The sequence below is a fragment of the Humidesulfovibrio sp. genome, assembly GCF_031082295.1.
Classification (GTDB): Bacteria; Desulfobacterota; Desulfovibrionia; order Desulfovibrionales; family Desulfovibrionaceae; genus Humidesulfovibrio.
On record NZ_JAVHLD010000020.1, the window covers coordinates 1 to 51,702 of the forward strand.

The 51,702-nt window shown below is 66.6% G+C and carries 44 protein-coding genes; 19 read left to right on the plus strand and 25 right to left on the minus strand.

Going from position 1 to position 51,702, the window contains the following annotated elements; translation table 11 throughout:
- The first annotated feature begins 335 nt into the window (after nucleotides 1–335).
- Together acs and RDU24_RS10830 are read left to right on the plus strand one after the other, a co-directional pair.
- Nucleotides 336–2,324, plus strand: coding sequence for an acetate--CoA ligase (gene acs, locus RDU24_RS10825; protein WP_308735771.1), 1,989 nt, complete (start codon nucleotides 336–338; stop codon nucleotides 2,322–2,324).
- A gap of 182 nt (nucleotides 2,325–2,506) precedes the next feature.
- Nucleotides 2,507–3,502 carry a polysaccharide deacetylase family protein gene (locus tag RDU24_RS10830; RefSeq protein WP_308735772.1) on the plus strand — a complete coding sequence of 332 codons (996 nt, stop codon included), beginning with the start codon at nucleotides 2,507–2,509 and terminating at the stop codon, nucleotides 3,500–3,502.
- 156 nt (nucleotides 3,503–3,658) lie between these two features.
- Here the strand turns inward: RDU24_RS10830 and greA are convergent, their stop codons facing one another.
- From greA to RDU24_RS10885, 11 genes are all read right to left on the minus strand, one after another.
- Nucleotides 3,659–4,156 (minus strand): transcription elongation factor GreA, encoded by a 498-nt coding sequence (greA, locus tag RDU24_RS10835; RefSeq protein ID WP_308735773.1) that lies wholly within the window; start codon nucleotides 4,154–4,156, stop codon nucleotides 3,659–3,661.
- Nucleotides 4,157–4,320: 164 nt separating this feature from the next.
- Nucleotides 4,321–6,672, minus strand: coding sequence for a trehalose-phosphatase (gene otsB, locus RDU24_RS10840; protein WP_308735774.1), 2,352 nt, complete (start codon nucleotides 6,670–6,672; stop codon nucleotides 4,321–4,323).
- Nucleotides 6,669–10,169, minus strand: coding sequence for a maltose alpha-D-glucosyltransferase (treS, locus tag RDU24_RS10845; protein WP_308735775.1), 3,501 nt, complete (start codon nucleotides 10,167–10,169; stop codon nucleotides 6,669–6,671). The genes otsB and treS overlap by 4 nt, the downstream gene beginning before the upstream one ends.
- Nucleotides 10,162–11,262, minus strand: a complete 1,101-nt coding sequence (locus RDU24_RS10850) for a mechanosensitive ion channel family protein (RefSeq protein WP_308735776.1) — start codon at nucleotides 11,260–11,262, stop codon at nucleotides 10,162–10,164. The genes treS and RDU24_RS10850 overlap by 8 nt, the downstream gene beginning before the upstream one ends.
- A gap of 227 nt (nucleotides 11,263–11,489) precedes the next feature.
- Complete coding sequence (locus RDU24_RS10855; protein ID WP_308735777.1) at nucleotides 11,490–12,611, minus strand: GGDEF domain-containing protein; 1,122 nt, start codon at nucleotides 12,609–12,611, stop codon at nucleotides 11,490–11,492.
- Complete coding sequence (locus RDU24_RS10860) at nucleotides 12,608–12,874, minus strand: DUF4911 domain-containing protein (RefSeq protein ID WP_308735778.1); 267 nt, start codon at nucleotides 12,872–12,874, stop codon at nucleotides 12,608–12,610. Before RDU24_RS10860 ends, RDU24_RS10855 begins: the two co-directional genes overlap by 4 nt.
- Nucleotides 12,871–15,117, minus strand: a complete 2,247-nt coding sequence (locus RDU24_RS10865; protein ID WP_308735779.1) for a PEP/pyruvate-binding domain-containing protein — start codon at nucleotides 15,115–15,117, stop codon at nucleotides 12,871–12,873. Before RDU24_RS10865 ends, RDU24_RS10860 begins: the two co-directional genes overlap by 4 nt.
- Before the next feature lie 171 nt (nucleotides 15,118–15,288).
- Nucleotides 15,289–16,014 carry a hypothetical protein gene (locus RDU24_RS10870; RefSeq protein WP_308735780.1) on the minus strand — a complete coding sequence of 242 codons (726 nt, stop codon included), beginning with the start codon at nucleotides 16,012–16,014 and terminating at the stop codon, nucleotides 15,289–15,291.
- Between the two features lie 3 nt (nucleotides 16,015–16,017).
- A complete protein-coding gene (locus tag RDU24_RS10875; protein WP_308735781.1) occupies nucleotides 16,018–17,274 on the minus strand; it encodes a sulfite exporter TauE/SafE family protein in 1,257 nt (418 codons plus the stop codon).
- Between the two features lie 109 nt (nucleotides 17,275–17,383).
- Nucleotides 17,384–17,770 (minus strand): response regulator, encoded by a 387-nt coding sequence (locus RDU24_RS10880; RefSeq protein WP_308735782.1) that lies wholly within the window; start codon nucleotides 17,768–17,770, stop codon nucleotides 17,384–17,386.
- Nucleotides 17,767–18,177: a hypothetical protein gene (locus RDU24_RS10885; RefSeq protein WP_308735783.1), complete on the minus strand. Its 411-nt coding sequence runs from the start codon at nucleotides 18,175–18,177 to the stop codon at nucleotides 17,767–17,769. Before RDU24_RS10885 ends, RDU24_RS10880 begins: the two co-directional genes overlap by 4 nt.
- Before the next feature lie 218 nt (nucleotides 18,178–18,395).
- Between RDU24_RS10885 and RDU24_RS10890 the strand changes: the two genes are divergently transcribed.
- Together RDU24_RS10890 and RDU24_RS10895 are read left to right on the plus strand one after the other, a co-directional pair.
- Nucleotides 18,396–18,998, plus strand: a complete 603-nt coding sequence (locus RDU24_RS10890; RefSeq protein WP_308735784.1) for a TetR family transcriptional regulator C-terminal domain-containing protein — start codon at nucleotides 18,396–18,398, stop codon at nucleotides 18,996–18,998.
- A gap of 101 nt (nucleotides 18,999–19,099) precedes the next feature.
- A complete protein-coding gene (locus RDU24_RS10895) occupies nucleotides 19,100–19,624 on the plus strand; it encodes a carboxymuconolactone decarboxylase family protein (protein ID WP_308735785.1) in 525 nt (174 codons plus the stop codon).
- On the opposite strand, the gene RDU24_RS10900 is transcribed toward RDU24_RS10895, so the two are convergent.
- The 3 genes from RDU24_RS10900 to RDU24_RS10910 are packed head-to-tail and all read right to left on the minus strand — an operon-like array spanning nucleotide 19,614 to nucleotide 21,171.
- Nucleotides 19,614–19,835: a DNA-binding protein gene (locus tag RDU24_RS10900; RefSeq protein WP_308735786.1), complete on the minus strand. Its 222-nt coding sequence runs from the start codon at nucleotides 19,833–19,835 to the stop codon at nucleotides 19,614–19,616. The two genes, RDU24_RS10895 and RDU24_RS10900, sit on opposite strands and share 11 nt — an antisense overlap.
- 35 nt (nucleotides 19,836–19,870) lie before the next feature.
- Entirely contained in the window at nucleotides 19,871–20,293 is a 423-nt protein-coding gene (locus RDU24_RS10905; RefSeq protein ID WP_308735787.1) for a hypothetical protein, read from the minus strand.
- Entirely contained in the window at nucleotides 20,290–21,171 is an 882-nt protein-coding gene (locus RDU24_RS10910) for a hypothetical protein (protein WP_308735788.1), read from the minus strand. Before RDU24_RS10910 ends, RDU24_RS10905 begins: the two co-directional genes overlap by 4 nt.
- A 135-nt stretch (nucleotides 21,172–21,306) precedes the next feature.
- Here RDU24_RS10910 and RDU24_RS10915 point away from each other — a divergent pair, with 135 nt between their 5' ends.
- The 4 genes from RDU24_RS10915 (at nucleotide 21,307) to RDU24_RS10930 (ending at nucleotide 24,701) form a co-directional block, all read left to right on the plus strand.
- The gene (locus tag RDU24_RS10915; RefSeq protein ID WP_308735789.1) at nucleotides 21,307–22,062 is read left to right on the plus strand and encodes a S24 family peptidase; all 756 of its coding nucleotides are present in this window, start codon (nucleotides 21,307–21,309) and stop codon (nucleotides 22,060–22,062) included.
- Between the two features lie 97 nt (nucleotides 22,063–22,159).
- A complete protein-coding gene (locus RDU24_RS10920; RefSeq protein WP_308735790.1) occupies nucleotides 22,160–22,666 on the plus strand; it encodes a bactofilin family protein in 507 nt (168 codons plus the stop codon).
- Nucleotides 22,667–22,828: 162 nt separating this feature from the next.
- A complete protein-coding gene (locus tag RDU24_RS10925) occupies nucleotides 22,829–23,482 on the plus strand; it encodes a hypothetical protein (protein ID WP_308735791.1) in 654 nt (217 codons plus the stop codon).
- A gap of 178 nt (nucleotides 23,483–23,660) precedes the next feature.
- The gene (locus RDU24_RS10930; RefSeq protein WP_308735792.1) at nucleotides 23,661–24,701 is read left to right on the plus strand and encodes an N-acetylneuraminate synthase family protein; all 1,041 of its coding nucleotides are present in this window, start codon (nucleotides 23,661–23,663) and stop codon (nucleotides 24,699–24,701) included.
- Nucleotides 24,702–24,792: 91 nt separating this feature from the next.
- Here RDU24_RS10930 and RDU24_RS10935 read toward each other — a convergent pair whose 3' ends face one another.
- Nucleotides 24,793–25,887: a DUF1698 domain-containing protein gene (locus tag RDU24_RS10935; protein ID WP_308735793.1), complete on the minus strand. Its 1,095-nt coding sequence runs from the start codon at nucleotides 25,885–25,887 to the stop codon at nucleotides 24,793–24,795.
- 161 nt (nucleotides 25,888–26,048) lie between these two features.
- Between RDU24_RS10935 and RDU24_RS10940 the strand changes: the two genes are divergently transcribed.
- The 7 genes from RDU24_RS10940 (at nucleotide 26,049) to RDU24_RS10970 (ending at nucleotide 36,339) form a co-directional block, all read left to right on the plus strand.
- The gene (locus RDU24_RS10940; protein ID WP_308735794.1) at nucleotides 26,049–26,822 is read left to right on the plus strand and encodes a substrate-binding periplasmic protein; all 774 of its coding nucleotides are present in this window, start codon (nucleotides 26,049–26,051) and stop codon (nucleotides 26,820–26,822) included.
- Complete coding sequence (locus RDU24_RS10945; RefSeq protein WP_308735795.1) at nucleotides 26,819–27,589, plus strand: substrate-binding periplasmic protein; 771 nt, start codon at nucleotides 26,819–26,821, stop codon at nucleotides 27,587–27,589. The genes RDU24_RS10940 and RDU24_RS10945 overlap by 4 nt, the downstream gene beginning before the upstream one ends.
- A 156-nt stretch (nucleotides 27,590–27,745) precedes the next feature.
- The gene (locus RDU24_RS10950) at nucleotides 27,746–30,349 is read left to right on the plus strand and encodes a histidine kinase dimerization/phosphoacceptor domain -containing protein (protein ID WP_308735796.1); all 2,604 of its coding nucleotides are present in this window, start codon (nucleotides 27,746–27,748) and stop codon (nucleotides 30,347–30,349) included.
- Nucleotides 30,346–30,720, plus strand: coding sequence for a response regulator (locus RDU24_RS10955; RefSeq protein WP_308735797.1), 375 nt, complete (start codon nucleotides 30,346–30,348; stop codon nucleotides 30,718–30,720). The genes RDU24_RS10950 and RDU24_RS10955 overlap by 4 nt, the downstream gene beginning before the upstream one ends.
- A 147-nt stretch (nucleotides 30,721–30,867) precedes the next feature.
- Nucleotides 30,868–31,089, plus strand: a complete 222-nt coding sequence (locus RDU24_RS10960) for a hypothetical protein (protein WP_308735798.1) — start codon at nucleotides 30,868–30,870, stop codon at nucleotides 31,087–31,089.
- Nucleotides 31,082–34,774 carry a PAS domain S-box protein gene (locus tag RDU24_RS10965; protein WP_308735799.1) on the plus strand — a complete coding sequence of 1,231 codons (3,693 nt, stop codon included), beginning with the start codon at nucleotides 31,082–31,084 and terminating at the stop codon, nucleotides 34,772–34,774. The genes RDU24_RS10960 and RDU24_RS10965 overlap by 8 nt, the downstream gene beginning before the upstream one ends.
- The gene (locus RDU24_RS10970) at nucleotides 34,771–36,339 is read left to right on the plus strand and encodes a DUF3369 domain-containing protein (RefSeq protein WP_308735800.1); all 1,569 of its coding nucleotides are present in this window, start codon (nucleotides 34,771–34,773) and stop codon (nucleotides 36,337–36,339) included. The genes RDU24_RS10965 and RDU24_RS10970 overlap by 4 nt, the downstream gene beginning before the upstream one ends.
- A gap of 109 nt (nucleotides 36,340–36,448) precedes the next feature.
- On the opposite strand, the gene RDU24_RS10975 is transcribed toward RDU24_RS10970, so the two are convergent.
- The 3 genes from RDU24_RS10975 to RDU24_RS10985 all read right to left on the minus strand — a co-directional run bounded on the left by RDU24_RS10975 (nucleotide 36,449) and on the right by RDU24_RS10985 (nucleotide 41,432).
- Nucleotides 36,449–38,200: an aldehyde ferredoxin oxidoreductase N-terminal domain-containing protein gene (locus tag RDU24_RS10975; protein WP_308735801.1), complete on the minus strand. Its 1,752-nt coding sequence runs from the start codon at nucleotides 38,198–38,200 to the stop codon at nucleotides 36,449–36,451.
- Nucleotides 38,197–38,631: a 4Fe-4S binding protein gene (locus RDU24_RS10980; RefSeq protein WP_308735802.1), complete on the minus strand. Its 435-nt coding sequence runs from the start codon at nucleotides 38,629–38,631 to the stop codon at nucleotides 38,197–38,199. Before RDU24_RS10980 ends, RDU24_RS10975 begins: the two co-directional genes overlap by 4 nt.
- Nucleotides 38,632–38,699: 68 nt before the next feature.
- Nucleotides 38,700–41,432 (minus strand): bifunctional acetate--CoA ligase family protein/GNAT family N-acetyltransferase, encoded by a 2,733-nt coding sequence (locus RDU24_RS10985; RefSeq protein WP_308735803.1) that lies wholly within the window; start codon nucleotides 41,430–41,432, stop codon nucleotides 38,700–38,702.
- Between the two features lie 221 nt (nucleotides 41,433–41,653).
- Between RDU24_RS10985 and RDU24_RS10990 the strand changes: the two genes are divergently transcribed.
- Nucleotides 41,654–42,766: an NADH:flavin oxidoreductase/NADH oxidase gene (locus RDU24_RS10990; protein ID WP_308735804.1), complete on the plus strand. Its 1,113-nt coding sequence runs from the start codon at nucleotides 41,654–41,656 to the stop codon at nucleotides 42,764–42,766.
- A gap of 145 nt (nucleotides 42,767–42,911) precedes the next feature.
- Here the strand turns inward: RDU24_RS10990 and RDU24_RS10995 are convergent, their stop codons facing one another.
- The 3 genes from RDU24_RS10995 to RDU24_RS11005 form a co-directional block, all read right to left on the minus strand.
- Nucleotides 42,912–43,595: a hypothetical protein gene (locus RDU24_RS10995; protein ID WP_308735805.1), complete on the minus strand. Its 684-nt coding sequence runs from the start codon at nucleotides 43,593–43,595 to the stop codon at nucleotides 42,912–42,914.
- Nucleotides 43,582–43,944, minus strand: coding sequence for a tlde1 domain-containing protein (locus tag RDU24_RS11000; protein ID WP_308735806.1), 363 nt, complete (start codon nucleotides 43,942–43,944; stop codon nucleotides 43,582–43,584). Before RDU24_RS11000 ends, RDU24_RS10995 begins: the two co-directional genes overlap by 14 nt.
- 199 nt (nucleotides 43,945–44,143) lie before the next feature.
- Nucleotides 44,144–45,847: a pentapeptide repeat-containing protein gene (locus tag RDU24_RS11005; protein WP_308735807.1), complete on the minus strand. Its 1,704-nt coding sequence runs from the start codon at nucleotides 45,845–45,847 to the stop codon at nucleotides 44,144–44,146.
- Nucleotides 45,848–46,004: 157 nt separating this feature from the next.
- Here RDU24_RS11005 and ftsE point away from each other — a divergent pair, with 157 nt between their 5' ends.
- The 3 genes from ftsE to ilvD all read left to right on the plus strand — a co-directional run bounded on the left by ftsE (nucleotide 46,005) and on the right by ilvD (nucleotide 49,474).
- On the plus strand, nucleotides 46,005–46,718 hold the full coding sequence (gene ftsE, locus RDU24_RS11010; protein WP_308735808.1) for a cell division ATP-binding protein FtsE: 714 nt from the start codon (nucleotides 46,005–46,007) through the stop codon (nucleotides 46,716–46,718).
- A complete protein-coding gene (locus tag RDU24_RS11015; protein ID WP_308735809.1) occupies nucleotides 46,715–47,635 on the plus strand; it encodes a cell division protein FtsX in 921 nt (306 codons plus the stop codon). Before ftsE ends, RDU24_RS11015 begins: the two co-directional genes overlap by 4 nt.
- Nucleotides 47,636–47,803: 168 nt before the next feature.
- A complete protein-coding gene (gene ilvD, locus RDU24_RS11020; RefSeq protein ID WP_308735814.1) occupies nucleotides 47,804–49,474 on the plus strand; it encodes a dihydroxy-acid dehydratase in 1,671 nt (556 codons plus the stop codon).
- Between the two features lie 257 nt (nucleotides 49,475–49,731).
- Here the strand turns inward: ilvD and RDU24_RS11025 are convergent, their stop codons facing one another.
- From RDU24_RS11025 to RDU24_RS11040, 4 genes are all read right to left on the minus strand, one after another.
- A complete protein-coding gene (locus tag RDU24_RS11025; RefSeq protein ID WP_308735810.1) occupies nucleotides 49,732–50,268 on the minus strand; it encodes a hypothetical protein in 537 nt (178 codons plus the stop codon).
- 256 nt (nucleotides 50,269–50,524) lie between these two features.
- Nucleotides 50,525–50,746, minus strand: a complete 222-nt coding sequence (locus RDU24_RS11030) for a hypothetical protein (protein ID WP_308735811.1) — start codon at nucleotides 50,744–50,746, stop codon at nucleotides 50,525–50,527.
- Nucleotides 50,747–50,780: 34 nt separating this feature from the next.
- Nucleotides 50,781–51,158, minus strand: a complete 378-nt coding sequence (locus RDU24_RS11035; RefSeq protein WP_308735812.1) for a hypothetical protein — start codon at nucleotides 51,156–51,158, stop codon at nucleotides 50,781–50,783.
- A 43-nt stretch (nucleotides 51,159–51,201) separates the two neighbouring features.
- Nucleotides 51,202–51,702 (minus strand): RHS repeat-associated core domain-containing protein (locus RDU24_RS11040; protein ID WP_308735813.1); only part of this gene is annotated, 501 nt, incomplete at its 5' end.

The following is a 51,702-nucleotide window of genomic DNA, read 5'->3' on the forward strand; positions in this document are numbered from 1 at the left end:
GGGCTGCCGGGGGTGTGCCTGCCGGCAGGGCGCATGGCCCCGGCGGCGGTCGAAACAGGGGGGCGGCGGAGCGAGAGTGCGGTACGTGGACGACGACTTGAACGGCCTTCTTCTCGTGAAAAATCGCACATATCCCGCTCTTCAGGCACCGTTTTTGAACATGGACGCGTTCTTTCGCCGTTCACTCCGCATTTTTCACCGTTTACCTAAAAATACGCGCCAGGGGCTTGCATCAATGCGTAGACCCGAGGCACGGAAACACACCGCGCCCCGGCAGCCCCGCCTGAGGGCCAAGTGCCACACCAGGCGCAAAAACGACAAGGCAGGAGTCACGCATGAGCGAAGAGAACAAAATTGAGAGCTTGCAGCAGGATGGTCAGACCTTCAACCCGCCCAAGGACGCGCAGGAGAAAGCCTACGTGAAGTCCATGGCCGAGTACGAGGCCCTGTACAAGAAGGCGGAGGAGGACCCCGAGGGTTTCTGGGCCGAGCGCGCCCGCGAGCTCATCACCTGGGACAAGCCCTTCACCAAGGTGCTCGAAGCCGACATGATCACTCCGAAGATCGAGTGGTTCTCCGACGGCAAGCTGAATCTCTCCGCAAACTGCCTGGACCGCCACCTGACCGACGGCCGCCGCAACAAGGCCGCCATCATCTGGCAGGGCGAGCCCGAGGATGACGTCAAGGTCTACACCTACCAGATGCTGCACTCCGAGGTCTGCCGCTGCGCCAACCTTCTGAAGAAGCTCGGCGTCAAGCGCGGCGACCGCGTGGCCATCTACCTGCCCATGATCCCCGAGCTGGCCATCGCCATGCTGGCCTGCACGCGCATCGGCGCCACCCACTCCATCGTCTTCGCGGGCTTCTCGGCCGTCAGCCTGCAGAACCGCATCGACGACTGCCAGGCCAAGGTGCTGCTGACCGCCGACGCCGTTCTGCGCGGCGGCCGCGCCATCCCGCTCAAGGGCAACGTCGACGAGGCCCTCAAGACCTGCCCGAGCGTCGAGCAGGTCGTCGTGGTCAAGCGCGCGGGCAACGAGATCCGCATGGTTGAAGGCCGCGACGTCTGGTGGAACGAGGCCATGGCGAGCGACGACATCACGAGCGACTGCCCCTACGAGAAGATGGACGCCGAGGATCCGCTGTTCATCCTGTACACCTCCGGCTCCACCGGCAAGCCCAAGGGCGTGGTGCACACCACCGGCGGCTACCTCACCTACGCCGCGCACACCACCCAGTGGGTGTTCGACCTGAAGGACGACGACGTCTACATGTGCACCGCCGACGTCGGCTGGATCACCGGCCACAGCTACATCGTGTACGGCCCGCTGGCCCTGGGCGGCACCAGCATCATGTTCGAGGGCGTGCCGAGCTTCCCGAAACCCGACCGTTTCTGGAAGATCGTCGAGAAGTTCAAGGTCAACATCTTCTACACCGCGCCCACGGCCATCCGCGCGCTGATGCGCGAAGGCACCGAGTGGCCCAAGAAGCACGACCTCTCCAGCCTGCGCATCCTTGGCAGCGTGGGCGAGCCCATCAACCCCGAGGCGTGGATGTGGTACCACGACAATGTCGGCGGCGGGCGCATCCCCATCGTTGACACCTGGTGGCAGACCGAGACCGGCGGCATCATGATCAGCGCGCTGCCCGGCGCCACTCCGCTGAAGCCCGGCTCGGCCACGCGGCCCCTGCCCGGCATCGCCGCGGCCATCATCCGCGCCGACGGCACCGACGCCGGCCCGGACGAGGGCGGCCACCTGGTCATCAAGAAGCCCTGGCCCGGCATGCTGCGCGGCGTGTTCGGCGACCCGGAGCGCTACCGCAAGACCTACTTCGACCGCTTCAAGGGCATGTACGAGGCGGGTGACGGCGCACGGGTTGACAAGGACGGCTACTTCTGGATTATGGGTCGTCTGGACGACGTGATCAACGTGAGCGGACACCGCCTGGGTACGGCCGAGATCGAATCGGCCCTGGTGTCGAACTCCAACGTGGCCGAGGCCGCGGTTGTGGGCATGCCGCACCACATCAAGGGCCAGGGCATTTACGCTTACGTCACGCTGAAGGCCGGCATCGAGGAGTCCGACGCGCTGCGCAAGGAGCTTGTGGCCCACGTGCGCAAGGAGATCGGACCCATCGCCACGCCTGAGGTCATCCAGTTCGCCGACGGGTTGCCGAAGACCCGCTCGGGCAAGATCATGCGTCGCATCCTGCGCAAAATCGCCGCGGGACAGATCGACGACTTCGGCGACACCTCCACGCTGGCGGATCCGACCGTGATCACCAGCCTGGTGGATGGAAAGAAGGACCTCCTGGGTCAGTAGCGCCGACTCAGGAATCATCCGGGGTTGCGGGGGCGGATTGGCCGCCCCCGCTTTTCCTTTTTCTGGGGCCGGAAGCGGCCCGCCCGTCGCCATTCCGGCCTCTGCCCCCTCGCCATTTGACGCCCCCCCGCCGCAGGCGTACCTCTGAACCTGTTCCGCCACGCGGACTGCCCGGAGGACCCATGCGCGCGAAATCAGTCCCATTGCTGTTGTTGTTGCTGATGGTTGCTGTAGGCTGCCAAGCCTTGCTCGGCGCGGGTTGCCAGGCCGCGACCAGGAAGGCGGCGGGCGGCGCCAAGGCTCCCGAAGCCCTGCGCCAGCTCACCGCGCCGGACCTCTCGCCCCCGGCGCGCCTTTCGCCCGCCAACGCCGCCCCCGCCCTGCCCGAACGCCTGCGCGGCATCATCCGCCGCGTGGCGCTGCCCGCGGGCGACAAGCGCCTCGCGCTCACCTTCGACCTCTGCGAACGGGCGGTGCACGTCACCGGCTTTGACGCTGCCCTTGTGGACGCCCTGCGCCACGACGGGGCCAAGGCCACCTTCTTCGCGGGGGGCAAGTGGATGCGCTCGCACCCGGAGGCAACGCAGAGCCTCATGGCCGACCCGCGCTTCGAGCTGGCCAACCACGGCTGGACCCACGCCAACATGGCCGTGACGCGCGGGCAGAAGCGCGTGGACCAGGTGCTGTGGACCAGCGCCCAGGCCGAGCTGCTGCGCGAGGAGCTGGACGCCCGCCGCGTGAGGGAGGGCAAGCCCGCGCTCGGCCCCAGGCCGCTGACGCTCTTCCGCCTGCCCTATGGCCGTGGCGGGGCCGAGGCCGTGGCCGCCATCAACGCGCTGGGTCTGGCGGTGATCCAGTGGGACGTGGTGGGCGAGGGCTTCGGCGGCAGCGTGGAGGCCAGGGCGCAGGCCATCGCCCAGGCGGCGCGGCCCGGCTCCATCGTGCTGCTGCACGCCAACCAGGTGCCCAGGGACACGGCGGCGCTGGTGCGCGCGCTGCTGCCGCTGCTGCGCCAGCGCGGGTTCGCCACGGCCACGGTGGGCGAGCTGCTGGCGGCGGGCGAGCCGGAGACCGTGTCCGACGGCTACTTCAGCGTGCCCGGCGACAACAGCATCTACGACGACATGTTCGAGGACGGCGGCACCGGGGGCAGGGCGCGCAAGAGCCCCGGGCGCTAGCCTGCGGCGAGTGCCCGCCAGCGGGGCGGAGGAGCGGTTCGGGAGCGTTCTTTGCGGCGGCCTGGTCTGCCTGATCCAAAGGGGAGGGAGCCCTGCCCCGGCCAGGGGGGCGGCCCGCAAACCGGGACGCGCGCCCCTGAGCGGGCCGGAAAGGGCTTAGTCGGCGGCGGGGGCGAAGGCCGGGCCGTTGAACTCGATGCTCAACACTTCGTACTCCACGCGGCCGCGCGGCACCATGATGACGACCTCGTCGCCCACGGTCTTGCCGAGGATGGCCTGGCCAACGGGGGAGAGCACGGACACGCTGCCCTTGCAGAAGCCGGTCTCGTCGGGGCCGAGCACGGTGTAGCGCTTCTTCTCGCCGCTCTCCACGTCCTCCAGCTCCACCGTGGCGCCAAAGCAGACCTTTTCGCCGCCCACGGTCTTCATGTCGATGACGTTGTAGTTGGCGATGCGGCTCTCGATGAAGCCGATGCGCGCCTCCATCATGCCCTGGCGCTCGCGCGCGGCGTGGTAGCCGCCGTTCTCGCGCAGGTCGCCTTCCTCCCGGGCGAGGCGGATGGCTTCGGAAACCTCTGGGCGCTGCTTCTTCAGGCTTTCCAGCTCTTTTTTCATGAGCGTGTAGCCTTCCTGGGAAATGGGAATGCTGGACATGGGCAACTCTCTCTCTTGAATCTCACGCGGCCAAAGTGCCGCAGTCTTCACAGGCAAAAAGAAGAGGAAGCCTGCGGGACTTCCCGCAGGCCGCCTGTCGAAGACACCCCAGGGATAGAACATCAATAAGCCATGGTCAAGGCCCGGCGGCTGCGCGCGCGGCGCTAGTCCTCCCGGCACACCGGCGCCAGGGGCTCCTTCTCGTGGAACTGCACGGTCTCCTGCGGGGCGAAGTCTTCCAGGTGGCGCGAGATCGCCGCGCCCAAAAACGAGTCGACCCAGACCGAGATGTTGTTGCGCCGCACGTTTTCGCGCAGCTTGTGCATGCGCGCCTTGCGCGCGGAGAGCGGCAGCTGGCAGGCGGCGTTCAGCGCGTCGGCCACCTCGTCGATGTCGTAGGGGTTCACCAGGAACGCGCCCAGGCGCTGGAACTGCGCCGCGGCCCCGGCGAACTCGCTTAAGATCAGCGCGCCGGTCTCGGCCACGTTGCTGGCGCAGTACTCCTTGGCCACCAGGTTCATGCCGTCGCGCAGGGAGGTGACCATGGCGATGTCCGCCGCCAGGTAGTGCGCCACCAGCTCGGCCCTCGGCAGGTTGCGGTACAGGTGGTGGATGGGCACCCAGCCGGGCACGGTGAACTCGCCGTTGATCTGCGTCACCAGCTGCTCGATCTCGTTCTTGAGCTCCTGGTACTCGCCCACGCCCTCCCGGCTGGGCACCAGCAGCTGGATGAAGCTGACGCGCCCGCGCAGCTCCGGGTAGCGGATGAGCGCGCGCCGGAAGGCCGCCAGCCGCTGGGGGATGCCCTTGGAGTAGTCGAGCCTGTCCACCCCGAGCACGATCTTGCGCTGGGGGAAGGCCTGGCGGATGGCCTCGGCCGCCTGGGCCGTCTCGCGCTTGGCGGCCAGCCGGGCGAAGGCGGCGTAGTCGATGCTGATGGGGAAGCAGCCGATGCGCACGCTCTTGCCCTCCACCCCGGCGGTGACCACGGAGCCGCGGCCCCAGATCTCGGTGCGCGGGAAGAGCACCTGCAGGCAGCGCACGAAGTTGCGGCGGTCGGCCAGGGTCTGGAAGCCCACGAGCTCGTACTCCAGCAGGGCGGAGAGCACCTCCTTGCGCCAGGGCAGCTTGAGGAAGATGTCCGGCGCGGGGAAGGGGATGTGCAGGAAGAACCCGCTGCGCCGGTCCGACTCCTGCTCCTTGAGGAACTGGGCCACATGCATGAGGTGGTAGTCGTGCACCCAGACGTAGTCGTCGGGGCGGGAATTTTCGGCCACGGTGCGGGCGAACTTGCGGTTCACGTCGAGGTAGCTGGTCCAGAAGTCCGGGTCGAAGGTGCAGCGCGACTGGAAGTCGTGGAACAGGGGCCAGATGATCTCGTTGGCGAAGCCCTCGTAATAGTTGCGGTGCTCGGCCTCGGTAAGCTCGATGGGCAGCAGGTCGTAGCCCGCCTCCTTGGAGAACCGCGCGAAGGAGGCTGTGGGGTCGCCCTCGCCCATCTGGCCCTGCCCGGAGGACCCGACCCACAGGCCGCCTCTGTCGCGCAGCACCGGGGCCAGCGCCGTGATGAGCCCGCCCGCCCCGGCCTTGACGGTCCAGCAGCTGCCCTCCCGCTTGATGGACACCGGCAGGCGGTTTGAGACCACGATGAGCCGTCCGCTCATGGTGCGCGGTCCGTCTGGCTCCTGGCCGTCCGGGAGCGCGGTGCCCACGCCCTGGCTCGGCAGCCCGGAGACGAGGGCGGAGTGCAGGAACTCAAGCAGGTCGGCGGGCGGTCGGAGCTGGTACCTGGCCAGGCTCGGCTTGCGCTTGCGCGACACCAAGAGCGACAGCCCGGCGCCGCCCAGCGCCCGGAAGGCGTCCTCGTCGGTGAGGTCGTCGCCCAGGTAGGCTGCGGCGAAGGCGCTGCCGTGGGCGGCGGTTTCCTCGGCCAGGAGCCGCTCCACCACGTGGCCCTTGTTGAAGGCGCGGGCGCGTATCTCCACCCCGCCGTCGAAGGGCAGCACCTCGGCCCCGGCCGCGTGGGCCACAAGCCCGAAGGCGTGGCTGGCCTGGGCCACGACCTCCGCCGCCAGCGGGGGCGTCATGCCGCGCACGTGCAGCGCAAGGCAGCCGTGCTTGGCTTCCAGGCTCTCGGCCAGCCCCTGGGACTCTGCCCAGAAGCGGGCGTCGGCCAGGGCCTTCTCCATGCCAGGCTCAAGCGCCGTGCGCGCCAAGAGGCCCCCGGGGGTCAGGCGCTCGCCGCCGTGGCTGCCGAAGATCTCCACGCCGTGCTCCAGGCCCAGCAGCCCGGCCACGTCGCCGGGCGGGCGGCCGGACACGATGACCACGCGCCAGGCAGGGTTCTGGCAGAGCCCGTTCAGGTACTTGCGCACGCCGGGATAGGGGAAGGCCTTGTGCCGGTCCGCCGTAAACTCGGCCAGGGTGCCGTCGTAGTCGAGCATCAAGAGCTTGCGCTTGGCGGTGAGGTAGGTTCTCAGCTCGAGAGACCTGAGCAGTTGGGTCCAGTCCTTCATGAGCGCTTTCCCTCCCTCGCTGGCGTCTGTGACGAGTGATGCGCCTGCGCCTGGGCGTCGGCAAATAGCCAGCAGATGGTGCGCAAGGGGCCGCACAGGTCGCCGTCCGTGCCCTTGCCCTCGCCCTCGCCCTTGGCCGTGAGCCTGGCGGGGCCGTGCAGGGCCTCCAGGGCCAGCCCCAGCTCGTAGAAGGCCTGGTCGAGCGTGAACGTGCCGAGCACCAGGTTCAGCCCGGCGTCCTTCTTGGGCAGGAAGGCGGCTCCGGCCGCTTCCTCCAAATAGCTGTGCAGGAAGCGCGCGCCCATGCGCACGTGCCAGTGCTCGGCCCAGGGCCGCAGGCGGACCTCGTCCTCGGGCCGCATGAGGCAGTGGGTGCGCAGGGCGGCCTTGGCCACGTGGGCCAGGGAGCTCAAGAGGTCGCAGACGTCGCGCAGGGGCGAGCGCTTGAGCCTGCGCGCCGAGAGGGAGCGCGTGGTGCGGCCCTCGAAGTCCACGATCATGAAGTCGCGCCCGGTAAAGAGCAGGTGCCGCAGGTCGAACTCGCCGTGGACCCTGGTCTTGATGCCCTGGACCGAGGTGTCGCGGAAGCGGCGCAGCACGTCGGAGAGCACCTCGCGCTGGGACAGGGCCTGCTCGGCCAGGAGCGCCTCCTCCGGCGACAGGCTCGCCAGGGCGTGCTCCAGCTTGTCCAGAATGCGCCGGGTCTTGCCGTGGATGTCTTGAAACACCGCGCGCCTGTATGTCTTGTCAAAGGGCTCCGGGGCAAAGGCCGGGTCGTCGGTGTCCCTGGCCAGGGCCAGGTGCATCTGCGCCGCGCGCCTGCCGATGTGCGTCATGGCGGCGGTGGTGGGCTCGTCGAGCAGGAGCAGGTCCGTGGCGGCGGGCAGGGCCGCGGCGAGGTCCTGGCCGTCCTCCGCCACCAGGGCCAGGGCCAGGTCCGTGGCCGAGCGCCTGGACGGCGGGAAGGCCTGCTCCTCGGCCAGCACGCGGTTGAAGTAGAGCCCGAGCGACGTGGCGCAGATGTCCCAGGCCGTGGATTCGCTCTGCACGTAGCCGCGCAGCATGGCCACCACCACGGGCTCGTGCCCGGGCCGCAGGTATTGCAGCGCGCCGTAGAACTCCGGCGTGTGCTTGAAGCCCACGGTTTCGGTCAGGTGGCGCACCACCTCCAGGTCGGGGTTGCCGCCCTCGGCCGTGTGCCGGAAGATCTTGAGCAGCGCCTGGCGGCCATAGGCGATGAGCGCGTTGGCCGTGTCGTCGGGCAGCAGCTCGGCCTCGGGCTGGCGGTTCACCAGCTCGCGGATCTCCTTGCCGCGCTTGCCGTGGACGACCACGAACTCGCCCGCGCGGCCCCGGATGCGCCGCCGCTGGGTGAACAGCCGCAGCAGCCCGGCGTGGGCGCGGCGTTCCTCGGCGCCCTCCACCAGCGCGCCCTCCATGTCGTCCTTGCCCTGGGCCTTGGCGGCCTCGTCCCCGGCTTCGGGCTGCGGGCCGGCCAGGGTGCAGATGTAGCGGTGGGGCTCCTCTCGGGCCACGCGGCGGCCCTGCTCGGCGTCCACGAAGGACAGCAGCATGGTGCGGCGCTCGCTGCCGCCCCCGGCGAACTTGACCTCCAGCACGCCGAGCCAGCAGGGCGCCCGCAGCGAGCCCACGGGCAGGGCGTCCTGCAGGGTGGTGGAGATGATCTGCGGCCCGGCCCCGGCGGCGTCCGCGGTGCGGCGCAGGTAGTCGGGCAGGATGACGCCCTGGAGCGCGGTCTTGATCCGGGCGTCGAGGAAGCGCCAGCTTGTGGCGTCCTGCCTGCGCAGCACCGGTTGCGTCAGGTCCGGCCTGCGGGGCTGGCTCAGGCCGCACAGCTCCATGATGTAGTAGCCGTGCGGCCCGAGGGTGAGCGGGTAGGGCTGGCCGGTGATGACGGGGAAGTGCGTGCGCCCGAAGACCTCCACCGGGGTGCGCCCGGCGTGGGCCGAGAGGTCGAGCTTCGTGGCCTGGGGGTGGCGGGAGAGGTTGGCCACCACCAGCAGGCAGTCGTCGCCCAGGGTGCGCACGTAGGCCAGCACCTTGGAGGAGTCCTGGCGCAGGAAGCGCATGTCGCCGCGGCCCAGGGCCCGGTGCCGCCTGCGCAGGGCGATGACCTGCTTCATCCACCACAAGAGCGAGGACGGGTTGCGCTGCTGGTTCTCCACGTTCACGGACTGGTAGTGGTACTCCGGGTCGATGACCACGGGCAGGTAGAGCTGCTGCGGGTTGACGTGGGAGAACCCGGCGTTTCTGTCCGGGCTCCACTGCATGGGCGTGCGCACGCCGTTGCGATCGCCCAGGTAGTAGTTGTCGCCCATGCCGATCTCGTCGCCGTAGTAGATGACCGGCGAGCCGGGCATGGTCATGAGCAGCACGTTCATGAGCTCGATCTTGCGGCGGTCGTTGCGCAAGAGCGGCGCCAGGCGGCGGCGGATGCCCAGGTTGATGCGCGCCCGGCGGTCGTGGGCGTAGACCTGGTACATGAAGTCGCGCTCCTCCTCGCTGACCATCTCAAGCGTCAGCTCGTCGTGGTTGCGCAGGAACACCGCCCACTGGCACGACTCCGGGATGGCCGGGGTCTGTTCCAGGATGTCCACGATGGGCGAGCGGTCTTCCATTTCCAGCGCCACGAACATGCGCGGCATGAGCGGGAAGTGGAAGGTCATGTGGCAGGCGTCGCCCTCGCCGAAGTAGCGGGCAGCGTCCTCGGGCCACTGGTTGGCCTCGGCCAGGAGCATGCGGCCGGGAAATTTCGCGTCCACGTGGGCGCGCAGGCGCTTCAGCGCGTCCAGCGTCTCGGCCAGGTTCTCGCAGTTGGTGCCCTCGCGCTCGTAGAGGTAGGGCACGGCGTCGAGCCGCAGGCCGTCCACGCCCAAGCCCAGCCAGAAGTCCACCACGCGCAGCAGCTCCGCCTCCACCTGGGGGTTGTCGAAGTTCAGGTCCGGCTGGTGGTTGTAGAAGCGGTGCCAGTAGTAGGCCTCGGCCACGGGGTCCCAGCTCCAGTTGGAGGTCTCGAAGTCCTTGAAGATGATCCTGGTGTCGCCGTACTTGTCCGGGGTGTCGCTCCAGACGTAGAAGTCGCGTTCCGGCGTGCCCGGCTTGGCCCGGCGCGCGCGCTTGAACCAGGCGTGCTGGTCAGAGGTGTGGTTCAGCACCAGCTCGGTGATGACGCGGATGCCCCGGCTGTGGGCCTCGCGCAGGAGCGCGCGGAAGTCGGCCAGGGTGCCGTAGTCCTTGTGGATGTCGTAGTAGTCGGCGATGTCGTAGCCGTCGTCGCGCAAGGGCGAGGGGTAGAAGGGCAGCAGCCACAGGGCGTTGACGCCCAGGTCCTGGAGATAGTCGAGCCTGCTCTTGAGCCCCTGGAAGTCGCCGTGCCCGTTCTGGCTGGAGTCGAAGAAGGAGCGCACGTGAACTTCGTAGATCACGGCGTCCTTGTACCAGGAGGGGTCGAGAGACTCGGGCGGGCGTTTAGCCATGTTGCGATTCCTTTTCCGCGCATGCTTGCGTTTCGTTGAGCGAGACCCTGGCAAGCGGCAGGGCCTCGGGGTGGTTCTTCTGGATGTAGCACACTAATTTCTCGCGCACCAGACAGCGCAGGTCCCAGTTGCGTGACGAGTCCCTGGAACTCACCAGGGCGCGCACTGTGAGGGTGGCCGCGCCGGAATCGGTGACTTGCATGCCGCACACCCTTCCGTCCCAGAGCTCGCCCGCGTCCTCTGCGCAGATGCGCGAGAGCTCGGCGCGTAGCGCGGCCACCGGAGCGCGGTAGTCCAGGCTCAGGAACACGCTGCCCAGTATCTCCGCGCTGGAGCGCGTCCAGTTCTGCAGCGGCTTTTCAAGGAAGTACGTCACCGGCACCACCAGGCGGCGCTGGTCCCAGATGCGCACCACCACGTAGGTCAGGGTGATCTCCTCCACGCGACCCCATTCGCCCTCGAGCACCACCACGTCGTCCAGGCGGATGGGCTGGGTGATGGCGATCTGCAGTCCGGCGAAGATGGTGGCCAAAAACTTCTGGGCCGACAGGCCGGCCACGGCCCCGGCGATGCCCGCGGAGGCCAGCACGCTCGTGCCGATGCCGCGCGTGACGTCGAAGACCATGAGGGCGGCGGCCAGGGCCACCAGGATCACCAGGACCGAGAACACGCGGCGGAACATGCGCACCTGGGTCACAATCTTGCGGGCGCGCAGGTTGTCCTCTGCGAGCACGCTGTTGCCGCGCTGCAGCCACTGGGCGAGCATGCCGCCGACGGCCAGCATGGTCCAGGCGAACACCGCGATCCAGCTCAGGGCGTGCAGCTTGTGGGCGGCGCTCAGCAGGGCCGCGGGCAGGTCCAGGTCCGCAAACCCGGCCAGGGCCAGGTCCAGGCCCAGCAGCGCTGCGGCCAGGCGGGTGGGGCCTTTGACGAGGTCCAGCGCCAGGCTCCAGAACGCTTCGTCGCGGGCGGTGGCCAGCTTGCGCAGGGCGCGCAGCACCAGGGCGTGGACCGCCAGCCCGGCCAGGACCAGGAGCAGGGCCAAGGCCAAGGCGCTGAGACGGGCGAAGGCCGGATCGGATGATATGGGCATGGACCCTCCTTGAAGGAGCGGGGGTCGTCTCGGGCAGGGGGAAAGTCGACCGTGAGTCCCGAATTCCTGAAAAAGTGTTCCGACATTTCGGGAATATACCGGCCTGGGGCCAGTATTTCAGGAAATATCGAGGATTTGAGGAGAGGGTTGCAGGGCGCGTGCCAGTTCGGCCTTTGGCCGCCCGGAGGCACGAGAAGTTGGTGGCCACAGAGGCCGGGAAGTCAGACCTATTGGTCCTTGGCGGCCGCCACGGCGTGGCCCGGAACCAGCTTGGCCCGGTACATGGCCTCGTCCGCCTGCCTGGCCAGGGTTTCCGGCGCCTGGGGCGTGTCCAGCTCCAGGGCGGCCAGGCCCGCGCTCACGGTGACGGGCAGATGCTCCTTGCCGGGGAGGTCGCGCAGGGTCTCGAAGGCCGCGAACAGGCGGCGCATGACCGCCTCGGCCTGCTCCGGCCCGACGTTCGGCAGCACGGCGCAGAATTCGTCGCCGCCCATGCGGGCCGGCAGGTCCTCCACGCGCAGGGTGGCCTTGAGCGCCTGGGCCAGGGCCTGGAGCACGCGGTCGCCCTCCTTGTGGCCGTAGCGGTCGTTGACGGCCTTGAACCCGTCCAGGTCCAGGAAGGCCAGGGTCAGCGGATGCCCGTGGCGCACGGCGTGGGAAATCTCACGCCGCAGCGACTCGAACAGCGTGCGGCGGTTGGCCAGGCCGGTGAGCGGGTCGGTGCCGGCCTGCTCCTCCAGCTGTTGCGTCCGCCGCGCCACCTCCTGCTCCAGTCCCTTGGCGTAGGACTCCATCTCGGCGCGCCCGCGCTCAAGCTGGCTCACCAGGGCCTGGATGTAGGTGTCGAAGACCAGGGACAGGTCGAAGAGCAGCAGTTTCTCCAGGGCCTGCAGCACCGGCACGCAGGCCTTGCAGTCGGCTTTTGCCCCGGAGACGCCGCCCGGTCCGGCCAGGCGCTGTTCCAGGATGGTCAGCAGCGTGCGCACCGAGGGCACGTACAGCCTGGGCGCCACGCCGATGCGGTTGTGCACCATGCCCACCCGCAGGCGCGAGAGCACGTAGATGTCGTCGTACTCGCCGCCGAAGAGCGAGAGCAGGTAGCGGGCCATGTGCTTTTTCAGCCGGGCCAGGGTCTCGGCGTCGCCGATGAGCTCCTCGATCTCCGGGGTGGCCACCTGGTTGGCGTAGAACTCGTCCACGATGGCGTCGAGGTCGTCGCTCACCTTGCCCTGGGCGGTGGCCAGCAGGACTTCGTCCTCGCGGGTGATGCCGAAGAGCTCCTTGCGCCGGGCGATCTCCAGGCCGGTGATGCGCAGCTGCTCCGCCAGGCTCTGGTCGGTGAGCCTCATGCCGGGCCTCCCGGGTGGGTTCCGGCGGGCAATAGCTCCAGCGGAAATTCCGTGCGCGCGGCCTCCACGAAGCGCAGCACCTCCGCGCGCATGCCCGGGGCGAAGCGCAGCAGCAGGGCCTCGCGCCCGGCGGGGTCCGCGCCGAGCGACGTGAACAGGGCCAGGTTGTCCCAGGCCTCCAGCAGGAAGCGGAACATGGCCACGTCGGCCCTTGCCAGGCGCAGGTAGAGGGCTTCGGAGCGGTGCTGGGCGGGGCGGGTCATGCGGCCTCCGGGTTGGGCTTGGCGCTGCTTGCGGGCGGGGTGTGGCCGAGCATCTGGCGCACCTCGCGCAGGATCTTTTCGCGGTGCTGGCGCACCTGTTCCGGGATGCGCATGACCATGTCCAGCTGGCGGGTGTGGATGATGAGATAGCCCAGAATCTTCAGCCGGTCCATGAGTTCCGCCTGCGGCAAGCCCTCCACCCGGGCCATGAGGGCGTCCTCGCGGGCCTCCAGCGAGAACCCGAACTCGGCCAGGATGCCCGACACGAACTGGATGCGCCGGGCGCGCCGGGTGACCTCCGCCGCGCCGCCCCGGAACTGGAAGCTGACGAAGTTCTCGCGGTCGCGGTCGCCCACCATGGCCTCGATGGTCACGAAGTGGTAGCCGAAGCGCGAGGACAGCGACACGTACGAGCGCGAGAGCAGGATGTGGTTCTGCACGCCGAAGTCGAACTCGCTGGTGATGCCGATTTCCGGGTTGGTGGTGCTCTCGTACATGATGGACAGAAAGCCGCGGGCGTCCACCGGGGGCGGCCCGGCCCAGGGGAAGGCGCTGATGCCCGCCCAGACGGCCTGGAACGGCGGGCTGGCGATGTTTTCCAGGCGGATGAACCGGCCCTCCGGCGGGGACGCGAAGGCGTCCTCCAGGTTGATGATCCACCATTGCATGGCGGCTTCGCCCGCCCAGAGCTGCCGGGCCTGGCCCTCGGAGAAGTCCTGGGCGCCGCGGCCGAACTCCACCATGGCGTCCACCGAGCGCTGGTGCGCCAGGCGCGCCACATCGCGCAGGGTCTTGCAGTTGGCGGCGCGGAAGTCCGGGCTCTCGGGCGCGGGCAGGGTCAGGGGCGAGAGCAGCGTCAGCAGCTCCAGCAGCCGCCCGTGCACCGGCGTGCCGACCATGTGCGAGCGCAGGCCCGCGTGGCTGTGGTCCGCGCGCCCGCCGGCGGCGTGGTCGAAAACAGGGGCCTTCAGGCCGTTTTTCGAGCCGAGCTCCTCCTCGTCCGGGGGGGGCAGGGGGCCGCAGCGCAACACCTGGAACCCGCCCTCAAGGGTCTTGACCCACTCGAACAGGGCGGGCGCGCCCAGCCCCTGCTCCAGGCGGCAAGACAGGTCGGCCAGGGCCTTGGCGTCGTCCTCGCCCAGGCCCTCGTTGCGGGCCGAGAGGCCGGGCTCGCAGGTGCGGCAGGCCCCGCGCAGGCGCTCGCCTTCCTCGCCCAGCACCTTGCCGGGGTCTTCGCCCAGGTCGCGCGCGGGGTCCAGGGCGGGCACGGCCAGCACGCCCACGCACATGGCCACGTCGATGTCCGGTATGCCGCCCATGAGGCGGCGGCGCATGGCCTGGACGGAATATTTGCCCGCGCAGGCGCGGCGATAGGCCGAGAGCACCTCCCCGCAGGCCACGCCCACCTGGGCGGGGTAGACCCCGGTGAAGCCCTGGGCCTCGCCCAGGCTGTTGGGCAGCAGGCACAGGCGCATGTCCGGCCGGCCCGCCGTGAGCCTGGCGCAGGCGTTCTCGATGGCGCGGACGAGCTCGTCCGGCAGGGGGGCGTCCATGATGAGCGCCTGGATCTCCCGGCTCATGCCCGCCAGGGTGTGCGCGTCCGGGCCGTAGATGGCTGGCGGGCCGCCCTCGCCCTGTGCGCCGGGGTCGGTGTCGTACATGGCCTGGGTGCGCCGGGCGATCTCCTCGCGCAGGCCCGGCTGTCCGGCAAAGGCCTCGTAGGCGCAGGCGCCGATGACGAAGCCCTCGGGCACGGGCAGGCCCAGGCGGTTCTTGACCTCGCCCAGCTCGGCCAGGCGCGCGCCCACGGCGTCGGCGGAGGCGGCGTCGACCTCGGCCAGGTCGGTCACCAGCTCGCCGCAGGCCGGGGGGTTGCGGCGGCCCAGCACCTCCTCCACCTCGGCCAGGATGCCCGTGAACCGCGTGGAGAGCCGCGCCGCTGCGCCGGGGTCCAGGCTCTTCAGGTGCGAGAGCATGCGGAAGGCGTTCACCGCGGCGCTTGTGGTGCCCGCGCGCAGGAAGGCCATGCCGAAGACGCGGCCGTCGGTGGCGGCGCGCTCCATGTCGGCCAGGGTGGAGAGAAGGCGTTTGCCGGTGGTGACGAGCAGGCGGAAGTTGGTGTGCTTGCGGCGAAACTCCGCGCCGAGGGCGGCAGCGGCGGCAGCGGCCTCCGCCGGGGTCGGCTCGGGCTTCTGCTCCTCCCGCAGGAGCAGCGCGCGCAATTTCGCCAGCAGTCCAGCCACGCACACCTCCAAACAACGGCTCTTACCGGGGCGGGAGCGAAAAAGCAAACGCCCCCGGAGGTTTGATCCCCCGGGGGCGCGAAGCGTATGGAACGCAAGGCCGGGAAGGCTAGCCTACGCTTCCTGTGGTAATGAGGGACAGAACCCTTTACCAGCAGAAAGCCCGTTTGGCTAGGCCTCCTTCTTGATCTTCGGCTTGCTCATGCCCAGGCCGATGCCGCCGAACATGTCGAAGATGGCGTAGCCGTACCACATGGTGTAGACGACGTAGAACACCAGCAGGCCGACCAGGGGCAGGACGTTGTCCAGCACCTTCTCGCTCTTGATGCCGTAGAAGTTGTAGCCCGGCTCAAGCCCGCGCTTGTTCACCTGGCCCACGACCTTGGCCTCCTGGATCAGCTTCTGCTTCTGCAGCTCCTTGATGGAGGGGTCGAGCACGGCCCACCAGGCCTTGACCACGGCCTTCTCGCCGTCCTTGTCGGTCAGGGCGTAGCGGTCGACCACGGCCTTGCCGCGGTCGTTGAACAGGTCGTCGGCGTCGGCCAGGGCGGCGGAGAGGATCACGCCCAGGTCGCCGGTGTAGGTGACGGAGCCGTCCTTGAGCTCGGCGGTGGCGCCGGCCTTGGTCAGGTTGGCCACGGCGCGCTCGGCAACCTTGGCGTCCTTGACCTTGGCGGTGACGGTGACGGTCTTGCCGCCCAGGTCAGCCACCTGCTTCTGCACCCCGGGGATGAAGTAGCTGGAGCCCTTGGACAGGCGGTTGAACATGTTGTCGGCCGCGTCCAGCCCGTTGCCCGCGCCGCCCCAGATGGGCAGGAACAGCGAGACGAAGATGCACAGGAACGAGGCCATGAGCAGCAGGCCCTTGTTGAAGAGAGCTTTGTTGGTGATAAGCATGGTTTAAGCCTCCTGGCGCAGCTTGCCGATGTTGCCGAAGAATTTGCTGAAGATCCAGAAGCCGAAGAAGGCCACGACGACCCAGAAGACGATGTTGCCAACGAACTCGATCTGGTTGCACAGGCCCATGTCCAGCTTGATCATCTCAAGCTCCACCAGCTTCTTGGGAAGCACGGAGATGCGGTTGACGAAGCCGGCGATGATGCTGATGGCGTAGAAGCCGCGGATGTGGATGCCCTTGACCACCTTGGTGGTCAGCGCGCCGATCTGGATGCCCAGGAGCGAGCCGATGAGCATGCCCATGGCCAGGGTGTAGAACACGTAGCCGTAGATGGCGTACTGGCCCACCGCCGCGAAGCCCGCGGTGAAGATGATCTGCAGGATGTCGGTGCCGACGGTGGTCATGCTGGAGACGCCGAAGATGTACACGAACATGGGGAAGGTGATGAAGCCGCCGCCAACGCCCATGATGGCCGCCAGGATGCCGACCACCACGCCGCCGGCCGCCACGATCCAGCCGGAGATCTGCTTGCCGCCGGGCACGAAGTCCTCGTCAAAGGTGATCATGGGGGCGATGCGCACCTTCTGGATGGAGGTGGCCAGGCCCGTGGTGCCGGAGGAGCCGCCGTGGGCGTCGTGGCCGCTGCCGGTCTCGCCCTTCTTGCTGGCAGAGAGGAAGTCGAACAGGGCGTAGAAGCCGAGGAAGCCCAGCAGCACCGCGTAGATGGAGCTGATGAACATCTCGGAGAGCAGCGGGTCGGTGTCGTACAGGGTCTTGTTGACCCAGCCGCCGATGATGGTGCCGCCGCCGGAGCCCACCAGGAACGCGATGGCGAGCTTGGTGGACACGTTGCCGAGCTTCTTGTGCACCGCGGTGCCCATGATGGCCTTGGCGAAGATGTGGAACAGGTCGGTGCCGACGGCCAGGATGCCCTTGACGCCCGCGGCCATGAGCGCCGGGGTGATGATGAAGCCGCCGCCCGCGCCGATGCAGCCGGTGATGAGGCCGGCCGCCAGGCCGACGAAGATGGACACCACGAAGATGGTGGTGGTGTAGAAGGCCGGTGCGTAGGCCGTCTTGCCGCCGATCATGTCCGCCGCGAAGGCGAAGTTGATCAGCAGGATGGGCAGAACCATCAGCCCGAGGATGATCAGCTTTTTCCTGCTGCGTACGATGGACAGGGACATTTCGATGTCCCACTTGGCGTGCGCCACGCTCGCCTGCTTGAGGAATTCAAAGACATCTCTACCGAATCCCATCAGTCTCCCCTCCGTGTGAAAAGTTGTTTAGTTCATCCGCCACCGGCCAAAACGGCGTCCCGGCCGGTTCAAAGTCCCCGTCTGGCGCCCCGGCAACCGCAGGCCCCGGTCAGGCCCCGGGCTTGCCCTTGAGCGCCTTGTGCTCGCAGGCGTCTTGGAGCTTGAACACCAGCTCCTCGATGTCCACGGGCTTCATCAAATAATCAAACGCGCCCAGCTCCAGGCCCTTCATGGCCGTTTCCACGTGGGCGTGGCCCGAGAGCATGAGCACCGCAACCCCAGGGTGCGTCGCCGCGATGTGCTTCAGCGCCTCGATGCCGTCCATGCCGGGCATCTTCACGTCGAGCACCACGGCGTCGAGCTGGGGGTTGGCCCGCATCCAGGCCAGGGCTTCCACGGCGCCGGGGGCCGTGGAGGCCTCGATGCCGCGGCGGGCCAGGCGCTTGGCCAGGGTCTCGCGGAAGTCCTGCTCGTCGTCGACCAAAAGAACCTTCATGCCTCATCCCCCTCCATCTTCGCAGGCGACCCGCCCCACCCGGCCAGCGCAGCGCGCACGGCCCGGCTCAGTTCGCGCGTGTCGGCCTGCTTCTCCACCACCAGCGCCCCGGCCGCGCCCCAGCCACCGGCGGGAATCTCGGCCTCGGGGAACACGTGCAGCACCAGCGGCACCCTTGAGGCCAGCTCGCCCAGCCGTTTGGCCAGCTTCGCGCCGAGGTCCAGGGCCTCGGGGTCCAGCACCACCACATCCGGCGGGAGGTGCCCGTTCAGGCTGGACGAAAGCTCGGCGGCGTCGCGCAGGGCGGTGGCGAAGAAGCCCTGCAACTCGAACTCCCGGCACAGAAACTCCCGCACGTGGGAGTTGCGGTCCAGGATCGCCAGTCGCGGCCGCTCGCCTTTCGCCATGCCCATGCCTCCGGTCATGTCCGTTAAGAGGCAAGTCCCGTGCCAGCCGAGGCTTTTCGATAACATGCTTATTTTGCGGCAGTATTTACATCGGCGCGGGCGGCTGTCAGCGCGGTTTGCAGGGGCTGGTGTCAGCATTCTTTACAGTACGTCAAGGCACGAAAGAAATGCTCGGCAAGCATATTGACATTTCAAGACGACCGGTCTAATCGGTCTCCATGCGCGACAGCACGAAGAAAGATGACACCCGCCAACGCCTGCTTCAGGCCGGGGCCGAAATCATTCACCGCCAGGGCTATTCCGGCACGGGCATCCAGGAGGTGCTCTCGGCCTGCGGCGTGCCCAAGGGCTCGTTCTACCACTTCTTCAAAAGCAAGGAGGAGTTCGCCCTGGCCGTGCTGGACTTCCAGGCCGAACGGCTGGGGGCCAGCGTGGCCCCGCTGCTGGCCGACCCCGCTCGCACGCCGCTTGAGCGCCTTTCGGCGTTCTTCGACTTCTTCCTGGGCCTTTACAGCGACGCCGCTTCCCTGCCCGGCATCTGCGGCTGCCCCATCGGCAACCTGGTGCAGGAGCTGGCCCCCTCGAATCCGGCCTTTCGCGTCCGGCTCGACGCCATCATGAGCGGGCTGGAGCGGCTGCTGGCCGTCCAACTGCGCGAGGCCCAGGCCCAGGGCGAACTTTCCCCCCGGCTGGACCCGGAGGAGGCCGCCCGTTTCATCGCCGCCAGTTGGCAGGGGGCCATCCTGCGCGCCAAGGCCGCGGGCGACGCCTCGCCACTGCAGCGTTGCCGTGATTTCGTCCTGAACGAGCTGTTGCGCTAAGGCCAGCGGCGGCCCGCCGCCGGAAGGGAAGCGCCTGATTTTGAATAGACCGGTCTAATAGTTACTTGTCAACCCTGCAACCACCTAACGAAGGAGAACCCATGTATCTGCTTAAGACCAATGACCCCAAGGATCTCACCGGCAAGGCCGCCCAACTCTTCGCCATGTTCCCGCCGCAGATCAGCCCGCCGGAGCCGCTCATGCTCATGACCGCCAGCCCCGGCATGGTGGGCGTGCAGGCCGAGGCCATCGGCTTCTTCAGGAGCCACCAGGATTTGGACTTCCCCATGCTGGCGGCCATCCGCCTGCTGGCGGCCCGGCACCTGGACGCCCAGGCCTGCATCGACTTCAACGATGGGCTGCTGCGCGCCGCCGGACTCGCCGAGGATGATCTGGCCGCACTGCCCGGCCCCGTGGAGGGAAATCCCGGGGGCGGCTTCACCCCGGAGCAGCGCGCACTCATCGCCTTTGCCCTGAAGACCTTGCGTGCGCCGAAGTCCGTCAGCGCCGCCGATGTGGACGATCTGCGCGCCATGGGCTGGACGGATTCCACCATCTACGACGCGGCGGCCCACGCCGCATCAATGCAGGTTCCCGCCACGATGATGGCGGCCTTCAAGCGCTAGCCCCGGCATCCGGCTCCTGCTGGTCGGGCAGGTGGCTGTTGCGCTGCTCGAGGATCCAGCGCTTGAGGTCCTCGGGCAGCGCCCGCCACGACCCGGCCCCGCCACGGCGCCAGGCGGGCAGGCCCAGTTCCGCCACCAGGTAGGTGATTTGCTTCGGGTTCTCTCCGACAGCGTGGCAAATGGCCCGTGCGCCCTTGATGCAGATGTCCATGCGCGGCTCCGTGATGGTCGTAAGGTTTGTGGCGATCAGTCGCGGGGGGCGAAGCCCAGGCCAGGCAGCTCGTCCCGGGTGACCTCCCGCAGGGCCGGGGTGGGGCTCTGGCCGCAGTGTCCGCAGCCGAAGGAATAGTCTGCGCCGGGCGCGGGGTTGCCCTGGCCGTCGAGCCGCCGCGCGTGCAGGATGCCCGTTCCCCGGCACTCGGAGCAGGGGCTGGGGGCGCGCTCCCGCGCGCGCGGGGGCGGCAGGTGGGCCATGACGGCTCTGGGCAGGTTCTTCGGGAACAGCGGCTCCTGCACCGCGATGTCCCGCACGGCCCGCTGAAGCTCCGCCCCGCCGGGGTATGGCTCCAGCACGCCGAACCAGGCCTCCATCTGCGCGCTGGAAGGCTCCTTGCGCTCGAAGTAGACGCAGAGATACTGCACCGCGCTGGCCAGCTCCTGGGGCGTCATGGCTCGTCCCTGGCCGGGCCAGGGCTGGCGGTCATGGTGCGCAGCCATTGGTCGATGCCCGACGGTCCGCACTGCCCGGCCTCGTCGTCCTGGGCGTCCTGCCAGCGCAGGCCGAGCAGCCAGTTGGCCGGGGTCGGGATGTAGCGGCCCGCCTCGCGCGTCCAGGCGGCGCTGCGGGCCTGGGTGTCCACCGCGGCCAGAAGCTCGGCCAGGGGCGGCAGCCCGCCGGGCAGCTCGCGCGCCAAGCGCACGGCCCAGGCCGCTGCCAGGGCCGTGCGCTTGGGGTAGCGCGCCAGGAACTCCTCGCAGTCCGCGCCCCGCCGCCCGTTCACGTCAGGAGAGCCAGGCCCGCGCGCGCCCACGCAGGGCGTTGTTGGCGTGGTTACCCTTCTTTCCTTCTTTCTTCCTTTAGGAGAAGGCTCGCCCGGCGCCTGCCCGAGGTCTGCCGCCGGTCTTGCCGTTTGCCTTGCCCTGTGACCTGCCGAGGCCGTTGCCTTGGGCGTGCCCGCCACTTTGCCCGATGACAGGAACTGCGGCTGGTCCTGTTCCGCGCCTGGCCGCTGGTACTCTTGCCAATTGACAAGTCTGATGAGCGTGCCCTTGGCCGTGCCCCGCACGTGCATGCAGCCGGCCTTTTTGCCCAGCGCCAAACAGCTGCGAACCTCCTTCTGCGACAGCCCCGTGCCCGCGCTGATTTCGGCCAGGGTCAAGGCCATGTCGCCGGGGAGCAGACGGACCGGGGTGCGCCCCAGGAGCACCGTGCGCTCCTTCCAGGAGGCCCGCAGCAGGCACCACGACCACAGCCGCCACAGCTTTGCGTCGGCCCAGACGATGGAATCCAGAGACTTGCGCCAAAGAAGAATATAGCCGTTGCTCATGTAATTATTTTGTCAAATGCATAATTCTTTGTCAATATGTGAAGGGTATAAAAATGTGGACATGGGCAAAATCTGTGGTATGAATGTGCCAGAAGACTAGCGGTGCGTTCCCCCGGACGCGCCCTACCAGGAGGGATGCCCGTGGACTTCACCAGCAATCTTCGAGAGATGCTCTGGGCCCAGATCGGCGAGAACAAGCCCTACGCCAACCGCAAGCGCATGGCCGACGCCCTCGGCATCGACCCCTCGCAGCTGAACCGCTTCATGGACGGCGAACGCGGCCTGGCCGTGGACTCACTGGGGCGCATCCTCGACGGGCTCTCGGCGCGCATCGTGCTGCCCGACGCCCTGGAGGCCGAGGGCGCCCGCGAGGTCTGCTTTGTCAGCCCGCGAATGACCGGCGCCGGACGTGACGTGTCGCCGCCCGCGGCGGAGGACTATTTCGCCGTGCCCCTGGCCAGCGAACCCGTGGCCGCCGGGCCGGGCCGCGTGCCGGAGGACCAGATCCGGGGCTGGGTGCTCGTGTGGCGGCACCACGAGTCCATCCGCTTCCGCAACGACCTCGTGGCCGTGGAGATTGGCAAGAACCAGCTCTCCATGACGCCCACCCTGCACCCCGGCGACATCGTGCTCGTGGACCGCGCCGAGCGCTCGCCCGACCCCGCCGGCAAGATCATGCTGGTGAGCGAGCCCGGGCCGGAGGGCGGCTGCGCCGTCAAGCGCGTCAGCACCCGCCACGTGGACGGCGACCTCGAGCTGGTGTTCTATTCCGACAACTCGCGCGATTTTCCGCCTTCCGTCTACCGCCTGAACCGCGACTACGGCGGCGAGCTTTCCCACGCCATCGCCGGACGGGTGGTCTGGGCCTGGAGCGACATGACGCGCAAGTAGCGCCTGGGCGCAGGTCCCAAATAACGCTGGATTTTTCGCTGTCGGGAGGGTAATGTTCCGCTGACGCTGAACCAACATGCGTCCAGCGAGGCCTGCAATGAAGTGGTTTTCAAAGATTTTTTCCGACTCCGCCGCGGACAACTCGTCCGGGGAGCTGAACGCGTTCCTCGGAACGGGCACGAGCTTCACCGGGCACCTGAATTTTGAGGGCTCGGTCCGCATCGACGGCAACTTCCAGGGCACCATCAGCTCTGCTGGCACCCTCATCCTGGGCCGCGAGGCCGTGTTCAAGGGCGAGATCGACGTGTCCAGCCTGAACGCCAACGGCACCATCGTCGGCACCGTGCGCGCCACCAGGCATATCCACCTGCACGAAAACGCCGTGGTCGACGGGCTGCTCATCACCCCGGCCCTTGGCATGGACGAAGGCGCCGTCATCAACGGCACCATCGAAATGAACCGCGGCGGCCAGCAGGCCGAGGCCCTGGACGCCCAGGACCTGCCCTACCTGCCCAACTCCAGCGCCCGGGCCATCAGCACCAGCTGCGAGCCCTGCGACGCCGAGCCCGCCCCCGACGCCACCCAGAACGAGGACGGCGGCTAGTCCATCCTCCCATGACGCGCAAAGAGGGCTGCTTCAGGAGATACCTGGAGCAGCCCTTTTTGCTTGTGCGGGGCATGCTCCCGGCAATATAGGCTCCTTGACACCCCGCCCCGGCCACAGGCACAAGCCAGGGGTGCGGACATGTCCGCACGGGAGCGCAGAATGACGGACGAACTCACACAGCCGGGCCGACTGGGTCGGTTCTTGTTGCGCCTGCGCCGGGCCGAGCCGAAGCAACCCCGGTGGTGGCACTTCGCGCCGCACGCGGTGTTGGCAATAAGCTACTGGCTTGTAACTTTTTTCTTCCAGTCGTTGCGCAATTCCGGGTTCCGCGCCATCTGCGACATCGACTTCATCCTCCTCTTCTTTATTATGTGGCCAGGCATTCATATCTCCCTGCCGCGCAGCCTGTGGCTCTGGCTTCGTTCCGGCTCCTGGCAGGGGGCCATCTGGCTTTTAAGGCCAACGTTGCTACTATGCGCTTTCCTCGGCGGCACGCCTATATCTCAGGCGGGCAAGAGATGGGAATTCGAAAAGCAATTATCTGAACGCAACCAGGTGGTTCAGATAATCCTCGCAGCCACTTCAATGCCGCCCGTCCAAGGCCGACGGGTGGAGATTGAACTGCCTCAAGGATACCAGCACCTTTCCCGGCGTGGGCGTGTCAGCTTGGAGGGCAAGGAAGGGACCACTCTCTTGGTTTTTCACCGCCCTGCTGCGGAGTATATCTATTACGTTGGCAGCCCGTTGCGGCGCACAGTCCGCCAGGATTGGTACGACGACCACTGGAGCCTGGAATCGGCAGGCTCAAAATGAGCAACACTTGCACCGGCCCTTTCTGAACAGTAGCGGCCCACACCTGTAATATGACCCAGTGGCGGGCTCCGCCGCAGAGCCGCCTTACCCTCCCCAGCCTTGATTCTTCCCGCCGCATTCCCTATCTTCCGGGCCGATGCGCATTCCGCACAGCCACGCGAAAGACAAGGAGCCACCCATGCCCGAGATCACCCTGGCCGGACGCAAAATCGGACCCGAGCACGCCCCGCTGGTCATCGCCGAGATCGGCATCAACCACGAGGGCGACTACGCCAAGGCCGAGCGCATGGTGCGAGACGCGCACGCGGTCGGCTGCGAGTGCGTGAAGTTCCAGTGCCACGTGGTGGAGGACGAGATGAGCCCGCAGGCCAAAAAGGTCATTCCGGGCAACGCGGACGTGTCCATCTACGAGATCATGGAGCGCTGCCAGCTCTCTGAGGCCGACGAGCGCCGCCTGAAGGACCTGGTGGAGAGCCTTGGCATGATCTACCTGTCCACGCCGTTCTCCCGCGCCGCGGCGGACCGCCTGGAGTCCATGGGCGTGTGCGGCTACAAGATCGGGTCCGGCGAGTGCAACAACTACCCGCTCATCGACCACATCGCGGGCTTCGGCAAGCCGATGATCCTCTCCACGGGCATGAACAGCATGGAGAGCATCTCCAAAAGCGTCGACATCATGCGCGCCCGCAAGGTGCCCTTCGCGCTGATGCACACCACCAGCATGTACCCTACCCCGCCGGAGAAGGTGCGCCTGGGCGCCATGGTGGAGCTCATGCAGGCCTTCCCGGACGCGCCGGTGGGCCTGTCCGACCACACCATGACCATCTATCCCTGCCTGGGCGCGGTGTCCCTCGGGGCCTCCATGCTGGAGCGCCACTACACCTCCGACAAGTCCTGGCCCGGCCCGGACGTCTCCCTGTCCATGGATCCCGAGGAAATGCGCCAGCTCATCGAGGGCAGCCGCATCATCCACAAGGCCCTGGGCGGCACAAAGGGCGTGCTGCCGGAGGAGCAGGTGACCATCGACTTCGCCTACGCAAGTTGCGTCACCATCGCGCCCATCAAAAAGGGCGAGGCGTTCACCAAGGCCAACCTGTGGGTCAAGCGCCCGGGCACGGGCGAGATTCTGGCCGAGCACTTCGAGGGGCTGCTGGGCAAAGCCGCCACCCGCGACATCGACCCCGACACCCAGCTGACCTGGGAGCTGGTGGCCAAGTAGCCGCAGGCTCCCTGCCGGGCCGCTCCCTTTGGGCGGCTCCCTTTGGGTGGCTTTGGCCCGGCCTACCTGTGGGCCGCGATTGCCTGGCGGCCTATCTGTGGGCCGCTATGGCGGTCGACGCGATGAGGCTGCCCTCGGGGCAGAAGTCGAACAGCACCTCGATCCGCGAGAACCCGGCGATCTTCAGCATGTCGATGAGGGCGTGGGTGTTGGCCGTCCATTTGCCGAAGCTTTTGTCCGAGAGCATCATGACCGACGCCGGCTGGCCCGGGTGGATGGGGTCGTACGGCGCCATGCGCACAGTGCGGCCCGTGACGATGAGCGTGCCGCTGGTCATGTCGAACAGCTTCCGCAGGCAGTAGAACGGGTCGCGCAGGTGATAGTACAGGCCCAGGCACAGGGTCAGGTCGAAGGTGCCGTGCACCAGCGGGTCCAGGTCCTCCACGTAGGCGGCCAGGGGCCTGGCCTTTGAGCCGTAGCGTTTGTAGGCGAAGTCATAGCGCTTGAAGCCGCTGCCGTCCTTCCATTCCGGCCCCTCCACCGAGACCACTTCCGCCGCGCCGCGCGCCTCGCACTCGAAGGTGTAGAACCCGTCGGAGGAGGCCAGGTCGAGCACGCGCTTGCCGGTCAAGTCCTGCGGCAGCCTGATCTGCTCCAGGAACTGGTAGGTCAGGATGCCCTTGGTGGAGCGGGTGAACTGCCCCGGCCCCAGCGGCATGCCGAGGAAAAAACTGCCCAGGTGCTCGCGCGGGGCGCCTGTTTCGGGGGTGTCGCCCACGGGCGGCAGGGTGGCGGCCTTGGCCGCCAGCTTCGAGAGCCTGGCCGCGTCGTCCCAGTACTCGCGCAGGGAGTCGGCCAGGAGGATGTCCACCTCAGGGCCGAGCAGGGCCGCCAGCTCCGCGCGCATGGGCGCGGAATATTCGTTGGAGGTGATGACCACGCAGTCGACGCCCAGGGCCTTGATCTCGCCGGGGCCGTGGACCGTGAAGCCCTGCTGGCTCAGGCCCTGCTTGTTGGGGTCGCGGTCGGCCAGGCCGACGATGTTGCCGAGGAAGGCGGGGTGCCGGGCGCGCAGAAAGCGCAGGAAATAGTCCGAGCCGCTGGCAGCCGGGTAGAGCAGCGCCCTGCGCTTGCCAAGCAGCCTGTCTATGCCGATATGCTCAACGAATTCGATGTTCTGCGCCATGCCCGTCCTCGTGCTTTGCTCGCGTGTTGCGTTTGTTTCCGGGCCGCGCGCCCGGCGCGCATCATATGCAAGGCGCGGGCCGATGACAATGGCGTGAAGAGAAGTGGTTCGCCTGAATTAAAGCTTGCCTGATTTCCTCTGGCTGGAGTATTGATAAAGCCATGTTCCCTCAAACCAGCCCCTTGACGCGACGGACTGTCGCCCTTTGTCTGGTGCTGGCCGCGCTCGTGGCCGCCCTGCCGGTGCGCGCGCAGGCCGCCGAACCCTTCCGTCTCAACACCGATGGCGCTCCGCCTCATTCCAGCGCCGACGGCAAGGGGTACGAGGACCGAATCGTCGCCGAGGGCTTCCGGCGCATCGGCGTGCCGGTGCGGCTGGTGGTGCTGCCTTCCGAACGGGCTCTGCAAAACGTTGTGCAGGGCATAGACGATGGCAACTACCCGCGCATCGACGGTCTCACCGCCAATTATCCAGAACTCGTCATGGTGCCCGAGTCCATGAGCACTTTTCCCTGTGCCGCCTTCACCCGCGACCCCGCGCTCAAGCATGTGTCCTGGGGCGATTTGAATGGCCCCCAGGCGGCCTATGTCCGGGGCTGGAAACTGGTGGAGCGGAACGTCCCCGACCCGAGCAAGCTCAAGCGCGCCCGCGATCAGGAAACCCTCTTCCTCATGCTGGACATGAACCGCGCCCAGGTCGTCATTGCGGACCTGTACACAGGTCGAGAGATCATCCGCCGGAGAGGGTACAAGGGCATGCGTGCCTTGTTGCCGCCCTTGGCCGATCCACCCATGTACATCTACCTCAACAAGCGCCACGCGGTGCTGGTTCCAAGGCTGGTCGAGGCGCTGCGCGAGATGAAGCGCGACGGCACCATCGAGCGGCTGACCAGGGCGGGGCTGGCAGGCTACGGGGTTGACGGAGGGGCGCCATGAGCCGCGCCGAGAGCCCTTGCCGCCGCCGGAGCATGCTTGCGGCGATGCTTCTGTGCCTGTGCCTCGCCTTTCCGTCGCGCGCGCAGGCCGCCGAGCCCCTCCGTCTCAATTCCGCCGACCCCGCCCCGCTCTCCCGGCCAGGCGGCACCGGCATCAATGACCGCATCGTCGCCGAGGCTTACCGGCGCAACGGCCTTCCCGTGCGGCTGGTGCGGCTGACGGCCGAGCGGGCCTTGCTCAACGCCAACGAGGGCATCGACGATGGCATTTACGTGCGCATCGCCGGTCTGGAGCGCGTTTATCCGAACCTTGTCATGGTGCCCGAGCCCGTGGGCGAATTCCTGTTCACGGCCTTCACCAAGGACCCGGCCATGCGGGTCAACGGCTGGGACGGGCTCAAGCCCTACCACGTGGGCCTCGTCACCGGCTGGAAGATCGTGGAGGCACACACCGCGGGCGTGCGCGCCCGCACCAGCGTCAAAAACGAGGAGTCCCTTTTCGCCCTGCTCGATAAGGGGCGTGTCGAGGTGGTGGTGCTGGACCTGCTCACCGGGCTGGAGGCCGCCCGCAGCCGGGGCTATCAGGGTGTGCGCGCCCTCAGCCCGCCCCTTGAGCGCCGGAACATGCACATCTACCTCAACAAGCGCCACGCGGACCTCGTGCCGAAGCTGGCCGCGGCCCTGCGCGAGATGAAGCGCGACGGCACCATCGAGCGGCTGACCAGGGCGGGGCTGGCAGGGGTCGGGATTGCCCAAGAGGCGCCATGAGCCCCGCCGCAGGGGTTGCGAGGGCGGCGCACTTTCCAGGGAACAGGCTGGGTTGCTTGCTCAAAGCCCGCGCATGGCTTATCGTTGCGATTGGAATTGTAATGACCCCACAAGAGGCCGGGCAGGAGCAATGAGCGAAAGCAGTCAACACGCAGCATGCACGCGCACGGCGCCACGCGCCTGCCGGTTTGCCGGGGCGGCATCATGAACGGCGCGGCCATGCGGGTGAAAAATCCCCTGACCAGACGACTGCTCAGGCGGGTGCTGCTCTTCAGCGGCGTGCTCATCGTGCTTTTTGCCGGCGCGCGCGCCTGGTGGGAATATCAGCGCACGCTGGAGGCCGTCTCCGAGGAGTTCAAGGTCATCGAGAGCACCAAGGCCAAAAGCGCGGCCGCCTCGCTCTGGGATTTCGACCGCGAGCAGCTGTTGCTGCACGTGGAGGGCATCCGGCATTTCCGGTACATCACCTTCGCCAGCGTGCGCGACGCGAGGGGCGTCGTCGTCCAGTCCGGAGAGCGGCGGAACAAGGGCGTGCTTGACCGGGAAATCGCGCTGCGCGTCGTGTACAACGGGCAGAGCCAGGAGCTGGGCGTGCTGCACCTCCAGGCCGACCTGGTGGCCTTGCGGGGCGAGGCCTTGCGCACCGCATGGGTGGTCCTGGCCTTCAACTCCGCCATGGTGCTGCTGGTGGCGGGGCTCATGTTCTGGCTCACCAGCCGCATGGTCTCCCGGCATCTGGCCGCCGTGGCCGAGCACCTGGGCGCCTTTACCCTGGGGGGCGACAACGCGCCCCTGGCCCTGGAAAAGAAGCCCGCGGGCGATGAGCTGGACATGCTGGCCCAGACCTTGAACAGCATGCAGGAAGGGCTCTCCAGGTCGTACGCCCAGGTGCTCGCGGCGCAGACCGAGGTGCGCAGCATGGCGCGCTTCTACCAGGAGAACCCGAGCCCGGTGCTGCGCGTTTCCGCCTCGGGCCAGTTGCTCATGGCCAATAACGCCAGCGTGGAACTCCTGGCGCACCTGGGCCTGTCGGTGGGGCACACCCTGCCGGACGAATACGCCAGCTTTGCCGCCCGCGCCTTGCAGCAGGGCGATGTGCAGCATTTCGAGCGCGATTTGGCGGGCCGTTCCTACACCTTCGCCGTCCGCCCGGTGCCTGCGGACGGGTACGTCAACGTCTACGGGCTGGACATAACCGAGCGCAAGGCGGCGGAAGTGGCCCTGCGAAAGAGCGAGGCCGTCCTCCAGGCGGCCATGGACCAGAGCCAGGCGGGCATCGCCATCGCCGACGCCCCCAGCGGCCGCCTGCGCTACGTGAACAAGGCCGGGCTCATGATCCGCGGCGTGGCCGACGAGACCGTCCTCGGCGCGGGAGTGAACCAGTACGTGGGCGGCTGGAAGATGCTGGACCTGGACGGCCGCCCGCTGGAGACCACGGAGGTGCCCCTGGCGCGCGCGGTCCTCTACGGGGAGACCAACAGCCGGGAGTTCGTCATCCGCCGGGCCGAGGGCGACGACCGCATCGTCTGGGCCAACGCCGCGCCCATTCTGGACGACCACGGCCAGGTCAGCGCGGGCATTGTCGTGTTCCTGGACATCACCGCGAGGAAAAAGGCCGAGGAGGAAGTGCGCAGCCACAACGCCTGGCTGGAGTCCTTGGTGCGGGTCCTGCAACACAAGGCCGACTCCGTGCAGGAGTACCTCGACATCGCCCTGACAGAGTCGCTGAGGCTGACGGGGAGCCGCATCGGCTACGTCTACCACTACAGCGAGGAGCGCCAGGAATTCGTGCTCAACACCTGGTCCAGCGAGGTCATGGCCGAGTGCGCCGTTCCGGGCGCGTCCAAGAGCTACCATCTCGACAAGACCGGCATCTGGGGCGAGGCCGTGCGCCAGAGAAAGGCCATCGTGGTCAACGACTTTGAGGCTCCCAATCCCCTGAAGCGGGGCTACCCGGAAGGCCACGTGGCGCTCAAGAACTTCATGACCGTGCCCGTGCTCCAGGGGGAGCGCATCGTGGCCGTGGCCGGGGTGGGCAACAAGCAAGGCGACTATCAGGACGTCGACGTGCAGCAGCTTGCCCTGCTCATGAACTCCTGCTGGCAGGTGGTGGGACGCCTGGACGCCGAGCTCGACGTGCGCAACTCGCTGCACGAAAAGGAGATACTGCTGAAGGAGATCCACCACCGCGTGAAGAACAACCTGCAGGTCATCTCAAGCCTGCTCTTCCTCCAGGCCGAGTACGTCATCGACCCCCAGGACCGCGCCATGTTCGAGGAGAGCCAGAAGCGCATCTCGGCCATGGCCCTGGTGCACGAGGAACTCTACGGCTCCGACGACCTGTCCAGCGTGGCCATGGGCGAGTACGTGCCCAGGCTGGTGGAGCGCGTGGTGGCCAGCTCCGACGAGGGCGTGCAGCTGGACTTCGCGGTGCAGGAGATGCGGCTGCCCATCACCCGGTCCATCCCCTGCGGGCTGGTGCTGAACGAGATGGTCATGAACGCCGTGAAGCACGCCTTCAAGGGGGGCCAGGAGGCGCGCCTGCGCGTGGCGCTTGAGCGCAAGGACGGCCACATCGAGCTGAGCGTGGAGGACAACGGGCCGGGCCTGCCGCTTAACTTCAGCCTGGAGAGCCCCGCCACCCTGGGGCTGACCCTGATCACCAGCCTGGCCCGCCAGCTTGGCGGCACGGTGAGCGCCCAGACCACGGCTGACGGGGCGCTCTTCCGTCTGGTGTTCCCGGTGGAGGAGCGCACATGAGCCGGACGCTGACCTTTCTCGTCGTGGAGGACGAGAGCATCATCGCCCTGGCCATCACCATGCAGATCAAGCGCCTGGGCCATTGCGTGGGGGCCACTGTGCCCTCGGGCGAGGAAGCCCTGGCCGCGCTGGAGGCGGTGCGCCCGGACCTGGTGCTCATGGACATCCACCTGAGCGGCGAAATGGACGGCATCGAGACGGCCCGGAGAATCCGCGAGCGCGGCGGGCCGCCGGTGGCCTACATCACCGCCTACACCGACCAGGAGACCCGCGCCGCGGCCCTGGCCACCACACCCCTGGCCTTCCTGCCCAAGCCCGTCGGCCCGCCGGAGCTCATGGCCCTGGCGCGGCAGGTGGCCGAGCTGGGCTAGTCCCCTTCCGCCGTGCCCCGGCCCTGGCCGGTGCGACTACGCAATAACCCTTTGCCATGTTGCATAAATGCACAGGATGGCGTTATGGGACGCGAAAGAGCGTCTCGTGCGCCATGGTCCTGCACGGACAAGCAAAGGAGGGGAGGGATGAAGCTGCCGTTCGGAAAGCCCGGCGTTTCCCGCTTCATCTTCGTGACGCTCCTGCTCGTCTTCAACTGGCCCATTCTGTCCATCCCCAGGCCTGAGAACCTCTTAGGCTGGCTGTTCGCGGCCTGGGGGCTGGGCATCGGGGTGCTGTTCCTGGCCGCGCGCGGCGCCGCCGACGCCGACGACGCCGACGACGAGCCGGGCGGGGGCGCCGATGTTTAGTCCGCTCCTGGTGCTGCTGTTTCTGGCCTGCTACATAAGCGGCCTGTTCCTGCTGGCCAGGTGGGCCGAGCGCCGCTCCGAAGCGGGCCGCCCGGTGACGGACAACCCTTGGGTCTACGCGCTGTCGCTGGCCACCTACTGCACCAGCTGGACCTTCTACGGGTCCGTGGGCAAGGCCGTGGGCTCGGGCCTGATCTTCCTGACCATCTACATCGGGCCGACCCTGTGCGCGGCCCTGTGGTGGAGCATCCTGCGCAAGCTCGTGCGCATCAAGTCGAGCTTCCACATCACCAGCATCGCCGACCTTTTGGCCGCGCGCTACGGCAAGAGCCACCGCATCGCGGCCCTGGCCACCACCGTGGCCTTCCTGGGCAGCGTGCCCTACGTGGCCCTGCAGCTCAAGAGCGTCATCTCCACCTTTTCACTGGTGGCGGGTGGGCAGTCGGTCATCCTGGACTTCGTCGGGCCGCTGGTGGTGGGGCTCATGATCGCCTACACCATCTTGCTCGGCGTGCGCCGCATCGACCCAACCGACCGCCACCCCGGCATGATCGCAACCATCACCGCCGAGGCCGTCATCAAGCTGGTGGCCCTGGTGAGCGTGGGGCTGTTCGCGGTGTATGGCCTGCACGGGGGCCTGGGCGACCTTCTGTCCAGCCTGCCGCCGGACCGCCTTTCCGCCATCCTGTCCCTGGGGGGGGCGGGCTACACGGGCGGCTCGTCCTACGTGCTTTGGGCCAGCTATCTGCTGCTGGCCATGTCCGCCATCATCTTCCTGCCGCACCAGTTCCACTTGGCCGTGGTGGAAAACGCAAGCGAGAAGCACATCCGCACGGCGTCCTGGGTGTTCCCGCTGTACCTGCTGGTCATCAACGCCTTCGTGGTGCCCATCGCGGCGGCTGGCATCGCGGCCGGGCTTGATCCTTCGCGGGGCGACATCTACGTTCTGGGGCTGCCCGCCCTGCACGGCAGGGCCGGCCTTGCGCTGCTGGTGTTTCTGGGCGGCTTTTCCGCGGCCATGTGCATGGTCATGGTCTCGTCCATGACCAACGCCGTGATGCTGACCAACCATGTGCTGCTGCCCGTCATCGAGCGGGTGTCGGCCCTGCACTTCCTGAAGCGCCGCCTGCTGCAATGCCGCTGGGCCTGCGTGGCCTTCCTGATTCTGGTCTCCTACTGGTTCGAGAGCGTGGTGGGCGAGTCCTACATCCTGGTGAACATCGGCATCATCGCCTTCGGCGCGGTGCTGCAGTTCGCCCCGGCCATCCTGGGCGGCATCTTCTGGCGCGGCGGCACCAGGGCCGGCGCCTTGGCGGGCTTAAGCGCCGGGTTTCTGCTCTGGATGCACACCATGCTGCTGCCGGCGCTCTCCAAGAGCGGAAACATCTGGGGCGGGCCGGTGCAAAACGGCCTGTTCGGGCTGCCCCTTCTGCGCTCCGAGGCCCTGTTCGGCCTGACCAGCCTGAACCCGGTGACGCACTCCGTGTTCTGGACCCTGACCTTCAACCTGGGCCTGTACGTCCTCGTCTCCCTGCTGACCGCCCCCTCGCGCGAGGAACTGGCCGTGCTGGGCGAATTCACGGGCGAGACCTCCCGCCGCGAGCGCGAAAGCGGGCCGCAGGTGGAGTCGGACATCGACCTGGCGGAGAAGTGCAGGCTCATGGAGCGCACGCTCATGGAATACATGCGCAAGGCGGAGGTGCAGGAGATCATCCTCGGGAGCATGCGCACCCTTGACCTCTTCGGCCGCACCAGCATCTCCGTGACCATGCTGGCCGCGCTCTACGCCGAGGTGGAGAAGGCCTTCTCCGGCGTGGTGGGCGCCGCCGCCGCGCACAAGGCCCTGGGCAAGGCCGGGGTCTTCACCCCGGAGGAGACCAGGATCCTGAGCGACGTCTACGGCAGCATGCTGGCCGAGATGCGCATCACCCCGGACGAGATGGTGCGCCGCATCGACTACCACATCGAGCGCGAGCGCCTGCTGACCCGCCACGCCGACGAGCTCAAGGAGACCATCCGCCAGCGCGAGCTTGAGATCGTGGAGCGCAGGCGCGTGGAAGAGGCCCTGCGCAAGGCCGAGGAAAACTACCGCGGCATCTTCCTGAACGCGCCGGAGGGCATCTTCCAGACCACGCCGGAGGGCCGCTTCGCCGTGGCCAACCCGGCCCTGGCCCGCATCCTTGGCTACGGCTCGCCAGAGGAGCTCATGGCCCAGGTCACGGACGTGGGCAAGCAGATCTACGCCTACCCCCTGGGCCGCGCCAGGCTGTTGCGCATGCTCTCCGAGAACGGCTCCGTGGACGGCATGGAGATGGCCATGCGCAAGCGGGACGGCACCCTCATCTGGTGTTCCATCATCGCCCGGGCCGTGCGCGACGCCGACGGCAACCTCGTGCGCATCGACGGCATGCTCTCCGACGTGACAGAGCGCAAGAAGGCCGTGGAGGAGCTGCGCGAGAGCTCCGCGCGCATCAGCGCCCTGTTCAACGCCACCTCCGACTCCGCCATCCTCATGGACGTGGAGGGGCGCATCCTGGCCATCAACGAGCACGGGGCCATGCGGCGCGGGCTCTCCCCGGAGGAGATGACCGGCCACTACATCTACGACCACCTGCCGCCCAACGCGGCCGAGACCCGCCGCCTGCAAACCCGCGAGGCCGTGCGCACCAAAAGCCCGCGCAGCTTCGAGGAGGAGCGCGACGGCTTCTACTACTCCGTCACCATCTACCCCATCCTGGACTCAGATGGCACCCCCCGGCAGCTGGCCAGCTTCTCGCGCGACATCACCGCGCGCAAGCAGTCCGAGGAGCTGATCCAGCGCCTGAACGAGAGCCTGGAACAGCGCGTGCTCGAGCGCACCCAACAGCTGGAGGAGGCCAACCAGGAGCTCAAGGAGACCCTGGAGCAGCTGAACCGCACGCACAGGCAGCTGGTGGAGTCGGAGAAGATGGCGTCACTTGGCGGGCTGGTGGCGGGCGTGGCGCACGAGATCAACACCCCGGTGGGCATCGGCGTCACCGCGGCTTCGCACCTGGAGGACAAGACCAAGGCCATGCTGGAGGCGTACCATGGCGGCGAGCTCAAGCGCTCCAAGCTGGAGGAGTTTCTCGGCATGTGCGACGAGTCCACGCGCATGATCCTCTCCAACCTGCGCCGCGCGTCGGACCTGATCCGCAGCTTCAAGCAGGTGGCCGTGGACCGCTCCACCGAGGAGCGCCGCTCCTTCAACCTGTGCGAGTACCTGGACGAGGTGCTGCTCTCGCTCAAGCCCCACCTGAAGAAGACCGCCGTGAAGGTGGAGCTTTCCTGCGACGAGAAGCTTGTCATCGATTCCTACCCCGGCGCCTTCTCGCAGATCCTGACGAATCTTGTGATGAACGCCCTCACGCACGCCTATGATCCAGGACAGGCCGGGATAATACGAATTAACATCGGCCACAACGAAGGGCGCATGCTCATCGTGTTCAGCGACGACGGCAAAGGCATCGCGCCGGAACATCTGGACAAGATTTTCGAGCCATTCTACACTACCAAGCGAGGACGTGGTGGCACGGGACTTGGCCTGCACATCCTCTACAACATCGTGACGCAAAAACTGCAGGGCACGGTGCGTTGCGAGAGCAACCCCGGACAGGGGACCACCTTCACCCTGGACATCCCGCTTGAAGGATCGAGGGCCCAATGAGCATACACGCGGACGACGAACTCTTGTTCAAGGACGAGGCGCCACAGCAGAAGGCGCCTGTGGAAGGCTGTTCCCTGACCATGAACGGGGCCTGGAAGGTTCTCGTGGTGGACGACGAGGCCGAGGTGCACGACGTGACCCGGCTGGTGCTCTCCGGCTTCCACTACAAGGGCCGACCGCTGCAGTTTTTCTCCGCCTACACCGGGCAGGAGGCGCGCGAGATCCTGACCGCCAACCCCGACATCGCCGTGATCCTGCTCGACGTGGTCATGGAGGAGAACGACACGGGCTTGCGGCTGGTGCAGTACATCCGCGAGGAGATGCAGAACCACTTCGTGCGCATCATCCTGCGCACCGGCCAGCCGGGCCAGGCCCCGGAAGAGCGCGTCATCGTCGAATACGACATCAACGACTACAAGGAAAAGACCGAGCTCACCGCCCAGAAGCTCATCACCACCATCGTCTCGGCCCTGCGCACCAGCTGCGACATCGCCACCATCGAGGCCAACCGCCGGGGGCTGGAGAAGATCATCGAGGCCTCGGAGAACATCTTCGAGCTGCAGTCGCTGGAAAAGTTCTCCACAGGCGTGCTGACCCAGATCACGTCCATCCTGGCCCTGCACAGGAACGCCGTGGTCTGCCAGGCCTCCGGCTTCGCCGCGGTGAACCACAAGGGCCAGTTCAACATCCTGGCCGCCACCGGCGACTTCCAGGAATACGTCCGCAAGAACGTCGAGGACGTGCTGCCCGCGGAGATCCACGCCCTGGTCGTGGACGCGGTGCAGAAGCGCACCAGCCTGTTCTTTAACGGCAAGCGCTACGTCGGCTACTTCTGCAGCCGCAACGGCTCGGAGTCCGTCATATACCTGGAGGGCTGCGCCCCCCTGTCCGACCTGGACCGCCAGCTGGTGGAGATCTTCTTCACCAACGTCTCCATCGCGTTCGACAACCTGCACCTGAACAAGGAAGTCGAGGACACCCAGCGCGAGATCATCCACACCCTCGGCGAGACCATTGAATGGCGCTCGCACGAGACCGGCAACCACGTGCGCCGCGTGGCCGAGTACATCTACATCCTGGCGCTGAAGTACGGCCTGCCGGAAGAAGAGGCCCGGCTGCTGCGCCTGGCCGCGCCCATGCACGACGTCGGCAAGCTCGGCATCCCGGACAGCGTGCTGAACAAGCCCGGGCTGCTGACGCCCGAGGAGCTCGTGCTCATCCAGACCCACCCGTCCATCGGCTACGAGATCCTCAAGTCCTCGCAGCGGCCCATGCTCAAGGCCGCGGCCATCATCTCGCTGCACCACCACGAGCGCTATGACGGCACCGGCTATCCCACCGGGCTCGGCGGTGAGGGCATCCACGTCTATGGCCGCCTGGCCGCCGTGGCAGATGTCTTCGACGCGCTCATGAGCGACCGCATCTACCGGCCCGCTTGGTCCGTGGACCAGGTGACGGAGCATTTCGGCAAGGAACGGGGCAAGCACTTCGACCCGTCCATGACCGACATCCTCTTGAACAACCTGGACGAATTCCTGACCATCCGCGCGGTTTACAAGGACTAGGCCGCAGGACGGCCTGGCGCCCGGCTGGCGGGCAAGCAAAAGGGGCGGCCTGCAAAGACCGCCCCTTGTTGTTGTGCGTTGTGGTTTGTTGCGGTTCGGCGCGAGGCGGCTAGGCGCCCTCCTCGCGGCCCAGCTCAAGCAGCCGCGTGGCGTAGGCCTGGCGCAGCTCCTCCATGTAGGCTGTGTCGATGGGGCCTTTCCAGGTCACCACCTCGGTGTAGCGCTTGGGGATCTTGGAGCTCATGGGGTCGCAGCCGGAACGCAGCCGCAGCCGCCAGCGCAGCTTCTGGATGGCCTCTCCGGCCGCGGCCAGGTTGTCGGCCACGTTCTGCAGGCCCAGGCTGGCCAGCGCGGCCTTGAGGCGGTCCTCGGTGTAGACCCCGCGCGCGAACAGGCAGCCCACGACGCTGGTGAGCACGCAGCGGCTGGCCTCGTCCTTCACGAACCCCGACACGATCATTCCCGCGTCCTTTTCCTGCTTCTTCTGGTCGGCGGAGTAGGCGCTGGAGTCCAGGTGCGAGTGCCGGAAGCTTAAGCTCTCGGACACGAAGAAGGTCTCGCCCGTGGCGTAGCCGGCCATCTCCTGGCCCAGCACGCAGGCGAAGTCCTCGCCCTGGTAGCGCTTTGCGGCCACAAGCGTGCCCTGGGCCAGCAGGCGGTAGAACTCGTTGGTGGCCGCGCCCAGGTGGCGGATGGCCGCCTTGTAGCCCTCGGCCTCGCCAAAGGCCAGCGGCACCAGGGTCTCGGCCTCGGTGATGAGCCCTTTCTCCACGGCCTCCGTGGCCCAGGCCAGGGCCACGCCGCTGCTCATGCAGTCCAGGCCCTCGCGCTCCACGGCGTCCATGAGGCCCAGCACCTTGAAGCCGTCGCCGAAGCCCAGCATGGACCCCAGGGCGAAGATGGGCTCGTAGTCGTAGGCCACCTGGCGGTACAGGTAGCGGTTGTCGGCCATGAACTTCTCGCGCAGGTAGCCGATGTGGATGCAGCCCACCGGGCAGCCGGAGCAGGCGGTGTTGCGCAGGAGCATGTCCTTGGCGAACTTCTCGCCGCTGATGCCGTCGATGCGCTCCGGATCGCTGGTGGCCTGGAGGTTGCGCCACGGCAGCGACTTGAGCCCGTCCAGCGCGGCCACGTTCCCGGCGGTGCCCAGGTCGTGGTACTTGCTCATCATGGAGGTCTCGGTGAGCTGGTCGTAGATCTCATGGAAGCACTTGGCGTAGTCCTTGCCCTCCGGCAGGGGGAACGAGGCGTCGCCCACCAGGGCGATGGCCTTCAGGTTCTTGGACCCCATGACCGAGCCGGAGCCCAGCCGCCCGAAGTGCCGGTACGTGTCCACGTTGATGCAGGCGTAGGCGCAGCCGTTCTCGCCCGCGGGGCCGATGCGCAGGATGCTGCGGTGGCCGCTGCCGGGCAGCATGTGGCGGAGCATCTTGCCCGTGGTGAACACGTCCTTGCCCCACAGGAACGGCGCGTTCTTGATCTCCATGTGCCGCGAGCCCACGGAGAGCACGCAGGGCACGTTGGCCTTGCCCACGATGACCAGGGCGTCCATGTCCGCGAAGCGCAGGGCCAGGGCGCTGCGCCCGCCCGCGTGGGACTCCGCGTACTGGCCGTGGTAGGGCGAGAGGAACCCGCACACGGTCTTGCTCATGAGCGGGAAGTAGCCCGTCAGCGGGCCGATGGCGAAGATCAGCGGCTGGTTGGGGTCGTCCCAGGGGGCTGCGGTGTCGCCGTACTTCTCGAACAGCATGGCCGCCAGGCCGGAGCCGCCGATGTATGTCTCGCGTCCCGGCAGGTCCACGATGTGCGCCTTGCGGATCGAAAGGTCCACCAGCAGGATGCGGAAGTCGTCGCGTATCATTCCGCCACCTCCTGCACGAAGCCCGCCTGGCCCTTTTCGGCCAGCTCCAGGCAGTTGTGCGGGCAGAAGCTGACGCAGCGCCCGCAGTGGATGCACATGTAGGGGTTGTTCAGCTCGTCCTGCACGATGGCGTTCACCGGGCAGGCCTTGACGCACTTGCCGCAGCGGATGCAGAGCTTGCGGTCCTGCTTGACGCCGCCGTCCTCTTTTCGCGGGGTCAGCGAGCCGGTGGGGCAGGCGGCCGCGCACGGGGGCGGATCGCAGGCCAGGCAGACGCGCGCCTCGAACCCGGTGGAGATGCCGCCGGAGGAGCCGATGCGGATGCCCGCCGTGTACCAGGACAGGCGCTTGTGCACCAGCCGGGCGCACGCCAGCGAGCAGCTCTGGCAGCCGATGCAGCGCTCCATGCGCGCCGCGAAGAAGGTCTTCATCTTGGGGTTGCCTCCGAGAATAATTGCTTCAGGGTGACGGGGGCCAGGCGGCCCCGCGGGGTCGACTTTTATTCGGGCTTGGCCGTAAGGTCCAGCACCATGTCCACCAGCTCCTCGTCGGGATTGACGCTGATCTCGAAGCCGAACTTCTTGGAGAGCCCCTGCATGGCCTTGTTCTCGACCATGGTCTGGCCCTTGATGTGGTGGGTGCCGCGGCCCTTGGTGTAGCTGATCATCTTCTGGAACAGGAGGCTGCCCAGGCCCGTGCCCTTCTGGTCCGAGCGCACCACGATGGCGAACTCGGCCTCGGTGTTGTCGGGCTTGGTGGCCGTGCGCACCACGCCGAGCGTCTCGGGCAGGCCGCCCTCGCTGATGGCCGTGGCGATGAAGGCCATCTCGCGGTCGTAGTCGATCTGGGTGAAGCGGGCCATGTCCTTGTGGTCGAAGTCGCGCCGGACCACGCCGAAGAAGCGCAGGCGCAGGTCCTCGTCGGAGAGCTTGGAGATGAACTCGCGGTGCGCGGGCTCGTCCTCGGGGCGGATGGGCCTGAGCGTGACCTTGCGGCCGTTCTTCAGCACCATGCATTCTTCCAGCTCGCGCGGGTAGGGGCGGATGGCCAGGCGCTCCGCGCCGGGGCGCGTCTCCGGCGCCACGCGTATCTTGGCCCCCAGCGAGAGCACGCCCCCGTCGTCGGCGTAGAGCGGGTTGATGTCCAGCGCGCAGATCTGCGGCACGTCGATGATGAGCTGGGAGATCTGGATGATGGTCAGGCAGATGTCGTCGATGTCCGCCGCCGGGTGCTGGGGCGAGCCGTGCAGCAGGTTGTAGATGCGCGTGCGGCTGATGAGCTCGTGGGCCAGGCTCATGTTCAGCGGGGGCAGGGTCACGGCGCGGTCGCGGATCATCTCCCGAGCGACGCCGCCGTGGCCGAAGGCGATGACCGGCCCGAACACCGGATCCAGGTGCGCGGAGACGAACAGCTCGTGCGCGCCGGTGCGCCGGCCCATCTTCTGCACCACAAAGCCCTCCACGTAGGCGTCGGGCCGCTGGCGCGAGACCCTGGACAGGATGCTGGCCGCGGCCTCCCAGACCTTGTCCGGGCCTTCCAGGTCCAGGTACACCCCGCCGACCTCCTGGGGCTGGCTGATCTGCGGGCTCTTGAGCTTGAGCGCCACGGGGTAGCCCAGCTCGTCGGCGGCGATGACCGCCTGGCGGGCGCTGGTGGCGCTCTGGGTTTCCACGACGGGGATGCCGTAGGCGGTGAGCACGTCCTTGGCCTCGGCGGGGGTCAGGTCGCTGCGGCCCTCGGCCAGGGCGCGGGCGCAAACCTCGCGCGCGGCGGTGGTGTCGGGAAAGAAGTCCGTGGGCAGGGAGTCAGGGGTCTGGATGAGCATTTCCTGGTTCTTCTGGAACTGCACCATGTACAGAAACGCGCGGATGGCCTGCTCCGGGGTCTCGTAGGTGGGCACCCCGGCGTCGGCGAAGACCGCGCGCGCCTTGTGCGCCAGCTCCGAGCCCATCCACGAGGTGAGCACCATGCGCTTGGCCTTTTTGGCCGCCAGGGCCACGGCCTGGGCCGTCTCCACGCCGGAGAGCCCGGCAAAGGGCACGTGCAGCATGAGGGCGGCGTCCACGCCGGGGTCGGTGAGCACGGTCTGCAGGATCTCCACCCAGTCCATGGGCTTTGCGCCGAAGGGCAGGCCCAGCGGGTTGGCCACCAGGCCCCCGTGCAGCAGCTTGTCCAGGGCCTGGGTGGTCTCGTCGGTGAAGCGCGCCAGCCGCCCGCCGTGGGCCAGCAGGGCGTCCGCGGCCATGATGCCCGCCGAGGAGCCGTTGACCAGGATGGCCAGGCGGTCGCCGCGCACGGGCTTGGCCCCGGCCAGGGTCTGGGCGGCGTCGAAAAGTCCGTCGATGCTTTCCACGCGCAGCATGCCCGCGCGGCGGAAGGCCACGTCGTAAACCTCGTCGGAGGTGGCGTTCAGCCCGTGGGGCAGCGAGCCCGCGCCGATGGCGCCGCTTGCGCCCTCCATGGCCGCCAGCTCGGCCAGGGCGTTCTGCAGGCCCTGCCCGGGCCGGAGCGCCAGCACCGGCTTGTTGCGCGAGGCCGCCCGCGCGGCCGAGACGAATCCACGCGCATCGTGGATGGACTCCACGTAGAGCAGGATCGAGCGCACCAGGGGGTCGCTGCCGAGGTAGTCCATGATGTCGGCGAAGCTGACGTCGATCTGCGCGCCGAGGGAGATCATGTGCGAGAAGCCGATGCCGTGGCTCTTGGCCCAGTCCAGAACCGTGGTGAACAGGCTGTCGGACTGGGACAGGAAGGCCGTCTTGCCGGGCAGGCTGGCGGTGTGGGCGAGGCTCGCGTTCAGGTTCAGCGAGGGCACGATGAGGCCCATGCACTTCGGCCCCAGGATGCGCAGGGACGGCGGCTGCGCCGCCTCCAGCAGCTCGGCCTTGAGCCGGGCGCGGCTCTTGTCGTCCAGGCGGGCGTAGCCCGGTCCCATGAGCACCACGGAGCGCGTGCCGCGCTTGCGCAGGGCGTCCACGATGGCGGGGGCCTTTTGCAGCGGCTTGCAGACGATGGCCAGGTCCGGAGTCTTGGGCAGGTCGGCCACGGAGGAGTACGTCAGCACCCCGGCGATGGCCTCGGCCTCGAAGCTCACGGGCATCACCGGGCCGGGGAAGCCGCCGCCCATCAGGTTTTTCATGACGAGGTAGCCGATGTTGCCCGGCTCGTTGGTCGCGCCGATGACCGCCACGGCTTTGGGGCTCAACAGGGAATCAAGATTGGTCAGGCTCATGCGGCCCCCGCGATGCGCGCCTTGGGCGCAGAAAAATTGATGACGTATCTGGTTCTTTCTCCCTGATAGCCCAAAGGAGCCTCGCAACGCAACCGTGTTGCGGCAACGCGTCGCGGATTGGCGGGCGCCCGGGGCGCCGGGTCGTGGTGCCTGGCCGGAGCACATGATTGCCCGCGGGCGAACTCGGGCGTAGGGTGCACGGCATACTCCCGGAGGTCGCCATGAGCGCACTGTTCAGCCCCTTCACCCTCGGCCGGGCCGCCACCGGCCCGCTCAGCCTTGAGAACCGCATCGTCATCCCGCCCATGTGCCAATACTCGGCGCAGGACGGCCTGGCGGGCGACTGGCACCTGGCCCACTACGGCGCGCTGGCCCTGTCCGGCGCGGGCCTGCTCATCGTCGAGGCCACGGCCGTGACGCCCGAGGGCCGCATCTCCCGCGCGGACCTGGGCCTGTGGAACGACGAGTGCGAGATCGCCCTGGCGCGGGTGCTCCAGTTCATCCGCGCGCACTCGCCCATCCGCGTGGCGGTGCAGCTGGCCCATGCGGGGCGCAAGGGCTCCTGCGACCTGCCCTGGCTTGGCGGGGGCAACATCCCCCCCGCAGAGCCCGAGGGCTGGACCACGCTGGCGCCCTCGCGCGCGTGCTTCGCCCCCGGCGACGCACCACCCAGGGAGCTGGACGCCGCGGGCCTTGCGGAAGTGCGCCAGGCCTTTGCCGAGGCCGCGGGCCGGGCGGCGCGCCTGGGCTTGGACTGCGTGGAGATGCACTGCGCCCACGGCTATCTGCTGCACGAGTTCCTCTCGCCGCTCTCGAACCAGCGCGCGGACGAGTATGGAGGCAGCCTGGAGAACCGCATGCGCCTGCCGCTCGAGACCTTCCAGGCCATGCGCGGCGCGCTGCCCGCGCACATCCCGCTCGGGGTGCGCATCTCCGCCACGGACTGGGTGGAGGGCGGCTGGGACGAGGACCAGAGCGTGGCGCTGTGCCGCAGGCTGGGGGAGCTGGGCGTGGCGTACATCCATGTTTCGAGCGGCGGGCTGGCCCCGCAGCAGAAGATACCGGTGGGGCCGGGCTACCAGGTGCCGCTGGCGCGGCGCATCAAGGACGAGACGGGCCTGCCGGTCATCGCGGTGGGGCTCATCACCGAGCCCGGGCAGGCCGAGGAAATCATCACCAGCGGCCAGGCCGACCTGGTGGCGCTGGGCCGGGCCATGCTCTACAACCCGCGCTGGCCGTGGCACGCGGCGGCGGCGCTGGGCGCGCAGGTGCACGCCCCGCCGCAGTACCTGCGCTGCCAGCCCCACGGGCTGAAGCACTTGTTCAAGGACTAGGGCCGACCCTGAAAACAACAACCGGCCCGGCCGCTTCTTTGTGGGGTGGCCGGGCCGGTTTGCTTAGGCTGGCGGCGACACCTTCCCGCGCACCTCATTGGGCAGCGTCACCTTGCCCCGGTACACCGGCACAGGACCCGGCTGGTCAGTCCAGCGTATTCGCCAGAATGGAGAATCCGCTCACCTTGGCGTTCTTGTCGAACCATATTTGCTGTGAACGCCAGACCGTGTTTCCGAATTCGCCTTTCCTGACTGGGCGCTCCGATGAGTATTCGACGCTGTTGCCAGTTACCCGATGCGGCGGCCCGAAGATGGCGAGCACCTCGTCCCGGCTCATGCCAAGGCGCAACCCACCCTTTGTGCCCACAGCGGCACTGACGGCGTCCGTGTCCTGGCAACGCTCGCGATACTTGATGATGCGGTTCTTCTCTGCCTGAACATGGACACGCATCAGCCAGTCCGGGTACACCACGAACACCAGTGCCGTGTCGTCACCGGGCCTGGAGGAAAGGTAACAGTACAGGGAGTCGTCATTTTCCCCGAAGTGCGTCCTGGGCGCCGGCCCCAGCATGGCAAGGACATCCTTGGCGTACTTGCCAGTCAGATTGAATTCGCGATCCCGATCCGGGCCAAGGCCAACGAGGATGTGGTGGTCTTCGGCGAGCACGGCCGAATAGGGCGGCTTTTCCATCCTGGGCTTATGGTAGGCGCCTGCTGGTTCGTTCGCGAGGAGGCGGGACATGGCCTGCCCGGCAACGGCAGCCCCAGGAAAAGCAAGGAACGCCACGGCAACAACGCCCAGAAGCCACTGCGCTCTATTTCCCGACATGAATCCATCCTCCCAGATGTGACTTGAGCTGTTGACGCGTGTTGCGATCCACGATGATGCAGCCGGTCGAGGCCGTACGAGCTTCGTCACCGCCGTGGATGAGGAAACTGTCCGGTTTGCGGCCCATGGCCTCGACCCTCGCACGTGTCTCATCATCAGGAACAAGCCGGTATATCGGACGGGTCAAATCCGTCCGATAGTTCGGGTTCGTGATTTCCTTGATTCTCCAATTACCTTGGGGGATGGGGCCATGGTCTTCCACATGTTCCTGGCTGGAATTGTTCTCCGCATCCCCCCGCCCGCTGTAGCCCTTGTCGGTCATGACGCGGCCTTGTTCATCGCGCAGCACGCCTCTGCCCTGGTCCCAGGTCAGATGCGGCTGCCTGGGCGCAGGCGGCGGGGGCGGAACCACCTTGCCCGGCTTGGCTGGCGGCGACACCTTCCCGCGCACCCCATTGGGCAGCGTCACCTTGCCCCGGTACACCGGGCCGTTTGAAGCGCCTCCACCCGTTTCGCCGTAGTAGCCGTGCCAGCCGTAGGGCTAACGATTAGCGCCGGAAGCGGTTGCGCACGGCCAGGGCGAACAGGGTGAACTGCACGGCGATGAGGAACTGCCACAAGCCGCGGCCAAATCTTATCCAACCGTCACCTTGGATGTCCTTAGTAAAGGGAATATAGGCCAAGGTTGCGTTTGCGAAGTCATCAGTCCGGAGGCTTGGCACCCAGGAAGGCGTGGGTACAGCATTCAGTGCAAGCACCAGCGCACAGAGGAACGCCAGTACCCAAAAAGCACGAACTGGTCGCTCTCCAAAGCCGCTTGAAAACCAATAGAGGCCCGTTAGCCGCAACTTCACTATGAGAGGTGAGAAGCAGAAAAGTTTTATCCAGGCCCAGGATCGTTGGCAGAAGGACGAGTTTAGATCTTCGAATTTGTCGAGAGCATCAATACTTTTCTCGTTGGCCAATAGCGCCTTTAGTTTCATGAGTTTTTCTTTGAGGTGCCAGTCTGATACCATTTGCATGTTCTTTTCTTCGTCGGCAGTGCGCTTGAGTAGTCTGAACAGAGCCTCGCAAGCCTTGTAGTCGTGGTATGGTGAACTCTCAAGCTTCAACGTGGGTGGCCATGTGCGACACCCTTTGAATGAAATATAATCTATCTCTCTTTCCTGAAAGATAAGATTACTTAGCGAGGACTCCGATAATTGATGGAACTGCACAGCGGATTCATTTGCATGAATTCCAGAGAAATTAACAGGTTGATTAAACGTCGCCCAAAGAAATCGGGCCAGATCACCGAAGCGGGCTTGAGCAAAAGATGTATCCATCCAGCGTGATCTTTCAAAGTCAACTTCGCGGCTGAACATGGCAAAGTCGAAATGCCCGACGTCACTAAAATCTGCCCCGACAAACCGCGTCTTTTCTGAGAAGTTTGCCCTGGAGAAGTCTGCATTACCACCGAATCTGGTGAAGCTGAAGTTCGTCTCTCCGCCGAATAGGATCTCCCGAAAGACCCCCTCACCAACGAAACTGGCCCTGTAGAAAACTGCCTGGTCACGAAATTGGGAACCTCTGAAATATGCCTGACCACCGAACATGGCCTCGTGGAAGTATACATCCCCGTTGAATCTGGCTTCGTGGAAGTTTGCCTCGCTCTGAAACACGACATCCATGCCCCTTAGCTTGCTCTCGAATGTAGTGTTATTAAAGAACGTTCGATCTTTAAACATGGTTGCGTTGAAGAAAGTGACTTCACCGCGAAATGCAGCACCTGAAAAAGTCGTTTCACTATTAAATATCGCGTCGGAAAAGTCTAAATTTCCTTTAAACATTGACATTGAGAATATTGCTTCACTCCTGAAATTTGCACCAGTGAAGCTCGCCTCGCCCAGAAAATTGACTCTTGAGAAGTCCGCTTTACCGTCAAACGGAGCTCCTGTGAACTTCACTTTGCCGCAGAATGTAACATCCAAAAGGTTAAGGCTTGGTAGTGCATGCTCCTCGGCAAAGTCCGTAAAGGAAATATCCCCCGGGAATACGGTGCCGCGTAAATTGCAGATAACATCCTTGTCCTCTGCCTCCACATTCCTGATCACAAATTTGATGCGCTCAAAAACCAACGCATTAAACTCGTCAACCGGATATAGCCCTCTCCCGTCCGGCGTCCATTTTTCGCTCATTGGCGCATGAAACACGCAGTAGTCTTGGTCACCCGTGCGATAGACCACTTCCAGCGGTGGTTCATCCTTCCACAAGTAGGTTCCGCACAAACAACACCCCATCGCCCACACCCCCTTTCCCAAACCTTCCCATATCCGATACCGAATACCGCCCCTCCTGCAAAGGGCCAAATCGCGCCCAGGTGGGAGCCTCTTCCAAAGCGCAATCATTTGGCGTAAGCAGACCGGACGTATGGTGCATCTGGAACATGTGAATCTGACCCTGGGCGGAGCGCAGGCCCTGAAGGACGTCACGCTGCATGTGGAGCGTGGCGAGTTCGTGTTCTTGACCGGCCCTTCCGGCGCGGGCAAGACCACCCTTTTGCGCGTGCTCTACGGCGACCTGAAGCCCAAGAGCGGCGCGGCCGACGTCGCGGGCGTGGACCTCATGCGCCTGCGCGGCGTGCAGCTGCCAGAGCTTCGCCGCAAGGTCGCCGTGGTGTTCCAGGACTTCAAGGTGCTGCCCGAGCGCACCGTGTTCGAGAACATCGCCATAGCGCTTGAGGTGCGCGGGGTGTCCTCGGTGAGCATCGACCGCCGCGTGCGCGCCGTCATCCGCGCGCTGGACCTGGAGGAGCGCTCCTACGCGCCCTGCCGCGAGCTTTCCGGCGGCGAGCAGCAGCGCGTGGCCATCGCCCGCAGCATGGTGGTCAACCCGGAGCTGATCCTGGCCGACGAGCCCACGGGCAACCTCGACTCCGACCTTTCGCGCCACTTGATCGAGCTGTTCAAGCAGTTCAACACTTACGGCACCACCATCATCATGGCCACGCACAACCGCGAGGTGCTCTCCTGGGCGCCGGAGGCCCGGCAGGTGCATCTGGTGCGCGGTGAGATCAAGCCGCCTCCGCCGGGCTCGCCCGGCTCGGTGCTGGACACCAAGCCCATCATCGGGGGCAGCCTGTGAGCACGACCAAACTGTTCCTGCGCGGCGTGGCCGACATGCGCCGCTTCCCCCTGCCACAGCTCTGCACGCTGCTCACCGTGTGCATGGTGGCGCTCTTGGCCGGCACCGGCCTCCTGATTCTGCACAACGTGCAGACAGAGGTGCTGCGCACCCAGGCCCAGGCGCGCTTCCAGATCTACTGGAAAGTGGGCGCGGACTTAACCGCGGTGGAGGCCCAGTGGGCGGACCTGAAGCGCGCGCCCGGCATCGCCGAGGTTTCGACCTTCACCCCGCGCGCGGCCCTGTCCGAGCTCATGCGCGGGCTGGCGCCCCGGACTTCCGGCGGCGCCCTGACGGGCGCCGAGGGCAACGCCAGCTCCGGCGAGGACTTCTCCTGGCTGGAGGGCGACAACCCCCTGCCCGCCACGGCGCTGGTGAGCTTCAACATTCCGCCGGACGAGCAGCCCGAGCCCTGGATGGGCCGCATGTACGCCCGGCTCAAGGGGCTGGATGGCGTGGAGCAGGTGACCTACAACCCCACGCAGCTGACCCTGGCCACGGGCTGGATAGCCCTGGTGCAGAAGGCCGCTTGGCCCGCGCTCGGGTTTTTTGCGCTGGTGGTGGGGCTTGTGGTGGGCAACACGCTGAAGCTCATGATGCTGGCGCGCAAGGACGAGGTGGAGATCTTGTCGCTGGTGGGCGCGCGCCCCTGGTTCATCCGCGCCCCGCTCTTCGCCAACGGCGTGGTGCAGGGGCTTTGCGGCAGCTTGCTGTCCCTGGTGTGCCTGAAGTTTTTGCAGAGCTGGCTGCGGAGCGTGCTCGACGTGCCGCCGCTGTTTCTCAAGGTGGAGTTTCTGCCCCTGTGGCAGTCCCTGGCGCTGGTTTTGGCCACCACCTGCGTGGCCGGGCTGGCCAGCCTCATCGCTGCAAGGAAATAAGGCCGGGGCCGCCAGGACATAGCGCAAGGCCGACGAACGGAAGAAAGGCAGTCGGAATGGGCAGCCCGGCGCGAGTGAGCGCCCGCCGACATTCGCCGCGAATTTCGCCCCCTCAGGCGCTGAACCTTCCAAGGAGGATCCATGTCCGTCAGCAAGACCAGCAAGAAGATGACCGCCCGAAGCTCCAAGATGACCGGCGGCCTGGAAAAGGCCCCGCACCGCTCGCTGCTGTCGGCCCTGGGCCTGACGCGCGAGGAGATGCGCCGCCCGCTCATCGGCATCGCCAACGCGGCCAACGAGATCATCCCCGGCCACATCCACCTGGGCAACATCGCCCGGGCGGTGAAGGACGGAGTGCGCATGGCGGGCGGCACGCCCATGGAGTTCCCGGTCATCGGCGTGTGCGACGGCCTGGCCATGAACCACGAGGGCATGCGCATGTCGCTCCCCAGCCGCGAGCTCATCGCCGACTCGGTGGAGATCATGGCCACGGCGCACCCCTTTGACGCGCTGGTGCTCGTGCCCAACTGCGACAAGGTCGTGCCGGGCATGCTCATGGCGGCCCTGCGGCTCAACATCCCCACCATCGTCGTGTCCGGTGGGCCCATGCTCGCGGGCGAGGTGCGCGGCAAGCGCGTGGACCTCATCAACGTGTTCGAGGCCGTGGGCCGGGTGAAGCTCGGCAAGATGGACGAGGCCGAGCTGGACGAGCTGGAGGAGAACGCCTGCCCCGGCTGCGGCTCCTGCGCGGGCATGTTCACGGCCAACTCCATGAACTGCCTGTCGGAAACCATCGGCCTGGCCCTGCCCGGCAACGGCACCATCCCGGCCGTGCAGGCCGCGCGCATCCGCCTGGCCAAGCAGGCGGGCATGCAGATCATGGAGCTGCTCAAGCAGGGCATCCGCCCGCGCGACATCGTCACCGAGAAGAGCGTGAAAAACGCCGTGACGCTCGACATGGCCCTGGGCTGCTCCACCAACACCGTGCTGCACCTGCCGGCAATCTTCCGAGAGGCGGGCCTGAACCTCGACCTGACCATCTTCGACGAGGTGAGCCGCAACACGCCGAACCTGTGCCGCCTGTCGCCCGCGGGCCAGCACTACATCCAGGACCTGCACGCCGCCGGCGGCATCCAGGCCGTCATGGCCGAGCTGGCCAGCGCCGGGCGCATCGAAAAGGGCGCCATGACCTGCACCGGCAAGACCGTGGGCGAGAACCTGGCCGAGAACAAGTCCCGCGTGCGCGACTACGAGATCATCCGGCCCGTGGGCGAGCCCTACGCCAACGAGGGCGGCATCGCCGTGCTCCGGGGCAACCTGGCGCCACAGGGGGCCGTGGTCAAGCAGTCCGCGGTGGTGCCCGAGATGATGCGCCGGAGAGCCAAGGCGCGGCCCTTCGACTCCGAGGAGGAAGCCGTGACGGCCATCCTGGCCGGGGCGATTCAGCCCGGCGACGCCGTGGTCATCCGCTACGAAGGACCCAAGGGCGGACCCGGCATGCGCGAAATGCTCACCCCCACCAGCACCATCATGGGCATGGGCCTGGGCGAGTCCGTCGCGCTCATCACCGACGGCCGCTTCTCCGGAGGCTCGCGCGGGGCCGCCATCGGCCACGTCTCGCCAGAGGCGGCCAGCGGCGGTCTCATCGGCCTGGTGCAAGAGGGCGACCTCATCGAAATCGACATCCCGGCGCGCAAGCTGAACCTGCTGGTGGACGAGGCCGAACTGGCTCGCCGCAAGGCCTCCTTCAAGCCCAAGCGCAAAAAGATCAACTCGCCATTCCTCAAGCGCTACGCCGCCCGCGTGTCCAGCGCCGCGCAAGGAGCTGTGCTGGAGTAGGGGAGAGCTGCCCAGGGGGCGCCGCCCCTGGACTCCGGTCAAGAGTAGAAGCGCGCACACGGTTGAGCGCACCAACAACGCCGACGGGGCGAGGAGCACGCCAGCTCCCCGCCCCGTTTCTTCTGTCTCCACCCCCCACAGGTCCACCCGATTCACCGGGTCATCGACGCAGTAGCCCTACCAGTCCTTGTCGCCGCCCTTTGCGCCGAGCGGGTCGATTTACCCAGCACGGCGCCGTGAAGCGCCATGAGATGGAATTACCAGTACGGGCTGCCCCGTACCACAAGCTTCATATGCCCATTATATGCTTCCATCCGTTCATCCGGCTCAACAACTCGGACGACGACAGAATGAGCTTGCGTGCCCATGTGCTGCGGCAGCAAGACTATATCAAGCGAGTTCCCCAGGCATTTTCCAGATTGGTTTGTCGATTCCGGCATGTTGTTTTCGTAGCGATTGCGGAGCACCAGTTGATCACCTTGATAGTACTCTATGTCGAGTACGCACTTGGGCCGGAAGAACAACGGTGGATATTTACCGTGGTACCGGATGGCTAGTTCGTATTCGTTGGCGAATGGCACTGTAAACGGCTCGCGGATCGTGGCGCCTTTCTCCCAAAGCGCAATCTCCTGACCGTGCGAGACCGGGTCGTAGATGTCGCTGCGGAAGAGCCTGTTCAGGAGTGCGGATGTCGGGGGATGCACGTTGGCTTGCCAAGCCAGGAGTATGGCCGCAGCGAACACGAGAAGAGCGAGGAGCAGACGTCTTCTTTTGTTGCCATTTCTTGTTTTCATGTCACCACCTTCGTCGGCTTGGCCGCTATCTGGGATCAAGCGATGAACCGCGTTGTTCTCGCCCTACCTCGTACATGCGCTGCCGCATTTGCGCTTCCCAGTCCTGGCAGTTGTCGCTGGTGCAGGAATAGGGCGAATCTTTTTCCGGCGGCCAACGCCGCAATGCTTCACGCGCGATATCGTCAGGAAAGCTTTCACTTCTGGGGCTGTAGTCTCCTTCCGGGTGATGTTCATCTGCATGGACGCCATCGGAAAACTAGCCAATATTTTCGCCGGTCCCGTCCTCAAACCAACCTTGCACATGCTTGACTTCCAGGTTGCGCTTGTCGAGCCACGGCGTGGTGATCTTGGGCAAGGAGCCGATGGGACTGTCCAGGGGCCGTTCCTTGAAAACAAACAACCCCCACACATCGACCCGATTCACCGGGTCATCGACGCAGTACCCGTACCAGTCGCTGTCGCCGCCTTTCTCGCGCAACGGGTCGAGTGCCGTGAAGCGCCCGGTGTCGGCGTCAGGCGTGGGCCGGGGGTTCCGCTGGCGGATCGGTGAAGCGCGTTGGAAGTTCCTTGATGCGCCAGAGCTTAATTGCGCCACCAAACAGGTAGGCAAAGAAAACAAGCCAATACATACTGTATACGTCTATTCTGTGCGCTCCAACAAGATATGGCCAGACGTTGGAAACAACGTTGGCGATGATGTAGAGCGCCAACAACCTGCTTGCAAATCGAGAGCCTCTGTATGTTTGCCATGAAAGGAAGAGTACTCCCATCAGCGCCACAGCAGTGATTACGAGAAGCGTGGAATTGTCCTTGTCTTGGATTGCTGTAACCGCAGCCCTAACGATGCATGTGAAACTGTAGACATCAACAATATACCACGCCCCTCGCATAACCTATCTCCAGTTCGGCCTATGGCCTTGTTTGTTGAAGTTGCTATTTTTTCCGCTCATAATACTCGCGAAATGGAGTGACATAGTCAATACCAAGCGGTATGCGTATTCCCTCAGTGCTATTATCACTTCGAAAGAGGCCAGCCACTGTGTCCGGCACTTTGACCGAGAAGTCGGTCAAAAACGGCTCAGCACCAGGATGAACTCCTATTGGTATGTAGTCGCCCTGTAGCGTCCCGGTTTCGTCACACTTGGACCAATTGCAGAAGTATGGTTTGTCGTCATTGCTCTTCAACCCCCACACGTCCACCCGGTTCACCGGGTCATCGACGCAATACCCGTACCAGTCGCTGTCCCCGCCCTTGTTGCCGAGAGGGTCCAGCGCCGTGAAGCGCCCGGTGTCGGCGTCGTAGTCTCGCCAGACGAAGCGCGTCAGGCCGGTGTCGGCGTCGAACAGGCCGCCCGCGAAGCCGATGGGCAGGCGCACCACGTCGCCCCGCACCTGCAACAGGGTGCCGAAGCTGTCGTATTGCATCGTCTGTAC

What these genes read in the sequence shown, in the direction of transcription:
- RDU24_RS10950 (WP_308735796.1), top strand. Translation starts at nt 27,746, where the DNA reads ATGCACGCGCACGGCGCCACGCGCCTGCCGGTTTGCCGGGGCGGCATC.
- ftsE (WP_308735808.1), top strand. Translation starts at nt 46,005, where the DNA reads ATGGTGCATCTGGAACATGTGAATCTGACCCTGGGCGGAGCGCAGGCC.
- RDU24_RS10975 (WP_308735801.1), bottom strand. Translation starts at nt 38,200, where the DNA reads ATGATACGCGACGACTTCCGCATCCTGCTGGTGGACCTTTCGATCCGC.
- RDU24_RS10830 (WP_308735772.1), top strand. Translation starts at nt 2,507, where the DNA reads ATGCGCGCGAAATCAGTCCCATTGCTGTTGTTGTTGCTGATGGTTGCT.
- RDU24_RS10895 (WP_308735785.1), top strand. Translation starts at nt 19,100, where the DNA reads ATGTATCTGCTTAAGACCAATGACCCCAAGGATCTCACCGGCAAGGCC.
- ilvD (WP_308735814.1), top strand. Translation starts at nt 47,804, where the DNA reads ATGACCGCCCGAAGCTCCAAGATGACCGGCGGCCTGGAAAAGGCCCCG.
- RDU24_RS10875 (WP_308735781.1), bottom strand. Translation starts at nt 17,274, where the DNA reads ATGGGATTCGGTAGAGATGTCTTTGAATTCCTCAAGCAGGCGAGCGTG.
- RDU24_RS10915 (WP_308735789.1), top strand. Translation starts at nt 21,307, where the DNA reads ATGCCCGTGGACTTCACCAGCAATCTTCGAGAGATGCTCTGGGCCCAG.
- RDU24_RS10870 (WP_308735780.1), bottom strand. Translation starts at nt 16,014, where the DNA reads ATGCTTATCACCAACAAAGCTCTCTTCAACAAGGGCCTGCTGCTCATG.
- RDU24_RS10980 (WP_308735802.1), bottom strand. Translation starts at nt 38,631, where the DNA reads ATGAAGACCTTCTTCGCGGCGCGCATGGAGCGCTGCATCGGCTGCCAG.
- RDU24_RS10885 (WP_308735783.1), bottom strand. Translation starts at nt 18,177, where the DNA reads ATGGCGAAAGGCGAGCGGCCGCGACTGGCGATCCTGGACCGCAACTCC.
- RDU24_RS10990 (WP_308735804.1), top strand. Translation starts at nt 41,654, where the DNA reads ATGAGCGCACTGTTCAGCCCCTTCACCCTCGGCCGGGCCGCCACCGGC.
- RDU24_RS10880 (WP_308735782.1), bottom strand. Translation starts at nt 17,770, where the DNA reads ATGAAGGTTCTTTTGGTCGACGACGAGCAGGACTTCCGCGAGACCCTG.
- RDU24_RS10995 (WP_308735805.1), bottom strand. Translation starts at nt 43,595, where the DNA reads ATGTCGGGAAATAGAGCGCAGTGGCTTCTGGGCGTTGTTGCCGTGGCG.
- greA (WP_308735773.1), bottom strand. Translation starts at nt 4,156, where the DNA reads ATGTCCAGCATTCCCATTTCCCAGGAAGGCTACACGCTCATGAAAAAA.
- RDU24_RS10920 (WP_308735790.1), top strand. Translation starts at nt 22,160, where the DNA reads ATGAAGTGGTTTTCAAAGATTTTTTCCGACTCCGCCGCGGACAACTCG.
- RDU24_RS10850 (WP_308735776.1), bottom strand. Translation starts at nt 11,262, where the DNA reads ATGCCCATATCATCCGATCCGGCCTTCGCCCGTCTCAGCGCCTTGGCC.
- RDU24_RS10910 (WP_308735788.1), bottom strand. Translation starts at nt 21,171, where the DNA reads ATGAGCAACGGCTATATTCTTCTTTGGCGCAAGTCTCTGGATTCCATC.
- RDU24_RS10900 (WP_308735786.1), bottom strand. Translation starts at nt 19,835, where the DNA reads ATGGACATCTGCATCAAGGGCGCACGGGCCATTTGCCACGCTGTCGGA.
- RDU24_RS10905 (WP_308735787.1), bottom strand. Translation starts at nt 20,293, where the DNA reads ATGACGCCCCAGGAGCTGGCCAGCGCGGTGCAGTATCTCTGCGTCTAC.
- RDU24_RS10955 (WP_308735797.1), top strand. Translation starts at nt 30,346, where the DNA reads ATGAGCCGGACGCTGACCTTTCTCGTCGTGGAGGACGAGAGCATCATC.
- RDU24_RS10965 (WP_308735799.1), top strand. Translation starts at nt 31,082, where the DNA reads ATGTTTAGTCCGCTCCTGGTGCTGCTGTTTCTGGCCTGCTACATAAGC.
- RDU24_RS10970 (WP_308735800.1), top strand. Translation starts at nt 34,771, where the DNA reads ATGAGCATACACGCGGACGACGAACTCTTGTTCAAGGACGAGGCGCCA.
- treS (WP_308735775.1), bottom strand. Translation starts at nt 10,169, where the DNA reads ATGGCTAAACGCCCGCCCGAGTCTCTCGACCCCTCCTGGTACAAGGAC.
- acs (WP_308735771.1), top strand. Translation starts at nt 336, where the DNA reads ATGAGCGAAGAGAACAAAATTGAGAGCTTGCAGCAGGATGGTCAGACC.
- RDU24_RS10925 (WP_308735791.1), top strand. Translation starts at nt 22,829, where the DNA reads ATGACGGACGAACTCACACAGCCGGGCCGACTGGGTCGGTTCTTGTTG.
- RDU24_RS10930 (WP_308735792.1), top strand. Translation starts at nt 23,661, where the DNA reads ATGCCCGAGATCACCCTGGCCGGACGCAAAATCGGACCCGAGCACGCC.
- RDU24_RS10860 (WP_308735778.1), bottom strand. Translation starts at nt 12,874, where the DNA reads ATGACCCGCCCCGCCCAGCACCGCTCCGAAGCCCTCTACCTGCGCCTG.
- otsB (WP_308735774.1), bottom strand. Translation starts at nt 6,672, where the DNA reads ATGAAGGACTGGACCCAACTGCTCAGGTCTCTCGAGCTGAGAACCTAC.
- RDU24_RS10890 (WP_308735784.1), top strand. Translation starts at nt 18,396, where the DNA reads ATGCGCGACAGCACGAAGAAAGATGACACCCGCCAACGCCTGCTTCAG.
- RDU24_RS10960 (WP_308735798.1), top strand. Translation starts at nt 30,868, where the DNA reads ATGAAGCTGCCGTTCGGAAAGCCCGGCGTTTCCCGCTTCATCTTCGTG.
- RDU24_RS10855 (WP_308735777.1), bottom strand. Translation starts at nt 12,611, where the DNA reads ATGAGGCTCACCGACCAGAGCCTGGCGGAGCAGCTGCGCATCACCGGC.
- RDU24_RS11035 (WP_308735812.1), bottom strand. Translation starts at nt 51,158, where the DNA reads ATGCGAGGGGCGTGGTATATTGTTGATGTCTACAGTTTCACATGCATC.
- RDU24_RS10935 (WP_308735793.1), bottom strand. Translation starts at nt 25,887, where the DNA reads ATGGCGCAGAACATCGAATTCGTTGAGCATATCGGCATAGACAGGCTG.
- RDU24_RS10985 (WP_308735803.1), bottom strand. Translation starts at nt 41,432, where the DNA reads ATGAGCCTGACCAATCTTGATTCCCTGTTGAGCCCCAAAGCCGTGGCG.
- RDU24_RS10945 (WP_308735795.1), top strand. Translation starts at nt 26,819, where the DNA reads ATGAGCCGCGCCGAGAGCCCTTGCCGCCGCCGGAGCATGCTTGCGGCG.
- RDU24_RS10940 (WP_308735794.1), top strand. Translation starts at nt 26,049, where the DNA reads ATGTTCCCTCAAACCAGCCCCTTGACGCGACGGACTGTCGCCCTTTGT.
- RDU24_RS11025 (WP_308735810.1), bottom strand. Translation starts at nt 50,268, where the DNA reads ATGAAAACAAGAAATGGCAACAAAAGAAGACGTCTGCTCCTCGCTCTT.